The following is a 57,224-nucleotide window of genomic DNA, read 5'->3' on the forward strand; positions in this document are numbered from 1 at the left end:
CGGTGCCGTTCCGTCCGGTACGGCCACCCGGCAGCGTAAACCCGGGGCCATGTCCGTGGTTGTCCGGAAATCGACGCGGACCGGGGTGGCCCGGGTCATCGTTCCGGGGTGCCAGAGCGGCATGCCCGCAACCGGTCCGCCGGGGACGGGTCGTGATCAGGAGGAACACATGACAAGTCGCAGACTGCTCGCCGTCGTCGTGGCACTCGCGGGCGCGGTGGCCGGCGGGTTCGCCACCGCCGGGCCCGCCCAGGCCGCCCCCGCCCCCGCCCCCGCGCCGGTCACGGTGTCGGCGGCCGGGCAGCCGGGGCTGGCCGGGGCGGCGTTCGAGATCGTCAACCGGGGCACCGGCAAGTGCGCCGACGTGGCCGGCAAGTCCCTGCTCAACGGCGCGCTGGTGCACCAGTGGAGCTGTGCCCGGGGCGACAACCAGCTGTGGATCGCCCAGCCCGTCCCGTCGGCCCCCGGCTACTACTCGCTGATCAACGTGAACAGCGGCAAGTGCATGGACCTGCGGGCCAACAACGACGACGAGGTCTTCAACGGCACGCTCGTCCAGCAGTTCGAGTGCAACCCGGAGCTGTACACCAGCGAGCGGTGGAAGCTGTCCTTCTCCCCCTCGGCCCCCGGGTACCTGACGTTCACCACGTGGATCAAGGGGAAGTGCCTGGACCTGAACAACGGGTCCGGCTCCAACGGGGCGCGGATCCAGGTCTGGGACTGCGTCGGGCCCATCAACAACCAGCTCTGGGCCCAGCGGTAACGCGACGTCCGGGGGCGGGCCGATCGGAGCCCGCCCCCGGCGTACCCGCATGAGTTCGGGATTTCCGGGTATGGGTCACGCACCGACGACGACAGAGGGAGAAGCACATGAGCAGCGTGACGAAGTCCATCGAGGTCGCCGTACCCGTGCGCGCCGTCTACAACCAGTGGACCCAGTTCGAGGAGTTCCCGAGGTTCATGGAGGGCGTGGAGTCCGTCGTCCAGCAGGGCGACACCCGCACCCACTGGAAGATCAAGATCGGCGGGATCGAGCGGGAGTTCGACGCGGAGATCGTCGAGCAGACCCCCGACGAGCGGGTCGCCTGGGCCTCGGTCCAGGGTCCCCGGCACGCGGGCGTCATCACGTTCGCCGCGATCGACGCCGAGCACACCCGGGTCACCGCCCTGATCAGCACCGAACCCGAGGGGCTCGTGGAACACGTCGGCGACGCGCTCGGCCTGATCTCCAAGCGGGTCGAGAGCGACCTGGAACGGTTCCGGACGTTCATCGAGGAACGCGGAGCCGAGACCGGCGGCTGGCGGGGCCAGATCAACTGACCGCGGTGCCGACCGACATGGCCCGGCGGGCGCTGCGCGGCGCGTGGCGGCCCGCCGTCCTGGTCGTGGCGGCGTTCGCCGCCGCGATCGTCGTGTCCACCTGGGGCGACAGCCGGTCCGACCGGATCGCCGACAAACTCGTCGCGGTCGGCGGCGCGCTCGCGTTCCTGGTCCTGGCGATGGCGGCCACGTTCTCGGTCGCCGGCCGGGTGCGCCGGGTCGCGGAGGCCACCCTGGGCGGCTCCCACGCGGGGGTACTGCGCCTCGTCGTCGTCCTCACCGGCGGCCTCGTCGCGCTCCTGACCACCCTGGGCCTGATGTCCGTACCGATCGGCCAGCTCCTGCTCGGCGGCGCGCTCACCGGCGTGGTCGTCGGCATCGCCGGCCAGCAGACCCTGGCGAACCTGTTCGCGGGCATCGTGCTGCTCGTCGCCCGGCCGTTCCGGGTCGGCCAGACGGTGCGGCTGTCCTCGGGCGCGCTCGGCGGCGAGGTCGACGGCGCGGTGACCGACATCGGCCTGGCGTACGTGCGCCTGGAGGGCGAGGACGGGGCGCTCTCCGTCCCCAACAGCCAGGTACTCAACGCGGTGGTCATCCCGCGGTCGGCCCCGGAGGCGGGGTGGGGGCCGACCGGGGAGCGGCTGCGGGCCCGGGTGCGGCGGTACCGGCGGGGCGAGCGGTGACCTACGACGGGGCCCGGCGCGGCCGGGCCCCGTTCCGCGCAGCGCACAGCCTGGTCTCCGCCGACAGCTCCGCGTGCAGCCGGTCGTGTTCGGCCGCCGTGCCGATCAGGGGCCGACGTTCGGGGTGCGCCAGGTAGACCCGGATCGCCCGCGCGGTGTACCCGGGCCACACGTCCACCTGGCCGTCACCGACCCACCACCGGCCGCGCACCCGGATCGACGGGTTGTGGTGCACCTGCTCGATGTCCGCCCACGCCGCCCGCCGGGTGCGGAGACGCGAGGTGACCTCCACTCCGGTCCGGGTGAGAACCATCCTGGGCCGCGGGCCGTGCGCCACCGCCGTCACCGCCACGACGAGCGAGACCCCGAAGGCCCGCAACCCGATCGGCAGCGCCGGGTCGAGCATGGACGGCAGGAACATCGCGGCGCCGCAGGACAGGTGAGCGGACGCACGGAGCAGCCGGTCGGCCCGGGGGCACCCGGCGGGGCCCGCGACGAACCGACCGGGGCGGACGGCGAGCCGGAGCGGCCGGAACTCGGTCCCCCGCCCCACGAACGCGAGGACGGCCACGACGACGAGCACGACCAGCATCAGACCCAGCCCCGGCCCGGTGGAACCGGTCACCCAGGCGGGCCACACGACCGTCCGCGCGACGAACACACCGAGGCCCACCACGAGCAGCGCGACGGTGAGCGCCCGGACCCGTTCCCGGACCGGGGAGAGCGTCGAGGGGCACGGTGGACACGTCGGGGGCATGACGCACACGGTAGGGCCCGAGGGGCGCTCCCGCTGCCCCGTGTGCGGAGCCCCCTCTTGCGACCCTGGCGGTCGGACCGGGGTGAACCACTACCGAGGGGTCTGCCGGGCGGTGGCGTAGGCCGCCGCCCGGCCGGCCCACATCGTCGACAGCTCCCGGTAGAGGCGGTCGTGTTCGGCCTCCGTGCCGATCAGCGGGCGTCGGTCCGGGTAGCGGAGGTAGTGCACGATCGCGTCGGCGGTGTAACCCGGGGCCACGTCGAGCCGGTCCTCGCCGAGCGACCACCACCTGCCGTGGACCCGGACCTTCGGGGTGGGCAGCACGTCGGCGATGTCCGCCCACGGTGCGCGCCGGGACCGGAACATGCCGGCGAACTCGACCCCGGCGGGGGTGAGGACCACCCTCGGCGCGGGGCGGAACGCCAGCATCGTGGACGCCAGGATCGCCAGCACGTCCAGCGCGACCAATGCGACCAGATACGGCCCCGGGGCCAGCAGCGGCAGAGTCAGCGCCGCGGGGGCCACCACGAAGGAAGGCCCCCTGAGCAGTCGGATGACCCGCCCACCCATGCGGGACGGTGCGACGAACGCGCCGTCGAGCACGAGGAGTCGGGCCGGTCGTCGGCCACCCGTGACGTCGAAGTAGAGGGCCGCGAAGAAGAGGCCGGACAGGACCAGCCCCACCACGAGGAACGTCACGGCCGAGACCCCTGGCCGGACGTCCCGCACCGTGAACCGGGCGACGAGCGCGCCGGCACCGCCGACGACGAGCGCTACGACGAGTACGAGGTGGACGCGGTCCCGGCGCGGGGCGGCCATGGGCTGACGAGCGCGGAACGACGGGAGCATGGCCCCCACGGTAGGGGCGTGAGAACTTCCCCGCTGCCCCGTGCGCGCTCGCGTCGCGGGCTCAGATCCGTGGCGGCCGGCCCGGGTGACCGGTACCCGTCGAAGGGTTTGTGGGTTTGGTGTGTCGTGCGATTCTCCCGGGTCGGAACAGGGTAAACGTGGACCATGGGATGGTGGAGAACGCTCCGGGAGCGGCACGGCTGGCTCCGGCACCTGGTCAGGGCGTTCCACCGCTACGACGGGACGTCCGCCGGCCTGCTCGCCGCCGGGGTCACCTACTACTCGTTCTTCGCCGTGCTGGCCCTGAGCGTGTTCGGCCTGGCGATGGCCGGCGTGCTGTTCGGCGACGTGCCGCAGGTCCGCGAGTCGGTGCGCGCGTTCGTGGCGGCCAACCTCCCCCGGGTGCAGGTCGACGCGCTGCTGGCGGCGAGCGGCCGGGTGGGCCTGATCGCGATGGCCGGTTTCCTGCTGGCCGGCCTGTGGTGGGTGGAGAGCACCCGGTCGTCGATCCGGGCGATCTGGCGGCTGCCGCGCGACCCCGGCCAGATCCTCGTCCGGTACGCGTGGGACCTGGTCGTCCTCGCCGGCCTCGGGCTGCTGCTGGCCGCGTCCATCGGGCTCCAGTTCGGCTCGGACGCGTTGCTGCGGTGGCTGGTCGCCGGGGCGGCCGGCTGGGTGGCGACCGGCCTGGGCGTGCTGCTCGGCGTGGCCGTGAACGCCGCGCTCGCCGCCGCGCTGCTGATCGGGGTGCCCCGGCTGCGGATGTCGTTCCGGAGGGTGGCCGGGCCCGCGCTGCTCGTGGCCGGCGGGCTGGAGCTGCTGAAGACCGGCGGGCGGCTCTACATCGGGGCGACGGTGGCCAATCCGGCGTACCAGGTGGTCGCCGGCTCCGTCGGGCTGCTCGTGTTCCTGTACCTGCTCAACCAGTTGTTGTTCCTCGCCGCCGCGCTGACGGCCACCAGCGACGCCGGCACGGTGTACGACCTGGGCTGCCGGCGACGGCTGCTGCCCCGCCGCCCGGGGAACCGTCCCCCGCCCCGACTCGCCGTGCCCGAAGCCCCGGACACGGACGAGGCCCCGGCCGGAAAGTCAGGAACAGGTACGCCGTCCGGCCACTTGTATTCATGAATGTCATCGATAGAATTGAAGTTTGAACTGTGCCGTTGCGCAGTTTGCGTAGATTCGTTGAACTGCACAGTTGTCCTTACAAGCTTGTCCTGACAAGCTCGGCCCCGTCCGGGCCGGGGAGGTCCGTCGAACGGGAGTGCGCCATCAACACGTCACCGGGCTGCGGGAATCTGGCCGTCGACGAGGCGGCCGCAGCCTCCGGTGCCAGATCCGACCGGCGCACCGTCACCCGGATCGAACTCCCCCCCACCGAGAAACCGGAGGAGTGGCTCGACGCCGCCACCTGGCCCCCGGTCGCCGACCCCGAGCACAGTGTCAACGCGGCGTTCCCGTGGAACAAGTTCGACCCGTTGTCCTACCAGCGCCACCACTACGAGCACCTGGTCGAGGACGACCGCAGGATCCTGGACCTCGCCGGGCAGTTCCTCGCCACCCGGACCCGCGAAGAACCCCGGCGCGGCATCGACATGGGCGCCGGGTCGAACCTCTACCCGGCGCTGGCGATGCTCCCGCTGTGCGAGGAGCTCACGCTCATGGACCTGTCGACCCCGAACGCCGACTGGCTGCGCACCGAGATCAAGGACTACGCCCCGTCCTGGGACCCGTTCTGGGAGGTCCTCGCCCAGCACGAGCCGTACCGCACGTTCCCCGAGGACCCGAGACACGCGCTCCGGGACCGGACCAGGGTCCGGCAGGGAGACATCTTCCAGACCGACCCGGGCGAGCAGTGGGACATCGGCACGATGTTCTTCGTCGCCGAGTCGATCTCCATGGTGGGCGTCGAGTTCGCGAAGGCCGTCGGGGCCTTCCTGGGCTGCCTGCGGCCGGGCTCCCCGTTCGTCACGGCGTTCATGGCCGGCTCGCAGGGCTACGAGGTGGCGGGGCGCCGGTTCCCCGCCGTGCCCATCGACGAGCATCACGTCGGCGGGGTCCTGCGCCACTACGGTGTCGAGGATCCGTCTCTCTACCGGATCGGCATCCACGAACAGTTGCGTCCCGGCTACGACGGGATGATCCTGGCTATGGGTCAAGTCAGCGGTTGAGTCGCGTCATGACATAGAGGACGGTGATCGGTCCCCGATGAGGATCCAGCCCCGCAGAGAAACCCTCGGAATCTGGAGTTCGGCGATCCGGTCCTCGCTCAAGGACGGCGCCTGGGTGTGGGGCGGCCGGGACGGCTCGAACTCCATCAGCGACGCCGAACAGCTGCTGTGCCTGATGGCCCCGTCCACCCGGGTCGCCTCGTTCCGGCTGGAGCGCCCCGACGAGACCGCCGACGACGTCGTGCGCGCGCTCGGCGAGCTGGGCGACCGGCTGGAGATCCCGCGGTTCCTGGTCCGGGTGATCCGGGAGTACTTCGACCGCTACACCGCCGAGGACGGCACCCCGATCTTCTCCGGGGAGAACTACTTCGTCTCCGGGGACCCGCGCGCCCCGATCTCCGACGCGCAGCGCGACCTCCAGGTCGTCGACTCCTTCTCCATGTCGATCACGTTGGCGCTGGCCACGATCGGCTTCCTCCAGGAGTACAAGCCGGAGGGGCGCAAGAAGGAGGAGCAGGAGGAGATCAACCAGCTGCGGGAACTGGCCAGCAACCGGCTGTCGGCCGCCATGGTGGGCCTGCTGCGCAGCTTCACGGTGTACGTGTTCAGCGCCGACTCCGCCGAGGGCACCGCGCTGATCCGCACCATCAACCAGGACCGGATGACCCCCGAGTCGGTGGTGTCCGCGTTCCGCCGGCAGATGCAGGAGACCGCCGCCGGGCTGCGGGACCTGAGCATCGGCTCCGGCGCCACGGTCAACATCGAGGACTCGCTGCACTCCACCCAGCTGTTCGAGTGCGGCTGGTCCTGGGGCATCGTGAAGGACGCGCCGGAGGTCGTCACCCCGGAGCAGGTCGGCCAGCAGCCGGACGGGGTGGCCGAGGCGGCGCCGTACCTCTACTTCACGGTGGTGGCCCTCGACGCCCTGCAGGACCTGTTCTCCGAGCGGACCCGCATCCTCGGGCTGCTCAACGACAACCAGCAGCGCCTCGCCCAGGCGTTGCAGATCCGCTGGGACCTGACCCAGGCGTACTGGTCGAAGATCGCCATGTTCGGCGACGGCGCGTGGCCGCTGGAGGACATCCCCTGGCGCACCACGGACAGCAAGGAGTCCGACTACTTCACCCTCCTGGTGACCTCGATCGTCGTGCACTACATCGTCACCAAGGACCGGTCCGACGCCCACCTGACCCGGGTCGGCGGCGTGCTGTCCACCCTGGCGGGGCGCAGCCGGATCACCCAGCGCGCGTCGCTGGACGTGGACGCGGCCCTGGCCATGCACTCCCCCGGCGTGCCGTTCTCCCTCGGCGGCGGCGAGGACCGGGGCGGGCCCCCGCTGATGTGGTTCGCGTCGGACTTCGGCCCCCAGTTGCTCAAGCGCACGATCAGCATCGCCGGCCTGTTCAGCGAGCCCCGGCGCCGCCAGCAGTTCGTCGACCTGGCCGACGACACGTGGGACCACCTGCGCCGCCGCCGGCTCGGCAAGGGCCCCGGCAACCGGCTGTGGGACCAGCCCGCCCTGGTCTTCCCCAGCCTGTCGGCCATCGACCACCACGAACCCTCCTGGTACTACACGGAACGGATCGTCGAGTGCCTGGTCGCGGCGGCGACCCTGATCAACAGGGGCCCGCTGCCGAGTGAACGGGCCATGGCGCACGCCCGGGACCTGCTCAGCGAGGCGGAGGTCATCTTCGACCAGGAACTGCTGACCAACCCGGCGAACAACGCCCGGGCCATCCACAACAAGCACCAGTGGGTCGAGGAGAAACTCAGCCGCGCCCGGTACTGGCTGACCCGCCGGCCCGGCACCGCCGAATCCCTCGCCAGGGAGGTGCTGGTCGAACTCGACGCGCTCGTGGCCGCCCGGCAGGACCTGTCCGAGGCGGGCTGACATGCTCGTGTTCTCCACCTCCGACAAGGGCGGCACCGGCCGGTCGGTGACCAGCAGCAACGTCGCCTACCGCCGGGCCCTCGACGGCGGCGACGTCTGCTACCTCGACTTCGACTTCGGCTCGCCGACCGCCGGGGCGATCTTCAATATCACGTCGGCGGTACGCGGCGCGCCCGCCGACACCGGCCTGCACTCCTACCTCCAGGGCCGGACCTCCTCCCCGGTCCGCAGCGACGTGTGGTCGGAGTCCAACCACGAGAGCTCCCGGTCCCGGCCGGCCGGCGCGGGGCAGCTGGTGCTGTTCCCCGGCGACCAGGGCGGCGGGGAGTTCTCGGCGACCAAGGACGCCATCACCCGGTGCGTCCGGCTGTTCCGCCGCCTGGAGGAGGAGTTCGAGCTGTGCTTCGTGGACCTCAGCGCGGGCCGCTCGTACGCCACCGAGATCGTGCTGGCGGCCACGGCGGCCCCGGAGCTGCGGTCCACGGTGTTCCGCTGGCTCGTGTTCCACCGGTGGACCCGCCAGCACATCATCGCGGCCGGCGGGCTGGTCAACGGGCCCCGGGGCATCATCGCCGCCGGCGTGGACCGGGGGCACGACCGTGACCGCCTCGTGGACTCCATCCGGTACGTGCGGACCGCCGTCGTGGACCCGGAGTCGGAGTCGCTGGCCTCGTTGCGGGCCGGGCAGGTCACCTGGCTCAAGACGTGCAACGAGCAGCTCAAACAGTTGGCGAGCCGGGAGGGCGTGGGCGCGGCGGTCACCCTCGGGCAGGTGCCACTGGATCCGGTGCTGCAGTGGCGGGAGCAGTTGCTGACGGACAGCGACCTGTACAAGTACCAGATCGCCAACCGGGAGACGGTGGACGCGTTCCAGGGGCTCGCCAAGCGGCTGTTCGACGACGACGTCTGGTCGGCCCGTTGACGAGCGTGTTCCGGGAGGCCAGCGCCGACCGTACCCTCGCGGAGGTGCCGCTGTCGCACCTGTCGCTGGAGCTGGGGCACCTGTACATGGAGGACTTCGCGGGGGGCGAGGCGCAGTTGCGCGCGCACTTCGAGCGGGTCGCGCCCTGGGCGGACGCCGCCCGGCGGATCCACGCGGCGCAGCTGGCGGCGCGGCACGAGGAGTTGCTCGCGGCCCGTGCCGGGGCGCCGTCACGGGGCTCCGGCGACGGCCGGTCCGGGTCCGGCCCGCGGGGGGACGCGGAATCCGGAGGCGGCCGACTGTCGGGGGACTCAGGGTCCGGGAGCGGCCGGATGCGGGGGAACCCGGAGCCCCGGTCCGTCCGGCCCCCGCCGCCGCCCCGCCCCCGGGTCAGCACCTGCTTCCTGATCGACGACTACTTCGGCGAGGTCGGCTCCCCGCGCGAGGTACTCCCCGGGCTGATCCGCGCCGCCGAGGAGGCGGGCGTCGCGATCGACTACCTGGCCCGGGAGTCGGCCTGCGCCCGGGCCGGCGACACGTCCCCGGCGGAACTGCTCCTCGGTCGCCTGGTGCCCGATCCCCCGCCGGGGGCGAACGGCTCCCGCCCGCCGGCCACCGTCAACGGCTGGCTGTGCAACGGCCAGCGGTCCCCGGCGGAGTCCGCCGAGGCGATGGAGGCGCACCGGCCGTGGCGGCCGCCCGCGCAGAACGGCGTCAAACGGCACTCGATCTTCGTGGACGTCCAGCTGTGGGACGAGGACGACGAGCACCGGCGCACCTGGTCCTGCCCGTTCCTCGCGGCGGTCTGGCAGCTGCTCCGGCTCGGGGTGCTCCGCGACGGACCGGATCCCGTGCTGGTCGCCGAGCCGTGGCGGGGCGGGTTCCCCGACGCGTGGGCGGACCTGCCGCCGCTGACCCGGCTGACGGACACCCGGGCCCCGTTCGGCGCGTACCGGACCCTGTCGATCCTGCCGGGGCGGTTCCTGCCCGTCGAGCAGGCGGTGCGCACGATCCTGGAGCAGGTCGCGACGGCCCCGGACGTGGCCGCGCAGCTGCGGGCGCGGGCCGAGGGCGAGGGCGTGGAGCTGCCGGCCGAGATCGTGGACCGGGCCGAGTACGTCTTCGTGGGCGCGGGCAGCGCCCGGCTCTAGACCGCACCACCCCCGCGACCGTGGCGCCCGCCCCGGTCGCGCGGACAGTGGCGGCCACCGAAGCGTGAGACGCGAGTGAGACTCACTTCCAGCCGAACCTCGGTAGCGTTCGGGCACCGAAGATCATCCCTGGTGCCCGGAAGGAGGTGGAGCATGAAGAAGCTGACTGTCCGCAAGGAGTCCGCCGCCAAGCTGTCGTCCGGCGCGCGTCGTCTGTGGTTCGAGTGGTGCTGGTAGCAGTCCCGGAGCCGGAGCGGTCCGCCGCTCCGGCTCACCGACCGTGAGGGGTGGTGGCGGTGAGGCGGCATGTCTGGGAACCGGCGGCGACGCCCGGCGGCTACGACTGCGAGGTGTGGCGGACCGGTCCGTACGGCGGCGTCCGGCGGTACCTGGCCACGCTCCTGCCCGAGCGGCCCGACCTCGTCGCCCGGCACGAGGTGGAGCTGCGCGCGGCGGTGCCGGAGGTGTTCGGCGCGCCGGAGGCCGGACCCGATCGGATCCGGTTCCACCCGGCCCAGCGCACCCGGCAGGTGGCGTTCGGGATCGCGGAGTTCGTCGCCGCCTGGGCCGAGGGCTCGCCGGAGCCGGCGGAGGTCGGGTTCGACAATGTGGACCTGGCCGACGGGACGACCGTGGAGCTGCTGGCGGCACTGGTGCGGCGGGTCGATCCGGCGCGGCTGCGGCTGCGGTTGAGCGGCGCGGTGGTGCCGGCGGAACTGGCCGGGGCACTCGGCCTCCCCTCCGGTGACGGGCCGACCGACCCGACCGACCGCACCGGAGCCGTCCGCGCCCACGAGGCAGAGAATGGCCCCACCGCGCCGCCAGCCGTCGACGGCCCCACCGACCCCGCCGCCCTCCAGGCCGACCTGGGCCGCTGCCTGGCCGCCGGCTGGTACGAACACGCGGCCCGCCTGGCGCTCCGGGGCCGCCAGCTCGTCCGGGCCGGGGACGACCCGGGCACCTGGTGGGCGTTCACCACCGGCCTGGGCACCGCGTACGCCGCGCTCGACCGGGCCGCCGAGGCCCTCGCGCTCTACGCCGGGGCCCGCGCCGCCACCGACGACCCGAAGATCCTGATGTCCGCGGCGTACTCGACCGCGATGCTGCACGCGCGGTACCTGTCCCCCGACGCGCGGGATGCCACCCTGGCCCGCGAGGAGCTGCACACCGCGCTCGCGCTCGCCGCCCGGCTCGACGACCCGCGCCAGCGCACCCTGCTCACCGTGTTCTACGGCCAGGGCCTGGCCCTGCTCGACAGCCGGTCCGGGCGGACCGACGCGGCGCTCGCCCGGATCGACGCGGGCATCGCCGCCCTGGACCGGGAGTTCGCCCCCGACGAGCGGCCCCAGGACCGGGCCCGGCTGCTGCACAACCGGGCGCAGCTGCACGCGGCGACGGGCCGGCCCGACCGGGCGCTGGCGGACCTGGCGGCCGTCCTCGCGCGCGACCCCGACAACGCCGAGTACCACGTCGACCGGGCCGGGCTGCACCGCGACCTAGGCCGGCCGGCCGAGGCCCTCGCGGACTACACCGCCGCGATCCGGCTCGGCCCGCACCCGCCCGAGGCGTACCTGCACCGGGCCGCCCTGCGCGACGATCCGGCGCTGGCGCTCGCCGACCTGGGGCGGGTGCTGGCGATCGACCCCGGGCACGTCGACGCGCTGGTCAACCGGGCGAACCTGCGAGTCGAGCTGGGCGACCTCGACGGGGCCGAGACCGACGCGCGGGCCGGGCTGGCCCTGGCGCCCCGGGAGCCGCTGCTGCTGTGCACCCTGGGGCTGGTGGTATCCGAGCGCGGCGACCTGGCCGGGGCGGAACGGTTGCTCAGCCGGGCGCTGGAGCACGATCCGGACCTGGTGGCGGCGTGGACGAACCGCGCGGCCGTCCGGTTCGAGGCCGGCGAGCTGGACGCGGCGGCCGGGGACCTGGACCGGGCCGTCGGGCTGACGGACGACCCCGTGGTGCGGTACAACCGAGGACTGGCTCTTCAGGGTCTACGCAGGTGGGCCGAGGCCGAGGCGGACTTCGCCGCCGTGCTCGCCGACCCGCGGGTGGACGGGGATTTCGGGGCCGAGGCGCGCGAACAGCTGGCCGCCTGCCGCGCCGCCGCCCCGTGACCCACCCCGTCGCCCGCGTCAGGGCGTGAAGACCCGGGCCGCCTGCCACAGCGCCTGGAACCGGGAGATCCGGTCGGCGACCCGTTCGGGCAACAGCACCAGCTGGGTACGCACGATGCTCGGCGGCTTGTCGTCGAACTGCGGGGTGGGCTGCACCTCGTAGCTCAGCGCGTCGTCGAACAGGCTGAAGTCGAACAGGTCGTGCCGGGGGATGGCGATCTCGACCTTCGGGTCGAGCACCCGCACCTCGATGCCGAAGTCGTGCTGCACCCGGAACACGGCCTCCAGGTGCGCCCCGCTGTTGGTCTCCGGCCGCCCGACGAGGACGAACAGCCGGCGGACCCGCACGCCCCGCGCGACGGCCCCGCGCTGCGCCTTCAGGTACCGGTGCCCGAGTTCGCTCTCCCACAGCCCGCCCGCGACGTCCACGCCGGTGATGCTGATCGCGTCGATGCTCCGCCGAGCGTTGCGGGCGAGGCCGAGCATCCAGTCCCGGTCCTCGCCGTCGTAGATCACCTCCCGGCCGCTGCCCAGGTCCTTGAGGAAGTCGGAGAACCGGGTGATCTCGGTCTGCGCGAAGCCCTTGACCAGGTCGGGCAGGTCGGGTTCGAGCTGGGTCGCGTTCAGGACGAGCTGGGTGACCGCGTCGGTGCGCAGGTGCGAGGCGTCGACCCGGCCGAACAGCCGGGTGGCCTCGTTGATCTGGCCGAACCGCCTCTCGATCAGCGCCTCGACGCGTTCGGCGTGCCGGGCCTGGGACCGCTGCACCGTCGAGCCGTGCTCGCGCAGCGTGGCCGTCACGGCGTCGGCGTGCTCGGCGTGCACGGACTGCACGGTGCGCAGCCGGTTGTCGAAGTCGATGAGGAACTGCACGACGAGGGTCACGCCGCCGATGAACACCGACAGGGTGACGCCCCAGATCTCGGGCTGCTTCGTGAGGTGGGTCAGCAGGTACGCGACGCCGCCGATCAGGAGGGTGAGGACGATCTTCCGCAGGACCTTCAGGCGGGTGTCGGACAGCAGGAACTTGAAGAACTTCACGACGCCGCCACCGCCTCCCGGGCCAGCAGGGTGACCGTGGCCATCGCCAACTGGTCGCGGACCCGGCTGACCGAGGTGTGCCACTGCCGACTCAGGCCCGGCCGCCGTTCCAGGACCTCCCACACGTCGAGCACCCGGTCGTCGAGCCGGGCGGCGGGCATCCACAGGTGCAGCAGCGTGTCGACGGCGGGGCGCAGCCGGCCCAGGGTGCGGGCCCAGGAGCCGCCGCCGATGTCGGCCCGTTCGATGAGGCCGAGCAGGGTGCTCAACAGCCAGTCGTGCAGGGCCAGGTCCTCGCACAGCTCGACGACGGCGGGGATCTCCTCGGGCGTACCGGTCAGCCGCAGCGTGCGCAGGTCGCCCTTCTCCAGGGTGAGGTCGAGGTGCCGGCCCCCGTCGGCGCCCGGCGGGACCAGGGCCCACCGCAGCCGGGTACGCGGCGTGGTGAACGGCCGGACCGCGTCCAGCAGCGGCGAGAGCTGGATGTCGTCCATCAGAGCGGTGGCGATCGCGCCCAGGTCGAGGGTCTCGGGGGCCCGGGCCGGAGACAGGAAACCGAGGACGAGGTCCTCGGCGGCCCATGCTCCCCGGTGTTCGAGGACGCCGGGTTTCGTCAGGTAGTGCGACCACGGCAGTCGGCGGCGGCCGGTGGCGGCGGCGGGTTCGATGACGGCCCGGGTGGACGCCTGGAGCACGTGGCCGCCGGTGATCAGTGCCCGGGAGACCGTCGTGCCGGCGCCGGGGGCCCGTCTGCCGGACCGGGTGGCCAGCGGGCAGTCCACCCCGGTGAGCACGTCCGGGGACACCGCGTGCGCGATCGGCCGGGCGGAGCGGCGGACCCGTTCGCCGGGCACGATGGCCAGCACCCGGGAGACGTCGTCCGGCGGCAGGCCGGTGGAGTGTTGCAGGAGTCCGGTGTGCACCTCTCCCACGGTCAGAACCACGGAACCTCCTCGTTGTGCGCGCGTTGGTGGACGCTATCGCAACGGCCCGTGCAAATGGGGCGACCCTTGGTTACTCCCACTGTAGACAGTGCCCGCACCCATTCCATCGACCGACGTCAGAATGAGGAGGCCCGCCACGGTCGGAAACCCGCTAGTGTCGGGGTGTGCGCAATCCTCGGGCGATCGTCGTCGGGGCGGGTGTCTCCGGCCTGACGACAGCGGTGTGCCTGGCGGAGGCCGGCTGGTCCGTCCGCGTGCTCGCCCGCGACACGCCGATGGCCACCTCCTCGGCGTCCGCCGGGGCGATGTGGGGCCCCTACCTGGTGTCCGACCCCCGGGTCGAGCCGTGGAGCCTGGAGTCCCTGCACGTGCTGGAGGAGCTGGCCGCCGACCCGTCCACCGGCGTGGCGATGGTGACCGGCGTGGAGGCCTCCCGGTCCCCGATCACCCCGCCCGGCTGGACCGCGAAGGTGCGCGACTTCGCCCGGTGCGCCCCCGGGGACCTGCCGGACGGCTTCGTCAGCGGCTGGCGGTCCACGATCCCGGTGATCGACATGACGGCGTACCTGGGGTTCCTCTGCCGGCGGCTGGAACGGGCGGAGGTCGACATCGAGGAGTACGCGGTGCGCTCGTTCGACGATCCGGCCCTCGACGCCCCGGTGATCGTCAACTGCTCCGCGATCGGCGCGCGCGACCTCGTACCGGACGAGCGGCTGGTGCCGATCCAGGGCCAGCTGGTGGTGGTCGACAACCCGGGGATCCACGAGTTCTTCGCCGACCACGACGACGACCCCACCCTGATGGCGTACATCCTGCCGCAGGGCGACCGGGTGGTGCTGGGCGGCAGCGCGGACCGCGGCCGGTCGGACCTGCGGGTGGACCCCGACGTGGGCGCGGGCATCCTGGCCCGGTGCATCGCGATCGACCCCCGGCTGGCCGGCGCCAGGGTGCTGGGCCACCGGGTGGGGCTGCGGCCGAACCGGGACCGGATCCGGCTGGACGCGGCCCCGCTGGGCTCCCGCCGGCTGATCCACAACTACGGGCACGGCGGGTCGGGCGTGAGCCTGTCGTGGGGCTGCGCCCGCGAGGTCCTGGCCCTGGCGGACGCCGACACCCTCCCCTGACCACGGACCGCGCGACCCCGGCGCGGGCTCAGCGGTGCACGCTCTCCTCGGTCAGCTCGAACCAGCACAGCCGCGCGAACGCCGGCGAGACCGTACTGACCGGCCCGGCCGGCCCCGGCTCCGGCAGCGCGTCGAACAACCCGCGCGCGAACTCCAGGTACCCGTCGAGGTCCCGCTCGGAGGCTTTCTCGTGCCGGCGCGGGTACCGCAGCGCGCCGTCGGCCCCGTAGTGCAGGTCCGTGAGTCGCAGCGGGGGTTCGCCGGTGGTCGCGCGGTGCCGCCACCGCCCGGTGTCCGGGTCGAAACTGTAGGCGGGCAGCAGCTTCCAGCCGTGCCGGGCGACCAGGGTCACCGCCCCGACCAGGTAGTCGAACACCGTCTCGGACAGGAAGTAGTTGAAGCCGATCCGGACCCAGCCGGGCTTGATCCCGTCGTGGCCGGCGAAGACCTGCTTCTGGAGGAGCCGGTCCTGGCGCCGGTCGATGCCGAGCAGCCGGTGCCCGTAGGGTCCCGCGCACGCGCAGCCGCCCCGGGTCTGGATCCCGAACAGGTCGTTGAGGACGGCGACCACGAAGTTGTGGTGCAGGTACCGGCCGCCGGGGCGGTGCAGCCGGAACGACACGATCGACAGCCGCTCGGCGTCGAGGTTGCCGAGCAGTTCGAGGGTGGGTTCCGTCCGCCAGGCAGCGATGGCCCGGCCGATGAAGGCGTCCTCGCGGGCCCTGATCAGGGGCACGCCCACGGCCTGTTTGAGTCCGAAGACCAGGCCGGCGCGGATCGACTCCACGATGGCCGGGGTGCCGCCCTCCTCCCGGTGCACCGGGTCGGCCAGGTAGTGGTGGCCGTGCTCGGTGACGTAGTCGACGGTGCCGCCGCCCGGGACCGAGGGCACCCGGTTGGCGAGCAGTTCGCGGCGCACGGCCAGCACGCCGGGGGTGCCGGGGCCGCCGGGGAACTTGTGCGGGCTGAGGAACACCGCGTCCTTGTACGAGCCGCCGGGCCCGTTCATCTCGATCTCCGCGTACGGGCCGGCCGCCGCGAAGTCCCAGAACGACAGCGCCCCGTACCCGTGCAGCAGGTCCGCCACCGCTTCCGTGTCGGTGAGGATGCCGGTGACGTTCGAGGCGGCGGAGAAGGAGCCGATCCGCAGTGGCCGGTCGCGGTGCGCGGCCAGTTCCCGTTCCAGGGCGGCGAGGCTGACGTGCCCGTCGGCGTCCTCGGGGATGGGCACCACCTCGGCGATCGACTCGCGCCACGGCAGCTCGTTGGAATGGTGCTCGTAGGGGCCTACGAACACCACCGGCCGCAGGTGGCGGTGCACGGACCGGGCGAGGTGGAACCGGTCCTCCAGGACCGAGGGCACCCGCAGTCCGAGGATGGTGATCAGCTTGTCGATCGCCCCGGTCGCCCCGGAACCGGCGAAGATCACGGCCGTGTGTTCGTCGCCGCCGATCGCGCGGGCGATGATCTGGCGGGCGTCCTCGCGGAACCGGGTGGTCTGCAGGCCGGTACCCGACGACTCGGTGTGGGTGTTGCCGTAGTGCGGCAGGACCTCGCGCCGGATGAAGTCCTCGATGAAGCTCAGCGCCCGACCGGAGGCGGTGTAGTCGGCGTAGGTGATCCGCCGCGGACCGTACGGCCCCCGGATCACCTCGTCGTCGCCGATCACCGATTCGCGGATCCTGGCCAGGAGCGGATTTTCCATGTTGCCCCCGAAATACCGAATTCACCCCGATTCTAGGCGCGGCCCCACCCTTCCCGAAGGCTCTCGGCGGGCGGCGAGCAATTCCCGAACCTTCGACGGGTACCGGAGCGCCAGGGCCGGGCCCTGCCCCCGGCGGGATCCGGCGCGCGCCGGCCGGTCTCCGGTCAGATCCGGGTCAGGTCGCTGCTGCCCCGGTCGTCGGCGAGCCGCAGCCCGTTGCCCGAGCAGTCGAACGTCTCGGTGAGGTCCGGCAGCTTGTCCGGCCCCGAGCCCTGGTCCACGTCGTCCCTGTAGACGGTGGTGACCAGGGAACTCGATCCGGGCGTCAGGGACAGCTTGCCGTCGACCACCCGCCAGTGGAACGTGCTCGAACCGACGGTGCGGTACTTCACGGAGTGTCCGGCGTCCCACCCCGCGTACCAGACCCCGGTCGCGGGCATGGTCATCGTGCCCGTCCCCCCGGGGTCGAAGGTCATCTTGTACCCCTCGCTGACCAGGTTGACGGTCGTGTTCCCGTCGCGCGGTCGCCCGTCGAGGCGTTGGAGTTTCCAGGTGCCGGGGACGCAGGGCCCGCCGACCAGGGGCCGGTCGACGGGGGCCCCGGGGCTCGGTGCGGCCAGGGCCGGCGGGGGCACGGGGGACAGCGTCGGCGGCGCGGCACCGGTTCCGCCGGTCGGGGCGGACGGGGCGGGCGACGGCGACCCGGTGGGCGCGGAAGGGGTGGCCGGGGTGGAGGCCCGCCGCCCGTCGCCCGGGGCCGAGGACGACGACGTGGTGTACAGGCTGGTCCAGACGACCCCCAGGACGCCGCACACCGCCGTCACGGTCGCGGCCACGATCACCGACCGGGCGTTGATCCTCGCCACCTGCCGGGCCTCGCTCGGTTCCGCCATGCACGACTCCACCGTGATCGACTGTCGGGGGACGGCGGCGCTCGGGCCGCTCGGTTCTCCATCACAGCAGACGGTCGCGCGCGCTGCCGGCTCGTGTCACAAGACGGACACCCGGGCAGGGAACGCCCAGGCGCGGCGGGTGGATGGCGGCGGGGACGGTGCGCTGCAGCCGCACCCGTCCTTGTCCCCGCCACCACTCGGTGTCGGGCTGGCTGCCCATCCACCACCCGGGCCCCCGCCCGGTACATCCCTATCTTCGCTGCCCGGTATGTCATGGTTGGGCGGCAAGTCGGGAAAATGTCAGATCGATCGGGCCGCGCCCGTGGCGCACCGCGTCCGTCGTCCGCTCTGGATAACGACACGTTCCCGGAAGTTGTCACGCCCTCGGCGCGACGGAAGTGCGGCACCAGGCCGACGCGGTCCGGGGCGGCGGACCCGGGCGCCTGGCCGGGCGACGCCCTACAGGCCCGCGACCTGCAACAATCCGTGCACGCCGCTGACCCGCCAGTCCTCACCGGACGCGTCCAGGGCCGCGAGCGTCCCCGGCGCCAGACCCACGACAACCTCACATTTGAGGGTACGCAGCGCCGCCACCGGCCCCGGGAAGTAGCCGACCACGTCCGCGAACGGCGTCAGCGCGGGCCAGTGCGCGTCCCCGACGAGCCGGCGGTAGTTCAGGTCGCCCTTGAACACGGTCAGGCTCGCCGCCGCCCACTCGGCGACCAGGTCCCCGGGCGCGTCGCGGTACCAGCCGGGCGCCCGGTAGTAGTCGTGGGTCCGCAGTGTCCACCGGCCCTCGGCGGCGGCCCGCAGCAACCGGCCGCGCGGCCCCTCCCCCAGCACCGCCAGGCACTCGGCGACATCGGAGGCCAGGGCGTCGGACACGAAGTACGGGTACGGCTTCACGTGCAGCGCCACCCGCTCGCTCCGGCCCGTGGCCAGCAGGTGGTCGACGAGCGCCAGGTCCGCGAGCAGTTCGGCGCCCGCGTTGTCGGCGACCAGGCACAGGGAGGCGCCGAGTCCGGCGTCCAGCGCGGCGCACAACGCCGGGGAGTCGTCCACGACGAGCGAGCCGACGTCGGCCGGGCCGCCGGGCCGCCGGGCCGCCCGATCCGGAAACTCAGGTCGGCCCGGTTGCCCCACACGGCGGCGACCAGCAGCTCCCGCAGCCCGCCGACCGGTTCCGTGGCCGGGCCCCGCCCGGTCCCGCCCGCGCCGGGACGGTCAGCCGCCGCACCCGGGGTGGTCCGCTCCCCCGGCGCTCCCGCGGCCGTCGCGTCCCGGGCCTCGGCCGACTTCAGGTACGCGAACGGGTCCACGCCCCGCCACGGCCCCGGCGCGAAGTACCCGACGGCGTCGAGGAGCCGGCGGTAGAAGTAGCTCTCGGCGAACAGGAACGGCACGTCGAACCAGGAGCGGCCGAAGTACCCGGCGCCCCAGGTCTCCCACCGGTCGGCGTCGGCCGCGTCGGCGGGCAGCCGCCCGATCACCCCGGTAAGCGTCTCGGCGACCAGCGCGTCGAGCGCCCGCCGGGGCCCGGGCCCGTAGGGATGGGCGTCCCGCACGCCGGCGACCAGTTTCGGGTGCCGGTCGTGCAGGACGCTCCACGGGAACGACCCGACCACGGCCGGGGTGACCACGGCGGGTACCGCGCCGGCCCCGCCGGAGGCCCCGGTGGGATCCGCGGGCCGGGCGGAGACCCCGGTGGGATCCGCGGGCCCGGCGGAGGTCACGGTCCGGTCCGCCCGGCTGGCGTACCGGCGGGGTCAGCGGGCGACACGCAGCTCCACCCAGTCGAGGTGCCCGTCCCCGAGCGCCGCGACCGCCGCGACGATCCCGGTCCGCGCCGCGCGCAGCGCCGGGTCCTCGGCCATCACCAGGATGTCGTCGAAGAACCGGTCCACCGCGTCGGGCAGCCCGGCCGACGTCGAGGCCGCGACCAGCCCTGCGAGGTCGACGCCCGGGCTGAGGTCCGCGTGTACCTTGCCGAGGGTGTCGTGCAGGAGCTGCTCGGCGGGCTCGGTGAGCAGCGCGGGGTCGTACGCGGTGGCGGTGCCGGCCGGCACGATCCGGCGGGCACGCTGCAGGGCGGCGGCGAGGCGCAGGAACGACTCCTCGCCGGCCACGGCCGTCAGCTGGCCGAGGACGAGCTCCGCGCGGTGCGGGCGGTCGGCGTGCGGGAGGACCGCGCGGACCCGGTCCACCGGGTACCCCTCGTCGAGGAGCTGCTGTTCGAAGCGGCGGGTCAGGAACTCGCCCACGGCGTCGAGCACGGTCACGTCCACCGGCTGGAGCCGGGCGGCGGCGGCCACGGACTCGGCGAGGGACAGTCCGCCGAGGGCCGGCTGGGACCGGTGCACGCTGATCGCGCCGAGCACGGCGCGGCGCAGGGCGTACGGGTCGCTGCTGCCGGTGGGCAGGCCCACGGTGGCGGCGAGGCCGGTGAGCATGTCCAGCTTGGCGGCCAGGGACAGGATCGCGCCGGGGACGCCGGTGGGCAGCGCGTCGCCGGCCTGCCGGGGCAGCTCGGCCTCGAACAGCGCGCGGGCCACGGCCGGGGTCTCGCCGGCCGCCGTCGCGTACTCCCGGGCCATGACGCCGGCCAGGCTGGTCATCTCGGTGACCATCTGCGAGCCGAGGTCGAACAGCAGCAGCTCGGCGGCGCGGTCCAGGGTGACCCGGTCCTCGCCGGTGACGCCCGCCGCGTCGGCGAGCACGCCGGCCAGGGCGCGGATCCGCCCCGCCCGGTCGGCCACCGAGCCGAGCTTGTCGGTGAAGGTGAGCGTGTGCAGCTTGGCGGCCATGTCGGCGAGCGGGGTGGCCAGGTCGGCGCGGCGGAAGAAGGCCGCGTCCTCGTACCGGGCGCGCAGCACGCCCTCGTTGCCGGCCCGGACCAGGTCGGGGTCGATCGCCCCGTTGGCCACGACGACGAAGTACGGCAGCAGGGTGCCGTCGGCGGCGCGGACCGGCAGGTACCGCTGGTGCTTGCGCATCACGGCCGTGAGGATCTCCTCGGGCAGCTCCAGGTACGCGGGGTCGAACGCGCCGAGCAGCGGGGTGGGCTGCTCGACGAGGTAGCAGATCTGGTCGAGCAGGGCCGCCTCGGCGGTGAGGTCCACGGTGCCGCCGACGGTCTTGGCGAGGGCGAGCGCGCCCTTGGTGACCAGTTCCCAGCGGGCGTCGGGGTTGAGGACGATCCCGGTGGCGGCGAGCTGCGCGGAGTACGTGTCGGCGGAGGTGATGGCCAGGGTCGGCTCGGCGGAGGTCCGGTGCACCCGGGTGTAGCGGTCGGCGGCCAGCGTCGACACGACCACGGGCACGACGTCGGCGCCCCACAGGGCGAGCAGCCAGCGGACCGGCCGACTGAAGGACAGCGACGGGTCGAGCCAGCGCATGTTGCGGCTGCCCCGCAGGCCGGTGACGACCTCGCCGAGCAGTTCGGCGAGCACGACGGGCGCGGTGCGGCCGGGCTCGTCCTTGACGACGGCGAGGTGCTCGGTGCCGGCGATGTCGACCTTGACCAGGTCCTCGACGGCCACGCCCTGCGAGCGGGCGAACCCGGCGGCGGCCGGGGTCACGGTGCCGTCGGGCTTGTACGCGGCGGACACCTTCGGCCCCTTCACCGTGCGGGTCGCGTCCTCCTCGGCGGCGGCGACGCCCTCGACGGTGACGACGAGCCGGCGCGGGGTGGCCAGCGCGTACACGGCGCCGTGCGCGAGGCGGGTGCCGGCGAGCTTCTCGGTGACGGTCTTCGCGAGCCAGTCGCGGTTGGCGCGGGCCTCGGCGGGCGGCAGTTCCTCGACGCCGATCTCGAAGACCAGGGTCTGCGGGCCGGTGCCGGCCGACCGGGTCGTCGAGGGGATCGCGTGCCCGGTGGCGGCGGGCGCGGCGGCCAGCGGCGCGGGCTGGGCGACACCGAGCGGGTGGTCCAGCTCGGCCCGGCGCTGTACCCACAGCTTGGCGACCTCGCCGGACATCCGCCGCATCCGGGCGAACTCGGTGGCCCGGTCGCTGGTGGACACCGCGCCCCGGGAGTCGAGGATGTTGAAGGCCTGCGAGCACTTCAGGATCAGGGTGTGCGCGGGCACGGGCAGCCCGGCGTCGATCATGCGCTGGGCCTCGTCGGCGTAGTGGCCGAGCAGGGCGCGGGCGGTGTCCACGTCGGCGTCGTCGAGGTAGAACCGGGACATCTCATACTCGCCCTGGCCGAACACCTCGCCGTAGGAGATGCCGGGGGCGTAGGCGATGTCCTTGAAGTGGGTGACGTTCTGCTGGGCCATCAGGATGCGTTCGATCCCGTAGGTGATCTCCACCGGCACCGGGTCGAGGTTGAGACCGCCGACCTGCTGGAAGTACGTGAACTGGGTGATCTCCAGCCCGTCGAGCCAGACCTCCCAGCCCAGGCCCCACGCGCCGACGGCCGGCTGCGCCCAGTTGTCCTCGACGAACCGGATGTCGTGCGCGGCGACGTCGACCCCGAGCGCGACGAGCGAGCCCAGGTACAGCTCCTGCGCGTTGCCCGGCTCGGGCTTCAGGATCACCTGGAACTGGGTGTGCGTCTGCAGCCGGTTCGGGTTCTCGCCGTACCGGGCGTCGTCGGGGCGCACCGACGGCTCGACGTAGGCGACCTTCCACGGCTCGGGGCCCAGGACCCGCAGGAACGTCGCCGGGTTGAGGGTGCCCGCGCCGACCTCGGTGTTCATCGGCTGGACCGTGAGGCAGCCCTGCTCGCGCCAGTACTCGGCGAGGCGGGCCAGGGCATCCTGCATGGTCAACGCGGTCACGGGACAAACCTCACAATGGGGTACGGGCGGCGAGCAGCCCTTCCAGCCTAGCCTCGACCGCCGTCCCGCCTCGCTCCCGGTCCGCCGGCCGGGCCCCCGCGACCCGGGGCCGGGCGGGTCCGGACCCCCGCTGGAAGATTTTCCGGTCCCGGTACAACCTCGGCGCGGCCCCGGACGGTGGTTAGGGTGACGCGAGCGACGAGGGAGCACGGGGCATGACGGGCAGTACCGGATTTGACGAGTACGTGGCGACGCGGTCCCCGAGGCTCCTGCGCCTCGCGTACCTGCTCACCCAGGACCACGCCCTGGCCGAGGATCTGGTGCAGACGGCGCTGGTGAAGTCGTGGCCGGCGTGGGGCCGGATCGCCGACGACCCGGAGCCGTACGTGCGCCGCGTGCTCACGAACACGTTCAACTCGTGGTGGCGGCGGCGGTCGCGGGGGGAACGCCCGACGGCCGTCCTGCCCGACCGGCGGTGGACGACCCCGCACGGGGAGGTCGACGACCGCGACGAGGTGTGGCGCGCGCTGGCCCAGTTGCCCCGGCAGCAGCGCGCCGTCCTCGTCCTGCGGTATCTGGAGGATCTCAGCGAGGCCGAGACGGCCGACGCGCTGGGCGTCTCGGTGGGTTCGGTCAAGGGGTACGCGTCGAAGGGGCTGGCCAAGTTGCGCCTGGACCCGGCGCTGCGGCCGTTCCCCGAGCCGGAGATTCCGCCGGGCGGCGACGGGCGGGTGTCGGCGGTGCGCGACCGGATCGGGCGGCGGCGCCGGGGCCGGCTGGCCGTGGCCGGGGCGGCGTGCGCGCTGGTGGTGGCGGTGCTGGTCGGCTACGTCCTCGCGCGCGGCCGCACCGAGGCCCTGCCGCCCACCGGGCCCTCCCCCACGCCGTCGGTCGCGCCCAGTCCGTCGGTCCGGGTCGAGGGCTGGCAGGTCGTCATGGTCGGCGGGGACGACAGGACCCTCACCATCGGGTACGCGACCGGCCCGTTCGACGGCGGGTGCCGCGACGCGGTGGGCGCGCCCGACGTGCGGGAGTCCGCGAGGACGGTCGTCGTGACCGTGCGGCTGGTCGAGGGCGAGCGGTGCGGCTCCGGGGAGGTGAAGGTGACCCTGTCCGCGCCGTTGGCCGGCCGCACGGTCGTCGACGGCACGAAGGACACGCCGCAGCAGGTCCTGCCGGAACGCGCCCTCCCCGTGCCCGGTTTCCCCGCCGACCTGTCCCTCGTGGGCGGTACCCGACGGGCGGGCGACCAAGCGGTGACCGCCTACTACACCCGGCCCGGAGGTCCGGACGTCGTCGTCCGCGCCCTCGCGGGCTTCGGCGAGCCGATGGGGGCGTTCATCGCCGACCGGCGGGTGCACGGGCGCGACGCCGTGGTCCGGGGCTGGGGCGGGATGCTGGTCACGTCCTGGACGGAGGGCGCCTGGAGCATGGAGGTCCAGGTCAAGGCGTCGGAGGGTCAGAGTCCGACCATGGCGGAGATGGATCTGGTGCTGGCCGGGCTGCGCTGGTGACCCGTCCGGGGGTGCCGCACCGGGCTCCGAGCGGCACGTCCGCCCGGCTCCGGCGGAAAGCCGGTTGTGGCCTCCGTTGGGCGTGGCGCGCGATTTAAGCCACTTTTATACGCCCTTTACGTTCCCCTTGAGGTGTCGATCCCGATACTCCGGACTACGGGTGTGCCGGCCGCTGACCCCAACCACCGGCCGGCACACCGTGTCCCCTCAACGACGTGGAGCCCGCATGTACCGACGACTTGCCACCGGGATCGGGGCCCTGCTCCTCGGCACCGCCCTGGCCGCTGTCACCGCCGCCGCCCCCGCGCAGGCCGCGCCCCAGGCCACCGGGCTGAACGCGACCATCGCGCTGAACAACTGCTCGGCCTCCCTGGTGCGCTTCCCCGGCTCGGTGGACGCCGACCGGGCCCTGATGCTCACGAACGGGCACTGCTACGAGGGCGGCATGCCGGGCGCGGGTGTCGTGCTCCAGAACAAGCCGAGCACCCGGTCGGGCAGCCTGCTCAACGACGCCGGTACCGCGCTGGGCACCGTGAAGGCCGACACCCTGCTGTACGCGACGATGACCGGCACCGACGTCTCCCTGTACCGGCTGACCACCACGTTCGCTGCGATCAAGTCGAGCTACGGCGTGACCGCGATGACGATCAAGGCCGACCACCCGGCGGACGGAATCGCCACCACGATCCCGTCCTCGTACTGGAAGCAGACGTGGAACTGTTCGATCAACGGGTTCGTGCCGACGCTGCGCGAGGACGCGTGGACGATGCGCGACTCGATCCGGTACAACGCCGGGTGCGACACCAAGCACGGCACGTCCGGCTCGCCGATCCTGGACAGCGCCCGCAACGTCGTCGGGATCAACAACACCGGCAACGACGACGGCGAGATGTGCACCATGAACAACCCGTGTGAGGTGGCCGCCGACGGCACCACCACGGCGACCAAGGGCCAGAGCTACGGCCAGCAGACGTACTGGTTCACCACCTGCGTGAACTCCGGCCGCCAGCTCGACCTGACCGTGTCCGGCTGCCTGCTGCCCGGCGCGACCCCGCCGACCGGCAACTGCACGGCCGCCCAGGTCGTCGGCAACGGCGGCTTCGAGTCGACCTCCGCCACCCCGTGGACGGCGTCGACGGGCGTGATCCGGGCCGGTAGCACCGCGCAGCCGACCCACGGCGGCACGAAGCTCGCGCTGCTCGGCGGCAAGGGCAGCACCAACACGACCACCGCCTCGCAGTCCGTGGCCGTGCCGGCCGGCTGCTCGACGTACACCCTGTCGTACTACCTGCACATCGACACGAAGGAGACCAGCAACACCGTGTACGACAAGCTCACGGTGAAGGTCGGCTCGACGACGCTGGCGACCTACAGCAACGCGAACAAGGCCAGCGGGTACGCGCTGCGCACCCTCGACCTGAAGGCGTACGCCGGCCAGACCGTGACGCTCACGTTCACCGGGACCGAGGACTCCAGCCTCGCGACCAACTTCGTCCTCGACGACGTGGCGCTCAACGTCAGCTGACCGGGCGGGGAGACAGGGGCGGGCACCCGAGGGGTGGCCGCCCCTGTCGCACAGGTGGAACGCGGCAGTCAGGGGCAGGCCGCGTCCGTGCCCGGTACGCCGACGGCGACCCAGGACGCGCGGACCGCCTTGTGTTCCACGGAGCACCGGCCGTACAGGTCCGCCGCCGCGGCGAGTGTGCCGGTCCGGGTCGTCCGGTAGGTGGCCGAACTCGTGAGGTAGTAGTTCAGCGCGCGGTACCAGATCTTGCCGGCGGTGGCCCGGCCGATCCCGGTGACGGCCGGCGCGCCGGCGCACACCGGTGACGTGCCGTACGGCGTGACCCCGGTGCCCTCCGCCAGGGCGAAGAAGGCGTGGTTGCCGACCCCGGACCCCTGGAACGGCGGGTGGCTCGCGGTCAGGGTCGACCAGCACGTGTCGGAGTACCCGTCGAGCCCCGGGTTGTAGAGGTAGTGGAAGACCGTTCCGGTGCGCTCGCCCTCCGTGTAGTCCGGCGGGTCGGCCGGATGCGCGGCGCCGAACTCGACGAGGGTGCCGAAGATGTCCGACGTGGACTCGTTGAGCGCCCCGGACTCCCCCGACACGCCCAGCCCGATCATCGCCTCGGTGACGGCGTGCACGAGCTCGTGGGCGAGCAGGTCCAGGGGCAGCCCGCCCGAACTGGCGGACTCGACGACGAACTGGCTGCCGTTGCGGTACACCCGGTTGGTGGTGGACATCCGCACGCACGCCGCGGCGCCGGTGCCGTTGTTGAGGATCCCCGACCGGGCGTGGTTCACCTTGTAGTAGTCCCAGAACTGGCCGAGCACGTAGTGCACGTCGGCGGCGACGGTCCGGATGTCGGCCGGATTCCGGGTGCCGAACGAGGACGTGGCGCTCCCGATCACCTGCTGGGTCGTGCAGTCCGTCGTGCGGGTGTTGCCCCGGAGCGGATCGCGCAGGTAGTAGGTGGCCCCGACGTAGTCGACGCCGAGGGTGGTGTTGTCGTAGTGGTAGCCGTGCCCGACGCCCGCCGCCGGGATCGCGTGGGCGGTGCCCGGCGCGACCAGCAGTGCGGCGACCAGGGCGAGCACGAGCGGGATGGCGCGTCTCACGAAAGCTCCCTCCGACACGCATCATTCGATACTCATCAATGTATCGGGCGGAGGGTCGCCGGCGGGGTGCCAGATCCCGGCGCGATGGCCGGTTCAGTCGGTGACGGCGATCGCGTCGACCTCGATCAGGTAGCCCGGCGCGGCCAGCGTCTGCACCCCGAGCAGGGTGTCCGTGGGCCTGTGGTCGCCGAACACCGCGACCCGGGCCGCCTCGATGACCGGCAGGTACTCCCGGCGGTGGCCGACGACGTAGATGCCGATCCTGGTGACCTGGTCCGGTCGGGCCCCGGCGGCGGCCAGGGCGCGGGCGAGATTGGCGAACACCTGCCGGGCCTGGGCCGCCAGGTCGCCGGGAGCGACGAGGTTGCCGTCGCGGTCGTCGGACATCTGCCCGGCGACGAACACCAGCCGGCCGCCGGTCGCGACGACCACGTGGGAATAGGTCTCGGGCCTGTCCAGGCCGTCGGGTTGGATGATTTCGAGGGACATCGGAGCGAACCCTTCGTCGGTCGGTGTGGCGCGGGGAACAGCCCGGCGGGTCAGGCTCCGTCGCGCAGGGTCTGGGTGATCGCGTCGAGGGTGGCCAGCCGGGTCGAGGCCGACAGGCGCGCGGCGGTGGCGACCAGGAGCAGTTCGGTCACGGCCACCTCGTGGGTGAGCGGCGCGACGGGGCCGGCCGCGTCCCGGGGCAGTCGGATCAGCAGCTCCGCGTCCCCCGCGAGCGGCGACTCCCAGGCGTCGGTGACGAGGAGCAGCCGGGCCCGGCGGGTGCGGGCGGCGCGGACGAACCGGGCGGTGGCCGCCGAGTACCGGCGGAAGTCGTAGGCCACCACCAGGTCGGCGGGCCCCAGGTCGAGCAGGATCCGGGCCTGTTCGGAGGTGGGGTCGGGCACGGCGCGCACGCCGGGGCGCAGGGCCGACAGCTGCCGGACCAGGTACTCGGCGGCCAGCCCGCTCAGGGGGCCGCCCACGCCCCACACCTGGCCGGCCTCCGCCAGCAGGGTCGCCGCGCTGGACAGCAGCGGCCCGGTCATGGCCGCCAGGGTGCCGTCCAGCCCGGCCCGCAGGTCCTCGGCGGCGCTGTGGGGGTCGGGGAGTTCGGCGACGAACGCGTGCAGGCGCGAGCGGTCGTGGTCGCGCGCGGCCGCCCGCACGGTGGCCTGGAAGGCGGCGAAGCTGGCGTAGCCCAGGCGGGCCACCAGTCGCGACGCGGTCGGCGCGCTGACCCCGGCGCGGTCGGCGAGGGTGCGCAGGGAGCCGAGGGCCGCGAAGGGGTGGTCGTCGAGCAGGACGCGGGCCACGGCCTGCTCGCCGTGCGGGAGCGTGGCGTAGACCTCGGCGAGGTGGGCCTGCACCGGACGGGTCGTCATACTGACGAATGTTACATGTGACTCGGGGTTCCATGAAATCTGAAACGAATGTTATGTTCGCACCATGAGTTCGTGGCAAGGGCTGATCGACAGCCCGTACCGACGCTGGCTTCCCGTCCCCGACACCGCCCCGGCCGTCTCCCTGCACGAGGGCGCCACCCCGCTGCTCCGCTCGGCGCACCTGTCCGCCGCGACGGACTGCGAGGTGTGGCTCAAGGTCGAGGGCGCCAACCCCACCGGCTCCTTCAAGGACCGGGGCATGACGATCGCCGTCACCGTGGCCGCCGCGACCGGGGTGCGGTCCGTCATCTGCGCCTCCACCGGCAACACCAGCGCCTCGGCGGCCGCCTACGCCGCCCGCGCGGGGCTCGAAGCCGTCGTGCTCGTCCCCCGGGGCCGGATCGCGCTCGGGAAACTGGCCCAGGCCATCCGGTACGGCGCGCGGATCGTCGAGCTCGAGGGCACGTTCGACGACTGCCTGCGGGTCACCCGCGAGCTCGCGGCGCACCACCCGGCCGCGCTCGTCAACTCGGTCGGCAACGAGCTGCGGCTCGCCGGCCAGCGCACCGTCTCCTACGAGATCGTCGACGCCCTGGGCCGGGCCCCCGACATCCACTGCCTGCCCGTCGGCAACGGCGGGAACATCACCGCCACCTGGGGCGGCTACCAGAACTACGCGAAGGAGGGCCTGGCCGCGACCCTCCCCCGGATCTGGGGCTTCCAGGCCGCCGGCGCCGCACCGCTCGTGCACGGGACACCCGTCCCGAACCCGACGACGCGGGCCACCGCGATCCGGGTCGGCCACCCCGCCACCTGGGACGGGGCGATCGCCGCCCGCGACGATTCCGGCGGGCTGATCGCGGCGGTCACCGACGAGGAGATCTTCGACGCGTACCGCGCCGTCGCCCACCGCGACGGGGTGTTCGCCGAACCGGCCTCCGCCGCCGGGATCGCCGGCCTGCTCCGGGAGCACGCCGCCGGGCGGCTCACCGCGGGGCAGACGGTGGTGATCACGCTCAGCGGCAACGGCCTCAAGGACACCGAAGCCTCACTGCACGACGGGTACGAGCCCACGGAGACGTCCGCCGCGACCTCCGACGTCGCCAGGGCGCTCGGCTGGGACTCCTGAACGGACCGGTGCGCCTCGTCGGTCACGGCCGCCCGTCCGACGTGTCGCGGCGCGGGCGGCGGTAGCCGCGACCGATCAGCGCGTACCCCAGGCCGAAGGCGCCGAGCGCGGCGGCGGCGACCAGGAGCTGGACCGACCAGTGCCGGGGCCACCACCCGATCGCGCCGTTCGCGTCCAGTCGGGCGATGGCCCGCAGCACGAAGAAGACGACCACGGCCGTGACCCCGGCGCCCACGAGCCACGACCTCGGGCGCGCCGGCTCCTGGACGTCCCGGTCCTCGCTGTCGCGTGTCATGCGCCCATCATCACCCGCGGAATCCGGCCCGACCCGACCCCGACGGATGGTTCGGCCTCACCCTGCGGCAGGACCCGGCCTCGTGCTCCGTGAGGACCGGGCACGGGTCGCGAGGTGCGGGTCCTCGCGGAGCCGGAGTCGTGCCGGGTCGCCGCGTCCGCCGGGTGCCGGTCTTCGCGGAGCCGACGTAGCCCCGGGCCGCCACCTCAGCCGGGTGTCTGCCTTCGCGGAGCCGAAGTTGCGCCGAGTCGTCGCGTCCGCCGGGCACTGCCAGCGGGCTGAGCGCACGGCCCGTGCCCGCCCACCCGTCCGCTACCGCGCCGACCGGTCGTCGTCCCGCTCACAACGGCGGATCCGTCAGTCGATGTCCTCGGGAGCCGACCGGGCGAGGGTCGCCAGGGTCGCCAGGGCCTGGGCCAGGACGTCCAGCGGCGGGGACGCGAGGCCGAGGCGTACCGCGTTCGGGGTCCGGTGCGGCGCCGCCGTGAACGCCGAGCCGACCGTGACCGCGATGCCGCGCCGGGCCGCCGCGCCGGCGAACACCTCGGGCCGCCAGCGTCGGGGCAGCTCCCACCAGCAGAGGTACGCGCCCGGGGCGGTGCGCACGCCCAGCCCGCCCAGCAGGGTGCGGACCAGGTCCTGCCGGGCCCGGGCGTCCGCGCGCTTGGCCGCCTCGACCGCTGCGAGGGTGCCGTCGGCGATCCACCGGGTCGCGGCGTCCAGGGCGAACCGCTGCGGGGTCCACGCGCCCGACCGCAGCGCCTCGGCGAGCCGGTCGGTCAGGTGGGGCGGGGCGACCGCGAAGCCCGTGGTCAGGCCGGGGGCGAGGCGTTTGGAGAGGCTGTCGACCAGGATCGTGTGGTCGGGGGCGAGGGCCGCCAGCGGGGTGGCGGCCGGGTCCAGGTAGGACCAGACGGCGTCCTCGATCAGGCGCAGGTCCAGCCGGCCGGCGAGGTCGGCGAGGTCGGACCGGCGGGCGCCGGACATCGTGACGCAGAGCGGGTTGTGCAGCGTGGGTTGCAGGTAGACGGCGTGCAGGCCGCCCGCCCGGTGCGCGGCGGCGACCCCGTCGGGGCGCAGGCCGTCGTCGTCGACGGGGAGCGGGACGAGGGTGACGCCCAGCCGGCCGGCCAGGGCGCGGACGACCGGGTACGTGAACTCCTCGACGCCGAGCCGGCCGCCGGGCGGGACGAGCGCGGCGACCGCCCCGGCGATGGCCTGCCGGCCGCTGCCGGCGAACAGGATCCGGCCCCCGTCCGGGGTCCAGCCCGATCGGGTCAGGGCGTGCGCGGCGGCGGCCCTGGCCCCGGGCGTGCCGGCGACCCCGACCGGGCGGAGCGCGGCGGCGAGGACGTCGGGGCGGAGCAGCGGGGCGAGGTCGGCGGCGAGGGGCGCGAACTGTCCGGGCACGGCCGGGACGCTCAGCTCCAGGTCCACCGGCTGGTCGGCGGGCTCGCCGAGGGCCGCGAACTCCCCGGCGGCGCGGACGAACGTGCCCCGCCCCACCTCGCCGGTGACGAGGCCGCGACGGACCAATTCGCGGTACACCCGGTGCACCGTGGAGGGAGCCAGCCCGTGCTCGCGGGCGAACGCGCGCTGGGTCGGCAACCGGTCACCCGGCCGGAGCCGGCCGCCGTCGATGTCGGCCGCGACGGCGTCGGCGACGTTCCGGTAGTCCCGCACCCGCACTCCTCCAGGCAATCCGACATTGCACCGAGAACAATATCAGCATTGCATCGAGTCGCCCGGCTGACCTAGGGTCGAACCATGATCGGAACCCACGCGCTGCTGGGGGTCGCGGCGGTGTCCCTGGGCATGGTCCTCACCCCCGGGCCGAACATGATCTACGTCGTGTCCCGCAGTGTCACCCAGGGCCGCCGGGCCGGCGCGATCTCCCTGGCCGGGGTCGCGGTCGGCTTCGGCGTCTACCTCACGGCCACCGCCCTCGGGCTGTCCGTGGTGTTCGTCGCGGTCCCCCAGCTGTACCTGGCGGTCAAACTCGCCGGCGCCGCGTACCTGCTGTGGCTCGCGTGGCAGGCGGTGCGGCCCGGCGGGGTCACGGCGTTCGCGCCCGGCGAGCTGGCGCACGACCCGCCGCGCCGGCTGTTCGCGATGGGCCTGCTGACGAACCTGCTCAACCCGAAGGCGGCCGTGCTCTACCTGACCCTGATCCCGCAGTTCCTGGACCCGGCCGCCGGGAACCTCCTCGCCCAGGGGTTCGTGCTCGGCGCCGTGCAGATCTCGGTCAGCCTCACGGTCAACCTGGCCCTGGTGCTGACGGCCGGCGTGGTCGCGACGTTCCTGGCCCGGCGTCCGCGCTGGTTGCGGACCCAGCGGTACGTGACGGGAACCGTGCTCGGCGCGCTCGCCTGCAAGCTCGCGACCGACTCGTCCCGGGCTGCCGTCGCGTGAGGTTGGTGGCGGCGCCCCGGCCGGGCGGGGCGGACGGGGCGCCGCGCCAGCTTCAGTGCCCGGCCAGCTCCGGGTTGACGATGTTGCGGCCGAGTCCGCCGTCGACCCCGAGTTCCACCCCGGTGGTGAACGTCGCCTCGAACGCCAGGAACAGTGCCGCCTCGGCCACCTCCCCGGCGTCCCCGACCCTGCCCATCGGGGTCAGCGCGGCACCTTCGGCCTCGAAGGCCGCCACGACCTCGGCGGGCGCGTCGGTCACGCCCATGCTCGGGGTGCGGATGAAGCCGGGGCTCACCGCGTTCACCCGGATCCCGCGGGGCAGTAGCTCCGAGGCGAACACCTTGGCGAACGCCCCGGCGGCGGCCTTCGAGCCGGAGTAGACACTCATGGTCGGGAAGCCGCCCAGGTTCGTGACGGCGGTGGTGAACACGATCGAGCCGCCGTCGGCGACCAGCGGGGCGAGCCGTTGCACGGTGAAGAACGCGCCCTTCGCGTTCACGTTGAAGATCCAGTCGTAGGTGGCCTCGGTGACCTCCCCGAACGGTTCGAGCACCGACACGCCCGCGTTGACGAACAGCGCGTCGACGGCGCCGAACCGGTCCCGGACGCACGCCGCGAGCGCCGCGATGTCGGCCAGGCTCCCGGCGTCGGAGCGCAGCACGTGCGCGCCGGGGCCGAGCAGCCGTCCGGCCTCCGCCAGCCGCTGCTCGTCGCGCCCGGTCAGCACGACCTCCGCCCCGCCGGCCACGAGCCGCTCCGCGATCGCGAGCCCCATCCCGACGGTGCCACCGGTGATGACGACCCTCTTTCCCTGGTACCGCGTCATGGTTCTGCCCTTCAGACGGCTTCGATGAGGCTGGACAGGCTGTCGGCGGCGTGGCCGGCCGCGACCCGGCGCTCGACGAGCGCCCTGACCGGGGCGAGCAGTTCGAAGCCGACCCCCTGCCCGGCGCTGGCGGCCTCGATGTTGCGCAGCGCGTCGAGGTTGGCGTCGAGGCTCGACACGTCCGTGGCGTACCCGCGCGCGTCGATCTCGGTGGCGAACCCCGGGAGCATCGCGGTCATGGCGTTCACCCACGGCACCAGCAGCTTCGTGAACTCCACGACCGGCACCCGCTCGCTGCCGACGAGCGCCGCCGCCTGGAGGAAGCCGCCGAGCATGCCGTACATGCCGCTGAGCAGGGCCAGGTCGTACAACGGGGCCAGTCCGGGGTCAGCGCCCAGGTACGTCGCGGCGCCGAACGCGGTGAGGGTCGGCTCGTGGGCGGTGAATGCCGCCGAGCCGCTGTAGAGCACCAGGGCGCCCGGTGCGCCGATCATCTGCGGCACGGCCATGATCCCGCCGTCGAGGTAGTCGCCACCGCGCTCCGCCGTCCATTCGGCCAGCTCACGGGCCTGTTCGGGGGTGCCGTTGGTCAGGTTGACCACGAGTCGGCCGGCCAGGTTCCCGCTGTCGAGGACCGCGCGGACCGTCGCGTAGTCGGAGACGCAGACGATCACGACGGGGCTGGACGCGACCGCCTCGGCCGGGGTGCCGGCCGGCCGGGCACCCCGGGCCGCGAGGGCGTCCGCCTTGGCCGGCGATCGGTTCCACACCGTCACGGTGTGCCCTGATCCGACCAGGGCACCGGCCAGCGCGGTGCCCATCCTGCCGAGGCCGAGGACCGCGATCCGGCTGTTTTCGGGCATGCTTCACTCCATTCCACAGTGCGGGAAGCGCGCCGGACAACCCTGGCGCTTCTCCAGCCTGCGGCGGCACGCTACTTTCGACAAGTACCCACTAATTAGTCAGGTACTTACCTGGAGGTAAGCGTCATGCGTGGTCGGGTCTACAGCTGCGGCCTGGACGCCGCGATGGACGTCATCGGCGGCAAGTGGAAGGCCCTCATCCTGTGGGCGCTGCACGAGCGGGCGCGCCGGTTCGGCGAGCTGCGCCGCGAGCTGCCCGGGATCAGCGAGAAGATGCTGATCCAGCAGCTCCGGGAGCTGGAGCAGCACGGGGTCGTGCACCGGAAGGTGTTCCACCAGGTGCCGCCGAAGGTGGAGTACTCGCTGACCCCGCTCGGCGCGCGGCTCAACGAGGCGCTGCTGCCACTCGGCGACTGGGGCGAGGAGAACATGACGGCCATCGAGGCGGTGGCGGCGGCGTAGGCCCGCACCGGTCCCGCTAGGTGGTCGTCCGGGACGCGCGGTGCTGGCTGGGCCGGGTGCCGTACACCCGGTGGAAGGCGACGCTGAGTCCGAAGGCGCTCCGGTAGCCGACCTGCCGGGCGATCGACTCCACGGTCGCCTCGGTGCGCACCAGCAGGTCGGCCGCCAACGCGAGGCGCCACCCGGTCAGGTACGCCATCGGCGGCTGGCCGACCAGCTCCCCGAACCGGCGCGCGAACGCCGCCCTCGACACCCCGGTCTCCTCGGCGAGGGCCGCCACCGTCCACGGCCGCGCGGGCCGGTCGTGGATCAGCCGCAGCGCCCCGCCCGCGACGGGGTCGCTGAGCGCCCGGTACCAGCCGGGGGAATCGGCCTCCGGGCGGGCGAACCACTCCCGCAGCGTGGACAGCAGCAGCAGGTCCAGGAGCCGGTCCAGGACGGCCTGCTGCCCCGGGTCCTCCCGGCTGATCTCGGCGGCGGTGAGGTCGAGGATCGGGCCGGGCGCGCCGTCGTGGCGGACCACGAGCACCCGGGGCAGGGCGCCGAGCAGCCGTTCGGAGACCCGGCCGCCGACCTGGTAGCTGCCGGTGAGCAGGACCGTCGGGCCGTCCATGCTGTTGCCGCAGGTGCGCAGGCCCAGGATGACCTCCTCGCTGACGTCCGCGCCGTCGGCGGTCGTGCACCGGTCGGGGCCGATGACGTACAGCGGTGGGCTGAGCGGGTCGTCGCCGACCGTGAAGGGCTCGGATCCGACCACGATGGCCACGTCGCCGCTGTCGAGCGCGACGGGTTCGCCGTCGCCGGGCACGATCCAGGCGGAGCCGCGCAGCAGCGTGACCAGGGTGAGCGGGCGGCGGTCGGCGAACCGGACCGACCAGGGCGGGGCCAGGAAGTTCCGGCTGAACAGGGCCCCGTCGGACCGCACCTCGTACAACAGACTCGCCAGGGCGTCCATGGCGCGAGTCTAGACGCTCAGACATGTACTTGAGAGCGCAGACCATTCTCCAGCTCACCGTCGGCCGGTTGGATGATCACATGACGAACACCACCTTCCTGGTCCTCGGCGGTACCGGCAAGACCGGCAGCCGCGTCGCCTCCCGCCTCCAGCAGCTCGGACACCAGGTCCGGGCTGCCTCCCGCTCCGGGACGACCCGCTTCGACTGGCAGGACGAGAACACCTGGGAGCCGGTACTCGACGGCGTCGGCGCCGCGTACCTGGTCGACTCCCAGCTCGCCGACGCCGCGACCTCCGTGGCCGCGTTCAGCAAGCTCGCCGCGTCCCGTGGGGTCGAGCGGCTCGTCCTGTTGTCCGCCCGCGACTGGGTCGTGCCGGACGGCGAGGAGAAGCTGCCCAGCGAGCGCGCGGTCCGCGAGTCCGGCACGGAGTGGACCCTCCTGAAGCCGGCCTGGTTCTCGCAGAACTTCAGCGAGGACCCCTATTTCCGGGGGGAGATCCTCGACGGGGAGGTCGTGATGTCCACCGGGGCCGGTCTCGAACCGTTCGTCGACCTCGACGACGTGGCGGACGTGGCCGTGGCCGCCCTCACTGGCACGGGGCACGCCGGGCGGTCCTACACGTTGACCGGCCCGCGACTGCTGAGCCTGGAGGACGTGGTCGGGGAGATCTCCCGGGCCACCGGCCGCGACATCGGCTACCGGCCCGTCACGCCGGAGGAGTTCGCCGCCTACGCGGCCGCCCGCGACGTCCCGGAGGACTACGTGGCCCTGTTGAACCTGCTGTACGGCTGGATCGCCGAGAACCGGTTCCTCGAGCTCGGCGACGGCGTCCAGCGGGCCCTGGGCCGCGAGCCCCGCGACTTCGCCGACTACGCCCGGGCGACGGCCGGCACCGGGGTCTGGAACGCCTGAGGTGGTGGGTCCGCGCGCCCCGGGAGCGCGCGGACCCACCACCACGGTGTCAGCACCAGGGCTTGTCGAAGAACTTCCGGCAGGTCATGGTGACGGTGTCGGTGCTGGTCAGGCCCTTGTGGTCGGTGACCTTGAGGGTGACGGTGTAGGTGGCGGCCACGGCGGGGTACAGGTGGCTGACCCGGGCGGCGGTGGACGAGGTGCCGTCGCCGAAGTCCCACCGGTAGGTCAACGGCTGGCCCTCGGGGTCCGACGAGCCGACGGCGTCGAAGGTGCACGCGCCCGGGCCGGAGCACGGGGCGTTGGGGAACCGGTTGATCACGGCGACCGGCGGCAGGTTGCCGGCCTTGACCAGGGCACGGGTCCGGGCCCGCTTGCCGGCGTTGTCGGTGACGGTGAGGATCACCGAGTAGTAGCCGGCGGCCGGGTAGGTGTGGGTCGGGGTGGCCCCGGTGCCGGTGGTGCCGTCGCCGAACGCCCAGGACCAGGCGGTGATGGTGCCGTCGGGGTCGGTGGAGCCGCGACCGTCGAAGGCGCAGGTGTTGTTGTCGATGGAGCAGGTACCGGTGGCGCGGGCGGTCGGCGCGCCCGGGTCGGGGGCGGCGGGCGGGAAGACGGCCTGGTCGCTGAGGTCGAGCAGGGGTTCCTTGTAGCCGTCGCCGGAGTCGTCGGTCCAGTTCAGGTTGCCGGAGGTCAGGAGCGCGTCGCGGATCCGGCCGACGTCGGCCCGGTTCTTCGGGTCGTTGCCGTTGCTGGTGAGCCAGGCCACGGCGCCGGTGACGTGCGGGGTGGCCATGGAGGTGCCGGACAGGGTGGCGTACCCGGCGCCCTTGTAGGTGGAGTAGATGCACGAGCCGGGGGCCGCGAGCTCCACCAGGGGCCCGAAGTTGCTGTAGTTGGCCAGGGTGTCGTCGGAGCCCCGGGAGCAGGAGGACGGGGCCGTGCCGAGGCCGCCGGGCCTGCCGTCGTAGTCGGTGAGGGCGGAGACGGTGATGACGTCGGGGTGGTTGGCGGGCGAGAAGGTCCGGGCGTCCTTGTGGTTGTTGCCGGCGGCGACGACCATCACGATCCCCGCGTCGACGGCGCGGGTGACGGCGGCGTCCATGGCCGGGCTGCTGCACTCGCAGCCCAGGCTCATGTTGGCGGTCTCGATCTCGTCGGCGTGCGCGGTGACCCAGTCGATGCCCGCGACCACGCCGTCGTTGCCTCCGCTGCCGGAGTCGTTGAGGACCCGCACGGACCACACCCGGGCGCCGGGGGCGACGCCCACGACCCCGTCGCCGTTGTCGATGGCGGCGATGGTGCCGGCGACGTGGCTGCCGTGCCCGTGGCCGTCCTCGCCGGTGCCGTCGGCGCAGCTCGTGCTGTTGAGACAGTTGGTGCGGGCGACCACGTTCAGGTCGGGGTTCTGTGAGGTGACGCCGGTGTCGATGACGGCGACGTCCACGTCCACCCGCGTGTCGACCCCGTCCCCGACAGCCAGGCGGGGGTTGGCGGTGGTGAGGGAACGCGCGATGCCGGTCGGCACGACCTGCGCCGTGGTCCGGACCTGCTGGACGGCCTCGACGGAGGCGACCCGGGGGTCAGCCCGCAGCGCGCGGACCGTGGCCGCGCCCAGCGGGGCGGAGAAGCCGCGCAGGGCGTGCCGGTAGACGTGGTCGGGGGTGGTGGCGGCGACGGTGCGGGCGAACGCGGCCGGGTCACCGGCGGCGCTGTCGAGCACCACGATGTACCTGCCCTGCTCGCCCTGGTCGGCGGCGGGCGCGGCGCCGGCGGTCGCGGGGACGGCCAGCAAGAGGGGTATCGCGAGCGCCAGGAGTGTGCGTCGCATGGTGGACTCCTCAGTCCTCGGGGATGGGGTGGACCAAGGATCGAAGTCGCAAAGAGACTTATCAATAAGCAACGGGTACTTACTGACGGAACGTCGCTATCTCGGTACGCCGGGTGACGCCCAGTTTGCGCATCACCCGGGCGACGTGCACGTCCACGGTGCGCGGCGACAGGAACAGCGCCTCGGCGATCTGCCGGCTGGTCAGCCCGCCGGCGACCAGGTCCGCGATCTCGTGCTCACGGGGTGACAGGTCCCGGCCGTGGCCGCGCCGCCCCTGGCTCGTGGGCGCGCGCACCCCCTGTTCGCGGAGCAGGCTGTGGCAGCGGTGCACGTCCCAGGTCGCGCCCAGGGCCTGGAAGGCGGCGATGGCCCCGTACAGCCGGGTGATGCCGGCGCTGCCCGGTACCCGGCCGTGCGCGGCCAGCGTCCGGGCCCCGTCGTACGGCCGGGGCAGGGCGGCGTACGCCCGCTCCGCCTCCTCGAAGTCCCCCGTGCCGCACAGTGCCCGACCGGCGGCCAGGGCGGCGTGCGCGGCGGGGGCGTCGCGCCCGGCCACCCCCGCCGCGTACTCGGCGACCAGCGCCTCGGCGTCCGGACCGGGGCCGAGGGCCTCGACCGCGACCGGGAGCAGGTCGGCGGCCCAGACCCAGATGTCCTTGGCCCGCAGGTGCCGCAGCACGTCCCGGGCGATCCGCCAGGCCGCCGCCGGGTCGCCCCGCCCCAGGGCCAGGCGCACCCGGCCGGCGCCCGCGAGGGCGAGGTTGGGCAACGCGTGGGTGGGCACCAGCAGCCCCCGGTTCGCCTCCTCGAGGTCGCCCCGGGCGAGGGCGAGCAGGCCGCCGACCAGCTGGGCCTCGTGCCGGATGAGCGCCACGTCGTGCGCCTCCCCCGCCAGGGCCCGCGCCCGGTCGGCCAGCCCGTCCCACCGGCCGGCGAAGTAGTCCAGCAGCAGCTCGGTGCCGCTGACCGCGCCGCGCAGGAAGTGGCTGTGCACGCCCTCGGTGCGCTCGCGGACCTCGGCCACGTACCGGGCCGTGCCGTCGTGCCGGCCCAGCCACACCGACGAGTACGCCAGGTCCGTCGCCATCCGGATCCGGTGCAGGTCGGCGTCCGGGCCGCCCGCCTCCGGCAGCGCGCCCCAGTTCCCCGGCAGGCCCATCGACGTCAGCACGGTGCGGTAGGTGACCTCCACGCCCAGGGTCAGCACGGGGTCGGCCGCCAGTGCCGCCGCCCGCCGCGCGCGGTCGAGCCAGGCCAGGTGCACGCCGGCGGGCCGGTCGTCGTCGAAGCTCGTGGTGCCGAGCAGCGCCATGGCCCAGGCCGTCCTGCCGGGGTGTCCGGCGAGCGCGGTGACGGCCCGCTCCACGTACCCGACGCCCGCGCCGGGGCGGTCGGCGTGCGTCCGGGACAGGATCCCGAGGCACAGCAGGAGCTCGCCCCGGACCTCTTCCGGCAGGGCCGGGTCGTCCGCCAGGGTCCGCAGAGTCGACAGCACGTCGGCCGAGACCATGCCGGTGAGCGCCGCCTGGCCGAACAGCACGGCCAACCGGGCCCGGCGGGCCGGGTCGGCCCGCGCGTCGCCCACCACGTCCGCCAGCAGCTCGACCACACCCGCCGCGTCGCCCACCGCGAGGGCCAGTCGGGCGGCCGTCTCGGTGTGCCGCAGCCAGTCGGCGACGCGTCCCGCGCGCCGGGCGTGGTAGGCCAGCTGGGCCGGCGCGTCCGGCGGTAGGGCCCGGCCGGCGCGCCGGTGCAGTGCGGCGCGCTCGGGTCCGACGAGCGCCTCGTAGACGGCCTGCTGGCAGAGGGCGTGCCGGGGCGCGTACCTGTCCCCGACGGCGGTCAGCATCGAGCGGCGCAGCGCCTCGGCCAGGCCGGTCACCGCGTCGGCGGTTCCGAGGCCGGCCACCGCCGCGAGCACCTCCGCCGTCGCCGGTGCCCGCAGCACGGCGGCGGCCTCGACCAGGCGGCGCGCGGGCGGGCCGAGCAGCGCCAGCCGGGCCAGGACGAAGTCGTGCACCCCGCCGGGTACGGACTCCGCGCCCGGCCGGTCGGCGAACAGCCGCAGGGACTCCTCGACGGCGAACGGGACGCCCATGGTCCGCTCGTACAGCGCGCGGGCCGCCGGGGCCGGCATGCCCACGGCCAGCTGGGCCACCTCGTCGGGGGTGAGGGGCGGCAGGGTCAGGCGCAGCCGGCGGGTGTCGGGGCGCACCCGGGTGGTGGCGGCCGGTACCGCCCCGTCGGGCAGGTCCTCCCGGCGGTACGTGAGCACCAGGGCGAGCCGGGCGGGCATCCGGGCGGCGAGCACGCCCAGCAGGTCGGCGGTGCCCCGGTCGGCCCAGTGCAGGTCCTCCAGCACGAGGACGGCCGGGCCGAGACCGTCGAGCAGCGCGAGTACGGCGCGGAACAGCCGGTGCCGGTCCAGTTCGGGGCGGCCCAGGTCGGGCAGGGCCGGCGGCAGCCAGTCGGCCAGTTCGGGGAGCAGCCGGTGCAGGGCCCCGGTGACGGGGTTCAGGTCCCGGGTCGGGGGCGCGCCGGACAGCGCGTCGAGGAACGGCGCGAACGCGAGGGGTTCGCGGACCGGGTGGCAGTGTCCGGTGAGGACGGTCCGGCCGGGCAGGAGCGCGGTGACGTGCCGGACCAGCGCGGACTTGCCGATCCCCGGCTCGCCCTCGACGACCACGGTGACGGGTGGCCGCCCGAGCGCCGCCAGCACGGCCTCGATCTGCCGGTCCCGGCCGACCAGGCGGGTCCGGGCGGAACGTGGGTCGGTCACCGCGTCACCCTCCGCGCCCTCCCGGCACCAGGAAGCGGCAATGTATCGACATCTACCACTGCGTGTAAACACTTCCCGCCAGGTTGACGCGCGGTCAGCCCAATTCGGCGAGCACGCCGCGCATGTACTCCAGCGCCCCGCGGTCGTCGAGGTGCCGACCCGCGCCGTCGGCGGGCACGTCGCGCGCGGCCCCGGCGAGCAGGGTCGCGGCCGCCCGGGCACCGAACTCGTTGACGGTCTCCAGATAACCGAGCATCCGCGCCGCCTCGGCGGGCCGGCCGGCCTGCGCCATCATGGTGACGAAGTCGACGCACACGACGCTCGCGGCGACCAGGTTGCCGGTCTCGCGCACCTCGTCGATGTAGGAGCCGAGGATCCGGAACGCCCGCGACCGCCGCCCGCGCCGGAACGCGGCCCGCGCGTCGAGGAGCTTGTTGGCCGAGAGGGTGCGGGCCGGCAGCCGCACGTCGGTCGACGCGTCGAAGAGCTGGTCCGCCCGGTCCTGGTGGCCCTGGAACGAGGCCGAGTAGCCGAGGGTCTGCAAGGTCCAGTTCAGGAGCGTCGGCGGGCCGTGCGCGCGGTACCGGTCCGCCAGCGCCGAACCCGCCGCGTCCACCTCCGCGAACCGCCCGGCGCCGAGCAGCGAACCCGCCGACATCGTCGGGAGGAACGCCGCGAGGTGGTCGTCGCCGTGCGCGCGCAGGACGGCCACCGCGTCCGGGAGGCACCGGCTCAGGGCCGCACCCTCCCCCGACAGGTACGCGCGGGCGAAGCGGGCCAGCGGGTGGTCCGGTTCCCCGTGCCGGCGCACCAGGCGTCCGTACCCGTCGTGGTCTGCGCTCTGTTGGGCGCGCTCGGCGGTCCACAGCAGCCAGAAGGCCAGGACGTCCGTGCCGGGCCACGCCGCGCCGGGGTCGGACCGGGGTGTCGTGGCGAGCAGGCGCTCGGCCCAGTCGGCGAGCTCGTGCCGGCCGCGCAGGGCGATCTCCGTCGCGACCGGGGCCGCCAGCGCGTGCGCCAGCGCGGGGTCGCCGGCCGAGCAGGCCCACTCGACGGCGGCGCGCAGGTTCGGCCACAGCTCGCCGAGCCGGGCGACCCCCTCGGCTTCGCCGGGCCCGACCAGCAGCAGCCGGGTACGGGTGACCTGGTCTAGGCACCACGACGCGTGCCGCCGGGCGAGCCGGTCGGCGTCGGCGGCCCCCAGCCGCCCGGCCGCGAACCGGCGCACGGTCTCCAGCAGCCGGAACCTCCGGCCGCACGGACCGGACTCCACGGTGAGCATCGACCGGTCGACCAGCCCGCCGAGCAGCACGTCGACCTCGACGGCGTCGAGCGCCGGCTCGGCGGCGACGGTCGCGGTCGGGCCGTCCGCCCGGTCTGCGTCCGGATCGGTGGCGACGCACTCGGCCCCGGCCAGGTCGAACGGCCCGGCGAAGACCGACAATCGGGTCAGCACCGTCCGCTCGGGCGGCGTGAGCAGGTCGTACGACCACTGGAACGTCGCCCGCAGGGTCCGGTGCCGGTCGGCGTCGCCCCAGGCCCCGCCCGCCACGAGCCGGAGTCCGTGGTCGAGCCGCGCCACCAGGTCCGGCGGCAACAGGCTGCCCGTACGCGCGGCGGCCAGCTCGATGGCGAGCGGGATGCCGTCCAGCCGGCGGCAGATCTCCTCGACGTCCGCGCGGTACGCGTCCGGGTCGAAGGTCGGGTCCACCGCCACGGCGCGCGCCCGGAACAGCTCCGCCCCCGACCCGGCGGGATCCAGCGGCCCGACCGGGACGAGCTCCTCCCCCGCCAGGCGCAGCCGCTCCCGCGAGGTGGCGAGCACCCGCACATCCGGGCAGCCCTCGGTGACGGCCCGGATGAGGGCGGCCGCGCCGTCGACGACGTGTTCGCAGTTGTCCACGAGGAGCAGCGCGGGCCGGGACCGCAGTGCGGCCACGATGGACCCGGTCAGCGTGCGGTCCCGGTGCTGGGTGACGCCCAGGGCGTCGGCCACCGCGCGGGGCACGTCCCCGGGCGAGGTCAGCCCGGCCAGCTCGACCAGCCAGGCCCCGCGCGGCCCGCCGGCCGTCCGGGCCGCCGCCAGGGCCAGCCGGGTCTTGCCGATCCCGCCCGGCCCGACGAGGGTCACCAGCCGGGTCCGGCCGAGCGCGGCGCCGATGGCCCCGAGTTCCCGTTCGCGGCCGATCAGGGGGTGCGTCGGGTGCGGCAGGTTCCCCTGGTCGGATGCCGGTTCGGCGGCGGTCGGCGTACCCGTCGAGGGGTGGTCCTGGGTGTCGCGCAGCCGCTCGTCGTGGGCCAGGATCCGGGTCTCCAGCTCGCGCAGCCGGGGGCCCGGTTCGACGCCGAGCTGTTCGACGAGGTGCCGGCGGGCGGTGCGGTAGGCGGCGAGCGCGTCGCGTTGGCGGCCGACCCGGTACAGGGCGGTCATCAGCAGCGCCCAGAGCCCCTCACGGAACGGGTGCCGCGCGGCGAGTTCCGTCAACGCGCCCACGGCCGCCCGCGGGTCCGTGTCGACCCGGCGGGCCAGGTCGGCCTCGACCGCGCCCAGCCACCGCTCGACCAGTCCGGCCACGGTCGCCGCGAGGCCCGGCGCGTCGAGGCCGGCCAGCGGGGTCCCCGTCCACTCCGCGAGGGCCGCGTCGAGGTCCCCGGCGTCCAGGTGCGCCTGGAAACGCGCCACGTCGACCGCGTCGCGCGCCACGTCGAGGCGGTAGGCGGCACCCGCGCGGACGATCGCCCCGGCCCCCAGGCCCTTGCGCAGCTGGGCGATGTGCCACTGGAGCGTCTTCTCGGCGGTCGGCGGCGGGGCGTCGCCCCAGACGAGCTCCACCAGCCGGGACACCGGCACCGCGGACCCGGGCGCGAGAGCCAGCGCCGCGAGGACGGCCTGGGACCGCGCCGCGCCGACGCCCACCCGCTCGCCGCTGTCGGCGACGGCGCTGACGCCGCCGAAGAGTCGGATCCGGACCACGGGCTGCTCCTGGGTTCCCCCGTACCTTCGCACGGGGCGGGAACCCGGGCAAGGAACGGGGGCGGCTCGGCCGGCGCCCACACCGGGTCCCCACCGGTCGCACACCGGACGGGACCACCGTTGACCTCCAGGTCGGATACGTCCACGGAACGGGAGCGGTGACGGTGCGAAGTCGAACCTCGGCGGTAACTGTGGGAACTCTGTTCATCGTCGCCACGGCGGCGGGTGTGCTCAGCGTCGCGCTCCGGGGAGCGCCGGATGCCGATTCCCTGGCCGACGTCGCCGCGCACCGGCACCGCACGGCCCTGGGCGCGCTCATGATCGTGGTCATGGCGGCGGCGATCGCCCTGATCCCGGCGATCCTGTACCCGGTTCTCCGCCGGCACGACGAGGGGCTCGCCGTCGGCTACGTCGTCACCCGGACCCTGGAGGTGGTGCTGATCCTTCCCGCCGCCCTGGGCCCGCTGCTGCTGGTGAGCTCGGACGCCCACCCCGGAATACTGGCGACCCTGGTCTCGACCTACGGGCACTGGTGGGCACCGGTGAGCTCGGTGTTTTTCTGCCTGAGCGCGGCACTCCTCAACGTCCTGCTGTTCCGGTCGCGCCTCGTGCCCCGGCTGATCTCCGGGTGGGGGCTGGTCGCGGTGGCCCCGTATCTCGCGGCCGCCCCGCTGGTCGTGTTCGGCGTCCTCGCCCCGTCCTCGCCGTCGCACGCTCTGCTGGTCGCCCCGCTGGCGCTCAACGAGATGGTCCTGGCCCTCTGGCTCCTCGCGAAGGGTTTCCGCCCGCCCGTCGCGGGCTCGTGACGACCACAGACCAGCTGACGGGTACCGGCTCGGACGCGCCCCAGGCGAGGGGCCGGCCGTACCAGTCGGTCAGGCGCCGGTACGCCGCCGTCGCGTCGTGCGCCCCGAAATGGGCTCGACGGCGGGCCCGTAGCCGGCGTTAGGCTGGCCGGCGCATCGACCCGATCCCGGAGGAGCACCACGGATGACCGCGTTACGGCTGCACGACGACGAGTTCGTCACCGACGCCGCGACCGTGCGCGCGCTGCTGGCGGGACAGTTCCCGCGCTGGGCGGAGCTGCCACTGGTCCGGATCGGGCTGGCCGGCACGATGAACCAGCTGTACCGGCTCGGCGAGGACCTGCTCGTCCGGCTGCCCCGCCGCGCCGACGCCGTGGAGCAGCTGTACTTCGAACGCGACCAGCTGCCCCGCCTGGCACCGCACCTGCCCGTCCGCGTGCCGGAGCAGCTCGCCCTGGGCCGGCCCGACGACGGCTACCCGCACCCGTGGGCGGTCTACCGCTACGTCGACGGCGACCACCCGAGCGTCGACGACCCCGACGGGGACGCGCTCGCCGAGGACCTGGCGGCGTTCCTGCTCGCGACCCGCGCGCTCGACCCGACCGGCGCCCGGGCCGGCTACCGCACCGGCCCGCTGAGCGACCGGGACGACTACGTGCGGGAATGGGCGGTGAAGGCGGACGGGATCGTCGACGCCGCCGCCGTGCTCCGGCTGTGGGACGAGGCCCTGGCCGCACCCGCCTGGTCCGGCGGTCCGGTGTGGGCGCACAGCGACCTGATGCCGGGCAACCTGCTGGTCCGCGAGGGGCGACTGGCGGCGGTGCTCGACTTCGGCGCCGCCGGGGTGGGCGACCCGGCCTGCGACCTGACCGTGGCGTGGGACAGCCTGCCGGCCCGGTCCCGGCGGCGTTTCCGGGACGCGGCCGGCCTGGACGAGGCGGCCTGGGCGCGGGCCCGCGGCTGGGCGATGACCTGGGTCGGCGGCATCGCCTACTACCGCGGGACCAACCCGGCTCTCTCGGCCCGGGGCGAGCGGGCGCTCAACGAGATCCTCGCGGAGGCGTAGCCGACCGGGAGCCGGGGCGCGTAGGCACTCCGGCCCCCGGTCCGCGTGGACCGGTCGGCCCTCGCGAGGCGGCTCGCCGTCGGGTGCACGGTCCGGCCGCAGCTACCCGACCCGTCAGCTACGCGTCCCGCCGGCGCAGCAGCACCCCGCCGACGACCAGCGCGGCCAGGGCCCACGCCCCGAGTACCCCGATCCCCCGCCACGGCCCGATCGCCAGATCCTCCAGCCCCTTCGTCGCCTGCACCCCGAGCCCGGCGGTCATCGGCCCGACCTTCTCCAGGCGGCGGATCCATGTCGGGTCGGACACCGACAGGGCCAGGATCGGGAACAGGTACAACAGGCCGAGGACCAGGCCGATGGCCGCCGCCGCGTTCCGGACCGCGGTCGCCACCCCGAGACCCAGCAACGCGACGAGTACGAGGTACACGACCGACCCGATCATCGCGCGCAGCACCGGCGCGGCCGTCCACGAGAAGGTCTGCCCGGCGGGGAGCAGTTCGCGACCGACGAGCAGGGAGCCGAGGACGGCGACGGTCGCCGCGACGGCCACGACGGCGACCAGCACGGCGGACTTCGCCAGCAGGACGGTCCACCGGCGCGGGACGGCGGTGAGGGTGGTCCGGATCATCCCGGTGCCGTACTCCGTGCCGATCATGAGGACCGCCAGGATCGCGACGACGGCCTGGCCGAGCCGGACGCCGGTCAGGCTGACCCTCGCCGGGTCGATCTCGCAGTCGCCCCGGCAGGTGATCGCGGCGGCCGCGGCGGCGCTCACGGCGACCGTGGTCGCGACGAGCACCAGGAGCAGGCCGATCGTGCCGGGGCTGGTGCGGAACTTGGTCCACTCGGCGCGCAACGCGGTCACGCGTCCCTCCTGGTGGGTCGGTGGATGAGGCCGAGCGCGGTCACGCGTGCCTCCGGTGGAGCTGATGGGGAGGGCGCGGTCATGCGTCCCTCCTTCGGAGCCTGTGGGCGGCCAGGGCCAGGGCGAGGGCCGTCCAGCCGGTCAGGACCGCCAGGCCGGCCCACGGCGCCAGCGGGAAGTACCCCTCTATGGGGGTGTAGAGGTTGTCGACCTGGGCGTATTCGGTGGCGCTCTGCTGCACGGCGAACGCCGCCGCCGGGGTGACCCGCAGCAGCCACCGCGCGGCCTCGGTGGGCAGCACCGTCATCGCCAGCAGGTAGGGCAGCACGATCGTGACGATCGCCGCCGTGACGGCCGTGGTGCCGCGCCGGAGCAGGACGCCGAGGGCCAGGCCGAGGACCGCGGAGACGGCCAGCAGGGTCGCGGTGCCGACGATCAGCCGGAGCTCGGTCGCCGTGCTCGCCGGGTGCAGGTAGGTGCCGGCGTTCCGGAGCAGCTGCTGGCCGCCCAGGACGACGACCGCCGCGGCGACGAGTCCTACGACGAAGGTGACGGCGCCGAGGACCAGGGCCTTGGCCGCGAGGACCCGACCACGGCGCGGGCTGGCCGTGACCGTGGTGCGGATCAGGCCCCGGCGGTACTCGGCCGTGACCGACATGGTGGCGACGACGACCACGAGGATCAGGCCGGCGAACGTGCCGATCAGGGTCTGGGTGACCGTGGTACCGATCCCGGCGGCACCGGCCACGGCGGGCGCGATGTCCCCGGTGCCGGTGACCGTGAACCCGTCGCCGGTCGGCAGGAGCCCGCCGCGCTGCCCGGGTTCCGCGTTGCCGGGCCCGCCGACCGGGGTGCCGGTCCAGGTGCCGTCCCGGGACACGTGGTCGAAGAGGGCGGTCGCCCGGGACGGCCCACCCGACGCGCCCACTGAGCCGAGCGAGGACGCCATGACCTCCGCGTACTGCGGGGAGGCGACGAACATGCCGAGCTCCACGGTGGCCGGCAGGGTCATCCGGACGCTGTCGACGGTCGTCCACGTGACGCCGTCCGCGGACGAGGCCCCGGTGACGGTCTGCCCGGCCCGGGTGAGCCGCAGCCAGCTCCCGGCCCGGCCCGCCCGGTCGTGCGCGAAGTTGTGCTGCATCCGCACGCCGTGACCACCGGTGACCATGACGGCGGCGTACGCCGATCCGGGCTTCGTGCCGTCCTTGACGATCAGGCCGGCCTTCGTCCACGGCGCGAGGCCCGCGCGGTCCGGGTCGCCCAGGAGCACGCCGGTCAGGTCCGCGACCCGGACCGTGAGGGTGCCGTCCCCGGTGAGCGGCTGGTGGGCGAACATGAAGCTGTCGCTGACCTCCCCGCCCTCGGGTCCGACGGGGAGCACGCACTCCGAGCCCGTGCCGTGCCGTCCGCAGTTGCCCTGCACGCCCGGGAACAGGCCGAACATCATGACGACCACGGCGGCCAGCACCATGCCGACCACCCAGCCCCGGACGGTCCGGAACTTCGTCCACTCGGCGCGGATCATGTCCCTCACCGGGTCACCTCCGCGCGGAACTCGACGGCGTCGCGGGTGAGCTCCAGGTACGCGTCCTCCAGGGTGGCCCGGTGCGCCGACACCTCGGAGAAGGGCACTCCCCCGGCGGTGAGCGCGCCGACCACCTCCGAGGCGGTCAGCCCGGACACGGTCAGCTGGCCGGCCCCAGTCGGCGTCGCGGTGGCCCCGGCGGCGGCCAGTACCCCGGCAGCGGTGGCGGCGGTGCTCCGCACGGTGACCCGGCCGTCGGACGCCGCCGTGAGCAGCTCGGCCACGCTCCGGTCCGCGATGACCCGGCCCCGGCCGGCGATCACCACCCGGTCGGCGGTGTCCTGCAACTCGGCCATCAGGTGGCTGGAGACCAGCACCGCACGGCCCTCCGCCGCCAGGGCGCGCAGGAAGCCGCGCATCCAGATGATGCCCTCCGGGTCCATCCCGTTGAACGGCTCGTCGAGCAGTACCGCCGCCGGGTCGCCGAGCAGCGCGGTGGCGATGCCGAGCCGCTGGCGCATGCCGAGGGAGAAGCCCCCGGCCCGGCGCCGGGCCACCGACCCCAGGCCCGCCTGGCCGATCACCTCGTCGACCCGGCGGGCGCCCAGGCCCTGCGAGTACGCGATCCACAGCAGGTGGTCGCGGGCGGTGCGGCCGGGTTGCAGGGCGCCGGCGTCCAGCAGCGAGCCGACGTGCCGCAGCGGGCGGCGCAGGCTCCGGTACGGCCGGCCGCCGATCAGCGCCGTGCCCGCGTCGGCGGAGTCGAGGGCCAGGATCACCCGCATGGTGGTGGACTTGCCGGCCCCGTTGGGACCCAGGAAGCCGGTGACCTGCCCCGGGCGGACCGTGAAGGACATCCCGTCCAGGGCGGTGTTCGCGCCGAACCGCTTGCGCAGTCCGTCGACGACGATCGTCGCGTCAGTCATGGGGACCGTTCTACGTCCCGGACGGTGTCATCACGGTGCCAGGCGCCGACACCGCGTCGACACCTACGGGATGGCATCGTGGGGGCATGCGAGTGCTGGTGGTGGAGGACTTCGAGATCCTGGCCCGGACCATCGGGACGGGGCTGCGCCGCGAGGGCATGGCCGTGGACGTCGTCCTCGACGGCGCCGACGCCCTCGAACACCTGGCCGTGACCCGGTACGACGTGGTGGTCCTCGACCGGGACCTGCCCGGGGTGCACGGCGACGAGGTGTGCCGGCGGATCGTCGCGGCGCACCCGTCGACCCGGGTGCTGATGCTCACGGCCGCCAGTACGGTGCGGCAGCGGGTCGACGGGCTCGGGCTCGGGGCGGACGACTACCTACCGAAGCCCTTCGACTTCTCCGAACTCGTCGCCCGGATCCGGGCCCTGGGCCGGCGCAGTGCCCCGGCGGTGCCCCCGGTGCTGGAGAGCGGCGACCTGACGCTGGACCCGTCGACCCGGGTCGCCCGGCGCGGCGGCCGGCGGCTGGACCTCAGCCCGAAGGAGTTCGCGGTACTGGAGTGCCTGCTCGCCGCCTCCGGCCGGCTGGTGTCCGCCGAGGAGCTCCTCGAACGGGTCTGGGACGAGGCGGCCGACCCGTTCACGACGGCGGTGAAGACGACCGTCCGGCGGCTGCGGGCCAAGCTCGGCGACCCGCCGGTGATCCACACGGTCCGCGAGGGCGGGTACCGGATCGGGGCGCCCTGATGCGGCTGCGTACCCGGCTGACCCTGCTCTACGCCGGCCCGTTCCTGCTGTCCGGCGCGGCCCTGGTGAGCATCCCGATCCTGCAGTCCCGCCAGACCGAACCCGTCGGCGGGGGTACCGGCGGCGGCCCCCCACCCGCCCCGGCCCCCGAACTCGGCAACCTGATCGCCGTCTCCGTCCTCGGCCTCGCCGTCATGGTCGTCGTCGCGCTCGCGCTGGGCTGGTGGATCGCGGGCCGGTTCGTCCGCCCGCTGCGGGCCATCACCGCCACGGCCCGCGACATCTCCGCCAGCAACCTGCACCGCCGGCTCGGCCGGCCGGGCGGCGGCGAGGAGTTCACCCAGCTCGCCGCGACCCTCGACGACCTGTTCGCCCGGCTCGAAGCCTCCTTCGCCTCGCAGCGGCACTTCGTCGCCAATGCCTCCCACGAACTGCGCACCCCCCTCACCGCCGAACGGGCCCTGCTCCAGGTCGCCCTCGCCGACCCCGAACCGTCCGTGGACCGGCTGCGCGCCGTCTGCCGGGACGTGCTGGCCCTGGGCGGCGCCCAGGAACGGCTCATCGACGCCCTCCTCACCCTCGCCAGCGGCGAACAGGGCATCGAGCACCCGGAACCGTTCGACCTCGCCGACGTGGCCCGGGGCGTCGTCGCGAGCCGCGCGGACGCGCGGGTCTCGACGGCGCTGGCCCCGGCGCCCGTGGCGGGTGACCGCAGCCTGGCGGAGAGCCTGGTCGCGAACCTGGTCGACAACGCGCTGCGCTACAACGTGCCCGGCGGCACGGTCGAGGTGGAGACCTCGGCGGGGCGGGTCGCGGTGCGCAACACCGGGCCGGTGGTACCCGCCGAAGAGGTCGAGGGGTTGTTCGAGCCGTTCCGCCGGCTCGGCGACCAGCGGACCCGGCACGACGGCCACGGGTTGGGGCTGGCCATCGTGCGGGCCATCGCGGGGGCGCACGGGGCGACGGTCAGCGCGCGGGCCCGGCCGGCCGGCGGACTCGACATCGAGGTGACGTTCCCGGCCGGCTCCTGACCACCGGGCCCGATCCGGCGCCGCCCGCCGGCAAAACCGGTGGCCCGGGTCCGGCCGGCGGGCGATCCTGGACGGATGCGCCCAGAACCCGGCCAGGTCACGCACTTCTCCGAGGACCCGACGATCACCCGGTTCGTCCCGCACGTCGCGGCGACCGCCCAGCAGCCCGGGGCCTACGTCTGGGCCGTCGGCGCCGACCGTGCCCCCGACTACTGGTTCCCCCGGCAGTGCCCGCGCGCCATGGCCTGGGTCGGCCCGGACACCTCCGCCGCCGACCGGCACTGGCTCGGCTCGCCCCGGGTGCACGCGGTCGAGTACGGCTGGCTGTCGAAGATCCAGACCACGGCCCTTTTCGGGTACCGGTTCGCCGCCGCCCCCTTCGAGCCCCTCTTCGACCACGCGCTGGTCGCCGCCGAACCCGTCGAGCCGCTCGGTCCCGCCGAGCCGGTGGGCGACCTGCTCGCCCTGCACGCCGGAGCCGGCATCGAGCTGCGGGTACTCGTCGACCTGTGGTCCTTCTGGGACGTCGTGATCGCCAGCACCCTGGAGTTCAGCGGGATCCGGCTCGGCAACGCGCGGCCCCGCCCGGGAAGCTAGCGCGACCCACCCCGGGCCGCACTCCACCCGCCGGCGACCGGGGACGGTCGTCAGACGGTCGCGACGTACACCGTGTTCGTCGACTCGCGGTCCTGGAGGAAGTTGTGGAAGCCGACCACGTGCGCCTCCGCCGTCGCGAACACCCCGCCGAGCACGGCCGTGAACTCCGCGTCCGGCGGGTCGTTGGACCACAGGGCGAAGACGCCGCCGGGGCGCAGGTACCGGGTGAGGCGGCGCAGGCCGTCCGGGGTGTAGAACGGCGCGTGGCTCGGGTGCAGCACGTGCCGGGGCGTGTGGTCGACGTCCAGCAGGATCGCGTGGTACGCGCGGCCCGGGGTCCCGGGGTCGTAACCCGATCCGGCCGTCATCGCGAAGAAGTCACCGTGCACCAGCGCCGTCCGGGGATCCCCGGTCAGCTCGGCGGCCAGGGGCAGCAGCTCCCGCTCGTGCCAGCCGATCACCTCGGGGAGCGCCTCGACGACCGTCAGGGACGCGACCCGCGGATCCTCCAGCACCGCCCGGGCGGTGTACCCGAGCCCGAGGCCGCCGACCACCACGTCGAGGTCGGGGCCGGCGAGTTCGGCGAGGCCGAGGCGCGCCAGTTCGATCTCGGCGACCGTGAACAGGCTCGACATCAGGTACTCGTCGCCGAGTTTGACCTCGTACACGTCGACCTTGAGGGTCGGGTCCAGCCGTCGTCGCAGGCTGATCGCTCCGACCGGCGTCTCACGCCAGTCGATCTCTTCGAATCGCGCGCTCAAGTGCCAGGTCCCGTCCGGTTAGCGTGGTTGACACCTTACACGCGGGCTGACCTGCACAACGGCACCTCGGCAGGCGCCTGACCAGGCGCGTCGGTCCCCGGGACCCGGCGACCGGCCGTGGTGGACGGTCTGCGACCGGCCGTGGTGGACGGTCGCGGCCCTGCGGTCGACCGTGGTGGACGGTCTCAGGCCTGCGGTCGACCGTGGTGGGTGGGCGATGGCAATCCAGCGGCTGGCCGGGTCGGCTCGGGCCGGCTGGGAGGTCGCGTCGGCCGGTGCTGGCGGTGTGGTGTCGCCGCGCGGTGCCGTCCCCACCCCTCGAGGAGACGTCACCGCGCGGCGGTGCGGGCATCCGACCTGGTCCGCCGGGCACCCCTCAGAACCCGGCGGCGACGGTCACCCACCAGGACAAACGACCGGCCGCCGGCCAGGTGGCGTGAGGTGTCAGACCTCATGTCGAGCGTGTCGCGGACCGGAACGCCCCGGTGCCCCGAGATCACGCCGTCCCGAGGTCTCGCCGTCCTGGCGTCCCGGCGACCCGACGTCCTGGCGACCCGATCTCCCGGCGACCCGACGTCCTGAGGTCCCGACGTCCTGAGGTCCCGAGAACCCGGGGCCCCGAGATCCCGAGGCCCCGGCGTCCCGGCGACGGGCGGAGCACCCGTCGCCGGGACCGTGATCAGGCGATCCGCACGTCGTCCACGGCCGCCTCCACCAGACTCGCCCCGCTCCCGTCGGTCGCCTCGACCGTGATCCGGACGCTCTGCCCGGCGTAGGAGGACAGATCGGCGGTGCCGGTCTGCCAGGTCGCCGGCACGGTCGTGGCCGCGCCGAGCTTCTGGAACACGACCGTGCCGTTCACCTTCACCCGGAAACCGTCGCTGGTGCTGGAGTTGTTGAAGTGCGCGAGGTAGTACCGGAAGGTGAGGGTCAGGGTCCGGCCCGACGGGAGCGCGATGGCGGGCGAGCCGACGGAGCTCGTACCCCCGTCGAGGTCGTAGTCGCCCGCGGCGGTGCCGGCGAGTCGGCCGGTGACCAGGCAGTTGGTGCCGCTGGGGGTGGTGCCCTGCTGGAAGGTCTGGCCGTTGTAGGTGGTCGCGGCGGGGTCCCCGCGTTCGAACAGGCCGCCGGTGGCGGTGTCGGTGCCGGCCGGGTTGACGGTCCAGCCGGTCGCGGTCTCGAAGGTGTCGGAGTAGACGACCCCGCCGGTGCCGCCGACGGTCAGCGTGTAGCCGGTGCTGCGGGTGCCGGCCGGGCCGGTGGCGGTGACCGTCAGGGCGTAGGCGCCCGGCGGGGTGGTCGCCGACGTGGTCAGGGTGAGGGTGGAGCTCCCTCCGGCGGGGACGCTGGGCGGATTGAAGGAGGCCGTGGTGCCGGCGGGGAGGCCGGACACGCCGGAGAAGGTGACCGTCTGCGGGTTCCCGCTGGTCACGGACGTGCTGATCGTGCTGGTCACCGAGCCGCCGGGCGTGACCTGGCCTGCGGCGGGGTTCGCGGCGATCGCGTAGTCGTCCACGCCGGTCGGCGGGAAGCGCAGCACCCGGTCGTCGTCGGCCGTCGGGGTGCCCCGGCCGTCGCGGTTGCTGGTCGCCACCCACAGGTAGCCGTCCGGGCCGACGGCGACGGTGCGCAGCCGGCCGTAGGCGCCGTTGAGTTCGACCGACCGGCCGGCGGGGTTGTTCAGGGGCACGAGCCACAGCCGGGTACCGCGCAGCGCGGCCACGAACATCGTCCCGTTGGCGATCGCCCCGCCGCTCGGTGAGGCCTCGGCCGTCGTCCACGTGGTCAGCGGGTTGCGGAACCTGGGGTCGGCGCAGGTGCCCTCGCAGGTCGGCCAGCCGTAGTTCGCGCCGGCCACGATCTGGTTGACCTCGTCGGTGGTGTTCTGGCCGAACTCCGTGGCGAACAGCCGGCCCTGCGCGTCCCAGGCCAGGCCCTGCACGTTGCGGTGCCCGAGGCTGTAGACGACCGAGTTGGCGAACGGGTTGTCCGGCGGGACCGTGCCGTCGGGGCGCATCCGGAGGATCTTGCCGTTGAGGCTGCTGGCGTTCTGGGCGTTGGCGGTGTTGTTGGCGTCGCCGACCCCCGCGTACAGCATGCCGTCCGGGCCGAACGCGATCCGGCCGCCGTCGTGGATGCTGGCCTTGGCGATCCCGGACTTCACGATCTCCTGGGTCTGCGGGGTGGCCAGCCGGAACCGGACGATCCGGTTGTCGCTGGCCGCGGTGAAGTACGCGTAGACGTAGCTGTCCTGGGCGTACGTCGGCGACACGGCGATGCCGAGCAGCCCCGCCTCGCCGGTGGGGACGACGTTCGGCACGGTCGCGGCGACGGTCGGGGCCTGGCCGGGGCTCAGCCGCATGATCCGGGCCCGGTTCCGCTCGGCGACCAGGGCGCTGCCGTCGGGCAGGAAGGCCATGCCCCACGGCACCTCCAGGCCGGTGGCCACCACCTGGGGTCGGGTGAAGTCGAAGCCGCCGGCCGCGTCGGTCCCGGGTGGCGGGGCCGCCCCGGTGGCTTCGGGGAGGGCCACCGCGGCGAGCAGGGCGGCGGTGAGGGCTAGGGCGATTCGGGGGCGCATGTCGGACTCCTCACGGGGAAACTGCCCCACCCTAGACGTACCCATTGATCAGACTCAATGCAAAACGGTAAACAGTCCTTTTTGGCACGTGCCGGGCGGCCGGGCGGGCGCGCGGAGCCCCCGCCCGGCCGACCGGAGCGTCAGGCGCAGACCACCGACGCCGCGCACAGCGGACTCAGGATCAGTCTCAGCTCGTCGCCGGACAGGCCGCTCGACATGCCCCCGCCGGAGGTGTAACTCTCCGCGACGAGCAGCGCGTTGCCGTCCAGCACCAGGACGACGTCCCGGAGCCAGAAGAGGTCCGGGGTGTACTCCCCGGGCCAGCGCATGCTGACCCTGCGGCCCTCCTCGCCGGGGTTCATGTGCGCGTTGATCCAGCCGCAGGCCTCCCCGCCGGACACGAGCGCCGTGAAAGCGGCCCGCGCCGCCACCTGGTCGGTGAACAGGAACACCTGGTGGCTGTAGACCGTCGGCGAGTGCGCCTCCTCGATCGGGCGGCCCGGCCCGGTGAGGGTCCGCGCGGCGGTCCGCCCCGCGAGGGTGACGTCCGCGCCGCCGGTCGGGTTGAACCGGGACGGGGTGGTGCGGGAACGGTCCACGGTCCAGCTTGGCTCGCCCTCGTGCAGCATGGTCAGCCCGGCGGGAAGGTCCGGCCCGGTGGCCGGGCCGCCGGCCACCGTCGAGGGGACGCACCCCGGCCGCGCGGGAAGGTCCGCCGGCGGCCAGTGCGGCGCGGGCCGGGTCGGGGTGGCACTCGCCGTCGCGCCCGGTCCGGTCGGCCACGGCCGCGCGGAACCCGAAGGTCCGCCCGACCCGGCGACCGACCCGCCCGGGACCGGACCCGAGGCGGCGGTCGCGACCACGGCGGCCGCGACCACCGTGCCCAGGCCCACGGTGGCCACCCGGGTCGAGGCGCGCCGGCGGTCACCCCGGCGGCGGACGGCGGACGCGGCCACCAGCGTCGTGCCGGATTCGACATCGGCGGCGAACGCGGTGAGCCGGCGGTTCAGGTCGTGGTCGGACACGGCTGGGTCTCCTTGTCGTCGAGCAGGACTGCCAGGGCCGCCCGGCCCCGGGACAGGCGCGCCTTCACGGCGCTGACCGAGGCGTGGGTCTCCTCGGCGATCTCGGCGACACTGAGGCCGGCGAGGTGGTGCAGGACGACCGCCCGGCGCTGGGCGGCCGGGATCTTGCGCAGCGCGTCGACGAGGGTCACGGTGTCCGGGCCGGGGGCCGGCACGCTGTCGGGCGGGGCCGCGCGCCGGTGCGACACGGCCCGCCGCCAGGTACGACGCCAGTTGCTGACCGCGATCCGGTACGCGACGGTGCGGACCCAGGCGGCCGGGTCGGTGTGGCCGGAGACGGTGGCCCAGCGCTGCCAGGCCCGGGAGTACGCCTCGGACACGGCGTCCTCGGCCTCGCACCGGTCGCCGACCATCGCGTAGATCTGGCTGATGACGCGCGGGGCGGTGGCGGCGTAGAACGCGTCGAACTCGGGGCTGTCACGCATCGGCGCTCACTCCTGCCGGGGTCGGGATCGTCATCCGGAAGACGCCCCGCGCGCGGGAACGGTGACATCACGTTTCGGCCACGGCCGGCGCGGGCGGGTTCGGCGACGCGGCGCCACCGTACCCGGCGAATGGTCCTTGTGGTCTGTCCTATGTCAGGGTCCGACCCCCGGTACCCTGATTTCCCGGTTGGGGGGTTTCGCCGGATGGCCGGGCGGCGGGGAACCGGGACGCTGGGGCGATGAGAAGACGAGTACTGATCGGGGCCGCCGTCGCCGTGGCCGTGGCCCTCACCGCGTCCCCCGCCGCCGCCGGCCCGTCCTGCCCCGACCTCGGACCGCCCGACGCGAAGGCCCTGGCGGCGGCCATCGCGGAACTCCCCAACGCCGACGTGACCGGGGCCCTGGTGCGGGTCACGGGCTCGGCCGGCCGGTGGACCGGCACGTCCGGGGTGTCGGACACGACGACCCGCGCGCCGGTCGACCCCGACGGGTACTTCCGGATCGGCAGCACCACGAAGGTGTTCACGGCCGTCCTGGTCCTGCAACTCGCCCAGGAGCGCCGCCTGGACCTCGGCCGTCCCGTGCAGGACTACCTGCCCGGGCTGCTGCCGGCCAGCTACCCGCCGATTCCCGTCCGCACGCTGCTCGACCACACCTCCGGCCTGCCCTCCGTCGACATCCCCGGCATGTACGACCCCGCCTGGGTCCTCGCGCACCGCTACGACCACTGGACCCCGCGGCAGGTCGTGGGCACGGCCACCGCGCACCCGGTCGAGTTCGCGCCGGGTACCGCCCAGATGTACACGAACACCAGCTACCTGGTCGCCGGGCTGCTGGCGGAGCGGGTGACCGGCCGGTCCTACGGCGAGCTGATCCGGGACCGGATCGCCCGGCCGCTGGGACTGCGGGGCACCTACGAGCCGGGGGACGACCCGGAACTGCCCACCCCGCACTCCAAGGGGTACCTGACCGTCGACGGCACGCTGAAGGACGCCACCTCGATGAACCAGTCCATGACCTGGTCCGCCGGCAGCCTGGTGTCCACGGCGCGCGACCTGGACACGTTCCTGTCCGGGCTGTTCCGGGGCCGGCTGCTCGGCCGGGAGATGACGGCCGCCCTGTTCACCGTGCCCGAGGTGCCGCTCGTCGAGGGCGGTCCGGCGATCTACAGCCAGGGTCTGATGCGGCTCGAGGTGAACGGCGTGACAGTCTGGGGCAAGACGGGCAGCCGCTACGGGTACTCCAGCGGCGTGTTCGCGACCCGGGACCTGGAACGGGTGGTCGCCTACTCGGTCAACGCGACGACGAAGAAGGCCGACGGGCAGCCGGCGATCGTGCTCCGGATCGCCGACGCGGCCTCCCGGTGACCGGTGGGCGGACGTCCGCCGACCACGGCGTCCGGCCCCCGTAGCACGCGCGGCGGATTCCCACCATTGCCAGCCTGGCGAAACTCTGGAATTTTAGAGCAACGCAGCTCGATGTCCGAGATCATCGTCAGTGCGGAGGTGG

The 57,224-nt window shown here is 74.0% G+C and carries 49 protein-coding genes and 1 pseudogene (1 of these 50 only partly in view); 23 read left to right on the forward strand and 27 right to left on the reverse strand.

What is annotated here, in order from left to right:
* Window positions 1-169 precede the first annotated feature (169 nt).
* The 3 genes from AB0M43_RS00965 (at window position 170) to AB0M43_RS00975 (ending at window position 2,003) form a co-directional block, all read left to right on the forward strand.
* On the forward strand, window positions 170-763 hold the full coding sequence (locus AB0M43_RS00965) for an RICIN domain-containing protein (RefSeq protein WP_363719895.1): 594 nt from the start codon (window positions 170-172) through the stop codon (window positions 761-763).
* A gap of 107 nt (window positions 764-870) precedes the next feature.
* Window positions 871-1,320 (forward strand): SRPBCC family protein, encoded by a 450-nt coding sequence (locus AB0M43_RS00970; RefSeq protein WP_363719897.1) that lies wholly within the window; start codon window positions 871-873, stop codon window positions 1,318-1,320.
* Window positions 1,321-1,325: 5 nt separating this feature from the next.
* Window positions 1,326-2,003 (forward strand): mechanosensitive ion channel family protein, encoded by a 678-nt coding sequence (locus AB0M43_RS00975; protein WP_363719898.1) that lies wholly within the window; start codon window positions 1,326-1,328, stop codon window positions 2,001-2,003.
* A gap of 1 nt (window position 2,004) precedes the next feature.
* Here AB0M43_RS00975 and AB0M43_RS00980 read toward each other — a convergent pair whose 3' ends face one another.
* Both AB0M43_RS00980 and AB0M43_RS00985 read right to left on the reverse strand, forming a co-directional pair.
* A complete protein-coding gene (locus AB0M43_RS00980) occupies window positions 2,005-2,760 on the reverse strand; it encodes a hypothetical protein (RefSeq protein WP_363719899.1) in 756 nt (251 codons plus the stop codon).
* Between the two features lie 90 nt (window positions 2,761-2,850).
* Window positions 2,851-3,609 (reverse strand): PH domain-containing protein, encoded by a 759-nt coding sequence (locus AB0M43_RS00985; RefSeq protein ID WP_363719901.1) that lies wholly within the window; start codon window positions 3,607-3,609, stop codon window positions 2,851-2,853.
* Window positions 3,610-3,774: 165 nt separating this feature from the next.
* Here AB0M43_RS00985 and AB0M43_RS00990 point away from each other — a divergent pair, with 165 nt between their 5' ends.
* The 6 genes from AB0M43_RS00990 (at window position 3,775) to AB0M43_RS01015 (ending at window position 11,861) form a co-directional block, all read left to right on the forward strand.
* The gene (locus AB0M43_RS00990) at window positions 3,775-4,737 is read left to right on the forward strand and encodes a YhjD/YihY/BrkB family envelope integrity protein (protein WP_363719903.1); all 963 of its coding nucleotides are present in this window, start codon (window positions 3,775-3,777) and stop codon (window positions 4,735-4,737) included.
* 44 nt (window positions 4,738-4,781) lie between these two features.
* Complete coding sequence (locus tag AB0M43_RS00995) at window positions 4,782-5,780, forward strand: SCO2525 family SAM-dependent methyltransferase (protein WP_363719905.1); 999 nt, start codon at window positions 4,782-4,784, stop codon at window positions 5,778-5,780.
* Between the two features lie 37 nt (window positions 5,781-5,817).
* Entirely contained in the window at window positions 5,818-7,671 is a 1,854-nt protein-coding gene (locus AB0M43_RS01000; RefSeq protein WP_363719907.1) for an SCO2524 family protein, read from the forward strand.
* Between the two features lies 1 nt (window position 7,672).
* Window positions 7,673-8,593 (forward strand): SCO2523 family variant P-loop protein, encoded by a 921-nt coding sequence (locus AB0M43_RS01005; protein WP_363719909.1) that lies wholly within the window; start codon window positions 7,673-7,675, stop codon window positions 8,591-8,593.
* Between the two features lie 5 nt (window positions 8,594-8,598).
* Complete coding sequence (locus AB0M43_RS01010; RefSeq protein ID WP_363720911.1) at window positions 8,599-9,744, forward strand: SCO2522 family protein; 1,146 nt, start codon at window positions 8,599-8,601, stop codon at window positions 9,742-9,744.
* A gap of 296 nt (window positions 9,745-10,040) precedes the next feature.
* Window positions 10,041-11,861, forward strand: a complete 1,821-nt coding sequence (locus AB0M43_RS01015) for a tetratricopeptide repeat protein (RefSeq protein WP_363719911.1) — start codon at window positions 10,041-10,043, stop codon at window positions 11,859-11,861.
* An 18-nt stretch (window positions 11,862-11,879) separates the two neighbouring features.
* On the opposite strand, the gene AB0M43_RS01020 is transcribed toward AB0M43_RS01015, so the two are convergent.
* Window positions 11,880-12,902 carry a DUF6879 family protein gene (locus AB0M43_RS01020; protein WP_363719912.1) on the reverse strand — a complete coding sequence of 341 codons (1,023 nt, stop codon included), beginning with the start codon at window positions 12,900-12,902 and terminating at the stop codon, window positions 11,880-11,882.
* The gene (locus AB0M43_RS01025) at window positions 12,899-13,846 is read right to left on the reverse strand and encodes an SCO2521 family protein (RefSeq protein ID WP_363719914.1); all 948 of its coding nucleotides are present in this window, start codon (window positions 13,844-13,846) and stop codon (window positions 12,899-12,901) included. The genes AB0M43_RS01020 and AB0M43_RS01025 overlap by 4 nt, the downstream gene beginning before the upstream one ends.
* Window positions 13,847-14,010: 164 nt before the next feature.
* Between AB0M43_RS01025 and AB0M43_RS01030 the strand changes: the two genes are divergently transcribed.
* On the forward strand, window positions 14,011-14,970 hold the full coding sequence (locus AB0M43_RS01030; RefSeq protein ID WP_363719916.1) for an FAD-dependent oxidoreductase: 960 nt from the start codon (window positions 14,011-14,013) through the stop codon (window positions 14,968-14,970).
* A 28-nt stretch (window positions 14,971-14,998) separates the two neighbouring features.
* Here the strand turns inward: AB0M43_RS01030 and AB0M43_RS01035 are convergent, their stop codons facing one another.
* The 5 genes and pseudogenes from AB0M43_RS01035 to AB0M43_RS01055 form a co-directional block, all read right to left on the reverse strand.
* A complete protein-coding gene (locus AB0M43_RS01035) occupies window positions 14,999-16,675 on the reverse strand; it encodes an aminotransferase class V-fold PLP-dependent enzyme (RefSeq protein ID WP_363719918.1) in 1,677 nt (558 codons plus the stop codon).
* Window positions 16,676-16,839: 164 nt separating this feature from the next.
* The gene (locus tag AB0M43_RS01040; protein WP_363719919.1) at window positions 16,840-17,568 is read right to left on the reverse strand and encodes a hypothetical protein; all 729 of its coding nucleotides are present in this window, start codon (window positions 17,566-17,568) and stop codon (window positions 16,840-16,842) included.
* Window positions 17,569-18,027: 459 nt separating this feature from the next.
* Complete coding sequence (locus AB0M43_RS01045) at window positions 18,028-18,711, reverse strand: ARMT1-like domain-containing protein (protein ID WP_363719921.1); 684 nt, start codon at window positions 18,709-18,711, stop codon at window positions 18,028-18,030.
* Window positions 18,693-19,301: pseudogene (locus tag AB0M43_RS01050) on the reverse strand (ARMT1-like domain-containing protein); the annotation flags it as partial. The pseudogene AB0M43_RS01050 and the gene AB0M43_RS01045, both read right to left, overlap by 19 nt.
* Before the next feature lie 33 nt (window positions 19,302-19,334).
* Window positions 19,335-22,352 (reverse strand): glycine--tRNA ligase, encoded by a 3,018-nt coding sequence (locus AB0M43_RS01055; RefSeq protein ID WP_363719924.1) that lies wholly within the window; start codon window positions 22,350-22,352, stop codon window positions 19,335-19,337.
* A gap of 215 nt (window positions 22,353-22,567) precedes the next feature.
* Here AB0M43_RS01055 and AB0M43_RS01060 point away from each other — a divergent pair, with 215 nt between their 5' ends.
* On the forward strand, window positions 22,568-23,866 hold the full coding sequence (locus tag AB0M43_RS01060; protein WP_363719926.1) for a SigE family RNA polymerase sigma factor: 1,299 nt from the start codon (window positions 22,568-22,570) through the stop codon (window positions 23,864-23,866).
* Window positions 23,867-24,092: 226 nt separating this feature from the next.
* On the forward strand, window positions 24,093-25,391 hold the full coding sequence (locus AB0M43_RS01065) for a trypsin-like peptidase domain-containing protein (protein WP_363719928.1): 1,299 nt from the start codon (window positions 24,093-24,095) through the stop codon (window positions 25,389-25,391).
* 68 nt (window positions 25,392-25,459) lie between these two features.
* Here AB0M43_RS01065 and AB0M43_RS01070 read toward each other — a convergent pair whose 3' ends face one another.
* From AB0M43_RS01070 to AB0M43_RS01080, 3 genes are all read right to left on the reverse strand, one after another.
* Window positions 25,460-26,485: a M4 family metallopeptidase gene (locus AB0M43_RS01070; protein ID WP_363719930.1), complete on the reverse strand. Its 1,026-nt coding sequence runs from the start codon at window positions 26,483-26,485 to the stop codon at window positions 25,460-25,462.
* Window positions 26,486-26,578: 93 nt separating this feature from the next.
* Window positions 26,579-26,974: a RidA family protein gene (locus AB0M43_RS01075; RefSeq protein ID WP_363719932.1), complete on the reverse strand. Its 396-nt coding sequence runs from the start codon at window positions 26,972-26,974 to the stop codon at window positions 26,579-26,581.
* A 50-nt stretch (window positions 26,975-27,024) separates the two neighbouring features.
* Window positions 27,025-27,855, reverse strand: coding sequence for a MurR/RpiR family transcriptional regulator (locus AB0M43_RS01080; RefSeq protein ID WP_363719934.1), 831 nt, complete (start codon window positions 27,853-27,855; stop codon window positions 27,025-27,027).
* Window positions 27,856-27,919: 64 nt separating this feature from the next.
* On the opposite strand from AB0M43_RS01080, the gene thrC reads away from it, so the two are divergent.
* Window positions 27,920-28,984, forward strand: a complete 1,065-nt coding sequence (thrC, locus tag AB0M43_RS01085) for a threonine synthase (protein WP_363719936.1) — start codon at window positions 27,920-27,922, stop codon at window positions 28,982-28,984.
* 22 nt (window positions 28,985-29,006) lie between these two features.
* On the opposite strand, the gene AB0M43_RS01090 is transcribed toward thrC, so the two are convergent.
* A complete protein-coding gene (locus tag AB0M43_RS01090; RefSeq protein WP_363719938.1) occupies window positions 29,007-29,279 on the reverse strand; it encodes a hypothetical protein in 273 nt (90 codons plus the stop codon).
* Window positions 29,280-29,636: 357 nt separating this feature from the next.
* A complete protein-coding gene (locus AB0M43_RS01095; protein WP_363719940.1) occupies window positions 29,637-30,962 on the reverse strand; it encodes a PLP-dependent aminotransferase family protein in 1,326 nt (441 codons plus the stop codon).
* Between the two features lie 84 nt (window positions 30,963-31,046).
* Between AB0M43_RS01095 and AB0M43_RS01100 the strand changes: the two genes are divergently transcribed.
* Entirely contained in the window at window positions 31,047-31,691 is a 645-nt protein-coding gene (locus AB0M43_RS01100) for a LysE family translocator (RefSeq protein WP_363719942.1), read from the forward strand.
* A gap of 52 nt (window positions 31,692-31,743) precedes the next feature.
* On the opposite strand, the gene AB0M43_RS01105 is transcribed toward AB0M43_RS01100, so the two are convergent.
* On the reverse strand, window positions 31,744-32,517 hold the full coding sequence (locus tag AB0M43_RS01105; protein ID WP_363719944.1) for an SDR family oxidoreductase: 774 nt from the start codon (window positions 32,515-32,517) through the stop codon (window positions 31,744-31,746).
* 11 nt (window positions 32,518-32,528) lie between these two features.
* On the reverse strand, window positions 32,529-33,380 hold the full coding sequence (locus tag AB0M43_RS01110) for an NAD(P)-binding domain-containing protein (protein WP_363719946.1): 852 nt from the start codon (window positions 33,378-33,380) through the stop codon (window positions 32,529-32,531).
* 126 nt (window positions 33,381-33,506) lie between these two features.
* Here AB0M43_RS01110 and AB0M43_RS01115 point away from each other — a divergent pair, with 126 nt between their 5' ends.
* Window positions 33,507-33,842 (forward strand): helix-turn-helix domain-containing protein, encoded by a 336-nt coding sequence (locus AB0M43_RS01115; protein ID WP_363719948.1) that lies wholly within the window; start codon window positions 33,507-33,509, stop codon window positions 33,840-33,842.
* Between the two features lie 16 nt (window positions 33,843-33,858).
* Here AB0M43_RS01115 and AB0M43_RS01120 read toward each other — a convergent pair whose 3' ends face one another.
* Entirely contained in the window at window positions 33,859-34,797 is a 939-nt protein-coding gene (locus AB0M43_RS01120) for an AraC family transcriptional regulator (RefSeq protein ID WP_363719949.1), read from the reverse strand.
* A gap of 80 nt (window positions 34,798-34,877) precedes the next feature.
* Here AB0M43_RS01120 and AB0M43_RS01125 point away from each other — a divergent pair, with 80 nt between their 5' ends.
* Window positions 34,878-35,711: an NAD(P)H-binding protein gene (locus AB0M43_RS01125; protein WP_363720913.1), complete on the forward strand. Its 834-nt coding sequence runs from the start codon at window positions 34,878-34,880 to the stop codon at window positions 35,709-35,711.
* Between the two features lie 49 nt (window positions 35,712-35,760).
* Here the strand turns inward: AB0M43_RS01125 and AB0M43_RS01130 are convergent, their stop codons facing one another.
* The 3 genes from AB0M43_RS01130 to AB0M43_RS01140 all read right to left on the reverse strand — a co-directional run bounded on the left by AB0M43_RS01130 (window position 35,761) and on the right by AB0M43_RS01140 (window position 43,295).
* Entirely contained in the window at window positions 35,761-37,542 is a 1,782-nt protein-coding gene (locus AB0M43_RS01130; RefSeq protein ID WP_363719950.1) for a S8 family serine peptidase, read from the reverse strand.
* Between the two features lie 79 nt (window positions 37,543-37,621).
* Complete coding sequence (locus AB0M43_RS01135) at window positions 37,622-40,321, reverse strand: AAA family ATPase (protein ID WP_363719952.1); 2,700 nt, start codon at window positions 40,319-40,321, stop codon at window positions 37,622-37,624.
* Between the two features lie 94 nt (window positions 40,322-40,415).
* Window positions 40,416-43,295 carry a BTAD domain-containing putative transcriptional regulator gene (locus tag AB0M43_RS01140; RefSeq protein WP_363719954.1) on the reverse strand — a complete coding sequence of 960 codons (2,880 nt, stop codon included), beginning with the start codon at window positions 43,293-43,295 and terminating at the stop codon, window positions 40,416-40,418.
* Window positions 43,296-43,486: 191 nt separating this feature from the next.
* Between AB0M43_RS01140 and AB0M43_RS01145 the strand changes: the two genes are divergently transcribed.
* Both AB0M43_RS01145 and AB0M43_RS01150 read left to right on the forward strand, forming a co-directional pair.
* Window positions 43,487-44,101, forward strand: a complete 615-nt coding sequence (locus AB0M43_RS01145; protein WP_363719956.1) for a DUF4386 domain-containing protein — start codon at window positions 43,487-43,489, stop codon at window positions 44,099-44,101.
* 184 nt (window positions 44,102-44,285) lie between these two features.
* Window positions 44,286-45,167, forward strand: a complete 882-nt coding sequence (locus tag AB0M43_RS01150; protein WP_363719958.1) for an aminoglycoside phosphotransferase family protein — start codon at window positions 44,286-44,288, stop codon at window positions 45,165-45,167.
* Window positions 45,168-45,285: 118 nt separating this feature from the next.
* Here AB0M43_RS01150 and AB0M43_RS01155 read toward each other — a convergent pair whose 3' ends face one another.
* From AB0M43_RS01155 to AB0M43_RS01165, 3 genes are all read right to left on the reverse strand, one after another.
* Window positions 45,286-46,032: an ABC transporter permease gene (locus tag AB0M43_RS01155; RefSeq protein WP_363719960.1), complete on the reverse strand. Its 747-nt coding sequence runs from the start codon at window positions 46,030-46,032 to the stop codon at window positions 45,286-45,288.
* Between the two features lie 79 nt (window positions 46,033-46,111).
* On the reverse strand, window positions 46,112-47,560 hold the full coding sequence (locus tag AB0M43_RS01160) for an ABC transporter permease subunit (protein ID WP_363720915.1): 1,449 nt from the start codon (window positions 47,558-47,560) through the stop codon (window positions 46,112-46,114).
* 5 nt (window positions 47,561-47,565) lie between these two features.
* Window positions 47,566-48,486, reverse strand: a complete 921-nt coding sequence (locus AB0M43_RS01165) for an ATP-binding cassette domain-containing protein (protein WP_363719962.1) — start codon at window positions 48,484-48,486, stop codon at window positions 47,566-47,568.
* Window positions 48,487-48,572: 86 nt separating this feature from the next.
* On the opposite strand from AB0M43_RS01165, the gene AB0M43_RS01170 reads away from it, so the two are divergent.
* From AB0M43_RS01170 to AB0M43_RS01180, 3 genes are all read left to right on the forward strand, one after another.
* A complete protein-coding gene (locus AB0M43_RS01170; protein WP_363719964.1) occupies window positions 48,573-49,235 on the forward strand; it encodes a response regulator transcription factor in 663 nt (220 codons plus the stop codon).
* Window positions 49,235-50,266 carry a HAMP domain-containing sensor histidine kinase gene (locus AB0M43_RS01175; protein WP_363719965.1) on the forward strand — a complete coding sequence of 344 codons (1,032 nt, stop codon included), beginning with the start codon at window positions 49,235-49,237 and terminating at the stop codon, window positions 50,264-50,266. The genes AB0M43_RS01170 and AB0M43_RS01175 overlap by 1 nt, the downstream gene beginning before the upstream one ends.
* A 75-nt stretch (window positions 50,267-50,341) precedes the next feature.
* Complete coding sequence (locus AB0M43_RS01180) at window positions 50,342-50,863, forward strand: DUF6886 family protein (RefSeq protein WP_363719967.1); 522 nt, start codon at window positions 50,342-50,344, stop codon at window positions 50,861-50,863.
* Window positions 50,864-50,913: 50 nt separating this feature from the next.
* Here the strand turns inward: AB0M43_RS01180 and AB0M43_RS01185 are convergent, their stop codons facing one another.
* From AB0M43_RS01185 to AB0M43_RS01200, 4 genes are all read right to left on the reverse strand, one after another.
* Window positions 50,914-51,624 (reverse strand): spermidine synthase, encoded by a 711-nt coding sequence (locus AB0M43_RS01185; protein ID WP_363719969.1) that lies wholly within the window; start codon window positions 51,622-51,624, stop codon window positions 50,914-50,916.
* A 679-nt stretch (window positions 51,625-52,303) separates the two neighbouring features.
* Window positions 52,304-54,205, reverse strand: coding sequence for a PQQ-dependent sugar dehydrogenase (locus tag AB0M43_RS01190; protein ID WP_363719971.1), 1,902 nt, complete (start codon window positions 54,203-54,205; stop codon window positions 52,304-52,306).
* Window positions 54,206-54,345: 140 nt separating this feature from the next.
* Entirely contained in the window at window positions 54,346-55,230 is an 885-nt protein-coding gene (locus AB0M43_RS01195) for a hypothetical protein (protein ID WP_363719973.1), read from the reverse strand.
* Window positions 55,212-55,715 (reverse strand): SigE family RNA polymerase sigma factor, encoded by a 504-nt coding sequence (locus AB0M43_RS01200; RefSeq protein ID WP_363719974.1) that lies wholly within the window; start codon window positions 55,713-55,715, stop codon window positions 55,212-55,214. The genes AB0M43_RS01195 and AB0M43_RS01200 overlap by 19 nt, the downstream gene beginning before the upstream one ends.
* Before the next feature lie 239 nt (window positions 55,716-55,954).
* Between AB0M43_RS01200 and AB0M43_RS01205 the strand changes: the two genes are divergently transcribed.
* A complete protein-coding gene (locus tag AB0M43_RS01205) occupies window positions 55,955-57,082 on the forward strand; it encodes a serine hydrolase domain-containing protein (RefSeq protein ID WP_363719976.1) in 1,128 nt (375 codons plus the stop codon).
* A gap of 111 nt (window positions 57,083-57,193) precedes the next feature.
* Window positions 57,194-57,224 carry the 5' end (the start) of a hypothetical protein gene (locus AB0M43_RS01210; RefSeq protein ID WP_363719977.1) on the forward strand. The gene runs 902 nt beyond the window's last position, so 31 of the gene's 933 nt are visible here — the first part of the coding sequence; it begins with the start codon at window positions 57,194-57,196; the stop codon falls past the right edge of the window.

It is taken from the genome of Longispora sp. NPDC051575 (genome assembly GCF_040681875.1).
Taxonomy (GTDB): domain Bacteria; phylum Actinomycetota; class Actinomycetes; order Mycobacteriales; family Micromonosporaceae; genus Longispora.

Bases quoted from the DNA above. Each gene is read 5' to 3' on its own strand.
- AB0M43_RS01190 (WP_363719971.1), bottom strand. From the start codon at position 54,205: ATGCGCCCCCGAATCGCCCTAGCCCTCACCGCCGCCCTGCTCGCCGCG.
- AB0M43_RS01075 (WP_363719932.1), bottom strand. From the start codon at position 26,974: ATGTCCCTCGAAATCATCCAACCCGACGGCCTGGACAGGCCCGAGACC.
- AB0M43_RS01115 (WP_363719948.1), top strand. From the start codon at position 33,507: ATGCGTGGTCGGGTCTACAGCTGCGGCCTGGACGCCGCGATGGACGTC.
- AB0M43_RS01120 (WP_363719949.1), bottom strand. From the start codon at position 34,797: ATGGACGCCCTGGCGAGTCTGTTGTACGAGGTGCGGTCCGACGGGGCC.
- AB0M43_RS01105 (WP_363719944.1), bottom strand. From the start codon at position 32,517: ATGACGCGGTACCAGGGAAAGAGGGTCGTCATCACCGGTGGCACCGTC.
- AB0M43_RS01005 (WP_363719909.1), top strand. From the start codon at position 7,673: ATGCTCGTGTTCTCCACCTCCGACAAGGGCGGCACCGGCCGGTCGGTG.
- thrC (WP_363719936.1), top strand. From the start codon at position 27,920: ATGAGTTCGTGGCAAGGGCTGATCGACAGCCCGTACCGACGCTGGCTT.
- AB0M43_RS00965 (WP_363719895.1), top strand. From the start codon at position 170: ATGACAAGTCGCAGACTGCTCGCCGTCGTCGTGGCACTCGCGGGCGCG.
- AB0M43_RS01000 (WP_363719907.1), top strand. From the start codon at position 5,818: ATGAGGATCCAGCCCCGCAGAGAAACCCTCGGAATCTGGAGTTCGGCG.
- AB0M43_RS01160 (WP_363720915.1), bottom strand. From the start codon at position 47,560: ATGATCCGCGCCGAGTGGACGAAGTTCCGGACCGTCCGGGGCTGGGTG.
- AB0M43_RS01180 (WP_363719967.1), top strand. From the start codon at position 50,342: ATGCGCCCAGAACCCGGCCAGGTCACGCACTTCTCCGAGGACCCGACG.
- AB0M43_RS01150 (WP_363719958.1), top strand. From the start codon at position 44,286: ATGACCGCGTTACGGCTGCACGACGACGAGTTCGTCACCGACGCCGCG.
- AB0M43_RS01130 (WP_363719950.1), bottom strand. From the start codon at position 37,542: ATGCGACGCACACTCCTGGCGCTCGCGATACCCCTCTTGCTGGCCGTC.
- AB0M43_RS01205 (WP_363719976.1), top strand. From the start codon at position 55,955: ATGAGAAGACGAGTACTGATCGGGGCCGCCGTCGCCGTGGCCGTGGCC.
- AB0M43_RS01040 (WP_363719919.1), bottom strand. From the start codon at position 17,568: ATGGCGGAACCGAGCGAGGCCCGGCAGGTGGCGAGGATCAACGCCCGG.
- AB0M43_RS01090 (WP_363719938.1), bottom strand. From the start codon at position 29,279: ATGACACGCGACAGCGAGGACCGGGACGTCCAGGAGCCGGCGCGCCCG.
- AB0M43_RS01165 (WP_363719962.1), bottom strand. From the start codon at position 48,486: ATGACTGACGCGACGATCGTCGTCGACGGACTGCGCAAGCGGTTCGGC.
- AB0M43_RS01170 (WP_363719964.1), top strand. From the start codon at position 48,573: ATGCGAGTGCTGGTGGTGGAGGACTTCGAGATCCTGGCCCGGACCATC.
- AB0M43_RS01125 (WP_363720913.1), top strand. From the start codon at position 34,878: ATGACGAACACCACCTTCCTGGTCCTCGGCGGTACCGGCAAGACCGGC.
- AB0M43_RS01060 (WP_363719926.1), top strand. From the start codon at position 22,568: ATGACGGGCAGTACCGGATTTGACGAGTACGTGGCGACGCGGTCCCCG.
- AB0M43_RS01110 (WP_363719946.1), bottom strand. From the start codon at position 33,380: ATGCCCGAAAACAGCCGGATCGCGGTCCTCGGCCTCGGCAGGATGGGC.
- AB0M43_RS00985 (WP_363719901.1), bottom strand. From the start codon at position 3,609: ATGCTCCCGTCGTTCCGCGCTCGTCAGCCCATGGCCGCCCCGCGCCGG.
- AB0M43_RS01100 (WP_363719942.1), top strand. From the start codon at position 31,047: ATGATCGGAACCCACGCGCTGCTGGGGGTCGCGGCGGTGTCCCTGGGC.
- AB0M43_RS01080 (WP_363719934.1), bottom strand. From the start codon at position 27,855: ATGACGACCCGTCCGGTGCAGGCCCACCTCGCCGAGGTCTACGCCACG.
- AB0M43_RS01175 (WP_363719965.1), top strand. From the start codon at position 49,235: ATGCGGCTGCGTACCCGGCTGACCCTGCTCTACGCCGGCCCGTTCCTG.
- AB0M43_RS00980 (WP_363719899.1), bottom strand. From the start codon at position 2,760: ATGCCCCCGACGTGTCCACCGTGCCCCTCGACGCTCTCCCCGGTCCGG.
- AB0M43_RS01065 (WP_363719928.1), top strand. From the start codon at position 24,093: ATGTACCGACGACTTGCCACCGGGATCGGGGCCCTGCTCCTCGGCACC.
- AB0M43_RS00970 (WP_363719897.1), top strand. From the start codon at position 871: ATGAGCAGCGTGACGAAGTCCATCGAGGTCGCCGTACCCGTGCGCGCC.
- AB0M43_RS00990 (WP_363719903.1), top strand. From the start codon at position 3,775: ATGGGATGGTGGAGAACGCTCCGGGAGCGGCACGGCTGGCTCCGGCAC.
- AB0M43_RS01035 (WP_363719918.1), bottom strand. From the start codon at position 16,675: ATGGAAAATCCGCTCCTGGCCAGGATCCGCGAATCGGTGATCGGCGAC.
- AB0M43_RS01200 (WP_363719974.1), bottom strand. From the start codon at position 55,715: ATGCGTGACAGCCCCGAGTTCGACGCGTTCTACGCCGCCACCGCCCCG.